This is a genomic window from Variovorax sp. J22P240 (assembly GCF_030316855.1).
Lineage (GTDB): Bacteria > Pseudomonadota > Gammaproteobacteria > Burkholderiales > Burkholderiaceae_C > Variovorax.
Genome location: NZ_JASZYR010000004.1, coordinates 55817 through 112523, shown reverse-complemented (window position 1 = coordinate 112523; position 56707 = coordinate 55817). Strand labels below are relative to the sequence as shown.

Here is a 56707-nt window from a genome sequence, read left to right as displayed (position 1 = left end):
ACAGGCCAATCTCTTCGTGGTCTCTGCGCGCACCTCGGGCGCGGTGGACGACGAAGCCGGCATCTCGCTCTTCCTCGTGCCCGCGAAGACACCTGGACTGACGGTGCGCGGCTGCCCCGCGATCGACGGCGGCCGCGTGGCCGAACTCGGCTTCGACAACGTGAAGCTCGGCGCCGACGCATTGCTGGGCACCGAAGGTCAAGGCCACGCCACGCTCGAGCGCGCCATCGGCCGCGGTGTGCTCGCGCTGTGCGCCGAAGCGCTCGGCGCGATGGAAGCCGCCAAGACGGCCACGCTGGAGTACCTGCGCACGCGCAAACAGTTCGGCACGCTCATCGGCAGCTTCCAGGCGCTGCAGCACCGCATGGCGGACCTGCTGCTGGAGATCGAGCAGGCGCGTTCGGCCGTGATCAACGCGGCCGCGGCCATCGACGCCGATCGCGTGACGCGCGAGCGCGCGCTGTCGGCGGCCAAGGTCAGCATCGGCCGCATCGGCACACTGGTGGCCGAGGAAAGCATCCAGATGCACGGCGGCATCGGCATGACCTGGGAACTGCCGCTCGCCCACTACGCCAAGCGCCTGGTGATGATCGACCACCAGCTCGGTGACGAGGACCACCACCTCCAGCGCTACATCGCGCTGGGACGGGAGCATCACTGATGAAAGGCACTCTGCCGCTGGCCGGCGTCCGCGTTCTCGACCTTTCGCGCATCCTCGCAGGACCGTGGTGCGGCATGGTGCTGGCCGACCTCGGTGCGGAAGTGATCAAGGTCGAGCATCCCGGCCGCGGCGATGACACGCGCGACTGGGGCCTGCGCGTCGGCAAGACCGAAACGGCCTACTTCAACAGCGTCAACCGCAACAAGCGCTCGGTCGGCCTCGACCTTCAGACCCCCGAAGGCCAGGAAATCGCCCGCGAACTCGCGAAGAAGAGCGACGTCGTGATCCAGAACTTCAAGTTCGGAGGCATCGACAAGCTGGGCCTCGGCTACGACCGGCTGCGGCAAGACAACCCCGGACTCATCTACTGCTCGATCTCCGGCTACGACCGCACCGGCCCCGAAGCCGCACGCCCCGGCTACGACCTCGTCGTGCAGGGTGAGGCGGGACTGATGGCGCTCAACGGCGAGGCGAACCAGCCGCCGCTGAAGTTCGGCGTCGCCGCCGTCGACCTGTTCACCGGCATGTATTCCGCGCAGGCCGTCCTCGCGGCGCTCTACGAGCGCGAGAAGACGGGCACCGGCCGCCACATCGAGATGGCACTGTTCGACTGCGGCCTGATGATCACCGCCTACTACGGTCTCGAAGCCCTGCTGATGGGCGAAGACCCGCCGCGCTATGGCAATGCGCATCCGTCGATCGTTCCCTACGGCGTGTTCGATGCCGAAGACGGCCAACTGGTCATCACCGTCGGCAACAACAGCCAGTTCGCGCGCTTCTGCACCGACGTGATCGAGCGGCCCGACCTCGCCGACGACGAACGCTTCAAAACCAACATCCTGCGCTCCGCCAACCGCGAGGTGCTGATGCCCGAGATCAACCGCGAACTCGGCAAGCGCAAGCGCAAGGCGCTGCTCGAACAGCTCACGCGCTCAGGCATTCCCTGCGGCGAAGTGCTCGGCCTGCTCGAAGCCTTGCAGTCCAAGCGCGCCACCGATGCCGGGCTCGTGACCACGCAGCCGCATCCCGTGGCCGGCAGCGTCAACGTGCTTGCGCCGCCCTATCGCTTCGACGGCGAACGCCTGCCGGTGCGCAGCGCACCACCGCAGCTCGGCGAAGGCACACACGACGTGCTGCAGTCGCTGCTCGGCCTCTCCGACGAAAAGCTCTCCCAACTGAAATCGAATGGCGTCCTCTGACGCCGCATCCTGAAGAACCCATGGCCTCCCGTTTCCCGACTTCCGTCCGCAACCCCGCGCGCCGCGCGCTGCTCGCCCTCGCGCTGCCGCTGCTGGCAGGTTCCGCTTTCGCACAGGCCCAAGCCTGGCCGACCAAGCCGATCACAATCATCGTGCCCTTCCCCGCCGGCGGCCCGACCGACACGGCGACGCGCATCATCGGACAGAAGATATCCCTCGGCCTCAAGCAGCCGGTGCTGATCGACAACCGCAGCGGCGCCTCCGGCACCATCGGTGCGGCGGCTGCCGCCAAGGCCGCACCGGACGGCTACACGCTGGTGATGCTCGCGACGCCCACCCTGCTCGCGGGACACCTGTACGGCCCCACCAGCTACGACATCTTCAAGAACTTCACGCCGGTGGGCACGACCTACGATCTGCCGATCGTGATGGTGGTCAATCCCAAGGCGCTGCCCGACGTGACCGGCCTGCAGCAACTCATCGCCAAGGCCAAGGAGCAAGGCGGCAAGCTCAACTACACCACCGCCGGCACGGGCAGCTTCGGCCACCTGACGACCGAGTCGCTCAAGACGGTCGGGCACTTCGACATGCAGCACGTGCCCTACCGCGGCAGCGCACCCGCCGTGACGGACCTGATCGGCGGGCAAGTGCCGATGATGTTCTCCGACCTTATCGCCGTGCTGCCGCACATCAAGTCGGGCACGCTGCGCGCCATCGCCGTCGGATCGTCCAAGCGCGTGAGCCTGCTTCCCGACGTGAAGACGGTGGCCGAGCAGGGCTTCCCCGGCTTCGACGCCACCTCGTGGGGCGGCATGCTCGCGCCCGCCGGCACGCCGAAGGAAGTGGTCGCGCGCCTGAACGCCGAGTTGAAGAAGGCACTCGCCGACAAGGAAGTGCAGGAGAAGCTCGAAGGCGTCGGCACCTTCGCAGCCTTCCAGACGCCCGAGCAGATGGCGACGCGCATGCGCCAGGACTACGAGCGCTGGGGCAAGGTGATCCGCGACAACAACATCACCAACAAGTAGGTCGCACTTCGGGCCGTGGGACGGCCCGGCGCATGATTCGAGACAAAACCGAACCAGGAGACAGCATTCATGAGCCGCACGAGCGAACCCCGGATCGCAGCGCCCTTCAGCGCGTCCTTTCCCATCCGCAGCCTCGCGGACATCCGCCGGCTCGAAGAAACGCCGCTCGACGAGGCGCTGACCGTTCGCAGCACCTACGAGATCTTCCGCAATGCCGGCGCGGCCTTCGGCGACAAGACGGCGTTGACCTTCCTGCGCACGGGCAATCCGGCGGACGAGCCGATCCGCTGGTCCTATGCCGAGCTGCTGGCCGGCATCCACCAGACCGCCAACGCACTGCATGCGCTCGGCGTCGGGCCCGACGATGCCATTGCCGTGCTGCTGCCGGGCTGCCTGGAGTACCACCTCGCGCTGTGGGGCGGTGCGGCGGCCGGCATCGTGCAGCCGCTCAACCCGCTGCTCACCGACGAAAAGCTGGTCTCGCTGATGACGGCGGGCCGTGCCAAGGTGTTGATCGCCTATGGCTCCGACGCCGAATCCGGCATGTGGTCGAAGGCGATGCGGCTTCGCAGCCAGGTGCCCACGCTCACGACCGTGCTGCGCGTGGCGCCGCATGACGAAGCGCCCATCAGTGCAGGGGCCTTGCCCGAAGGCGTGGCCGACTTCAAGACCTTGCGCGAACGCGAGCCGGATGACCATCTGGTGAGCGGCCGCGACATTCAAGCCAGCGACATCGCCGCCTACTTCCACACCGGTGGCACCACGGGCGCGCCCAAGCTCGCGCGCCACAGCCACGGCGCGCAGGTGTTCACCGCCTGGGCCAGCGTGAACGTCGCCGGCCAGGGTTCGAGTGACACCTCCATCAACGGCTATCCGTTGTTCCACGTCGCGGGCGTGCTGCCGGCCTCGCTGGCATCCCTGTCCGCGGGCGTGGAGGTGATCATTCCGACCACTTCGCTGCTGCGTAACAAGGAGGTGCTCGCCAATTACTGGCGGCTGGTCGAGAAGTACCGGCCGACCTCGCTGTCGGCGGTCCCGACCGTGCTCGCGGCGCTGGCGAACGTGCCGCTCGATGGCGCGGACATCTCGTCGATCCGCTATTGCCGCACTGGCGCCGCCGTGCTGGCACCGGAACTCGCGGCGCGCTTCGAGCGCCTTTTCGGCCTGCACGTGCACGAGAGCCTGGGCATGACGGAGATGGCCGGCATCTCGACCATCACGCCACCGGGCGTGATCGGGCCTGCGGGCTGCGTCGGTTTTCCGCTCCCCTTCACGCAATTGCGCATCGTCGCTCTCGACGAGAACGGCAATGCCAGCGACCGCGACCTGCCGGCGGGCGAACAGGGCATGGTGCTGTTCAAGTCGCCGAACCTGTTCTCGGGCTTCGTCGATCCGGCCGACAACGCCAAGGCCTTCACGGCCGACGGCTGGCTCGCCACCGGCGACCTCGGCTGGATGGACGACGAGGGGCGGCTGAATCTCAGCGGCCGCTCGAAGGACCTGATCATCCGCAGCGGCCACAACATCGATCCGAAAGTCATCGAGGACGCACTCGGTGCGCACCCCGCGGTGCAGCTGTGCGCCGCCGTTGGCGCACCCGATGCCTATGCGGGCGAGCTGCCGGTGGTCTTCGCGACGCTCGTGCCCGGCGCATCAGCGAGCGAGGAAGAATTGCTGGCCTTCACCGCCGGGCGGGTCGACGAAGCGCCGGCCAAGCCCAAGTCGGTGATCGTCATCGAGACGATGCCGATGACCAACGTCGGCAAGATCTTCAAGCCTGAACTGCGCTCGATGGCTGCGCGCAAGGTGGCCGCCACGATGGTGGACGAAGCCTGCGCCGCATTGGGCGTCGGCGCCGCGGTACGCCCGCAGGTGCAGGCCGATGGCGACAGTGCGCTGAAGGTCGTTGTCGACGCGGCGGCCGTGGGAGCGCAGGCACCAGCGCTGCAGAGCCAGTTGCAGGAGTTGCTGGGACGCCTGCCCATCAAGGCGCAGGTGATCCTGAAATAGCCGCGCGCATTCTTCTGAACACGAACCGGAGACACACCTTGACCTCTTTGCAAACCATGAGCCGCCGAGCGTGGCTCTGCGCCTCGGCCTCCGCCGCGGTGCTGTGCGCCATCGCGCCCGCGCAGGCGCAGACCTATCCGAACAAGCCGATCAAGATGGTGGTGCCCTTCGCCGCCGGCGGCGCGACCGACGTGCTGGCGCGCGTGCTGGCCGAGAAGATGGCGGCGGGCCTCGGTCAGCCCGTCATCATCGACAACAAGCCCGGCGCGGCCGGCATCATCGGCACCGACGCAGTCGCGAAGGCCGCGCCGGACGGCTACACCATCGTGTTGTCACTGAGCAATTCGCTGCTCACCAACCAGTTCCTCTACGAGAAGCTGCCCTACGACACGCAGCGCGACCTCACGCTGGTCTACCAGATCGCGATGGCGCCGCTGGTGTTGGTGGTGCATCCGAGCGTGCCGGTCAAGACCGGGCCCGAGCTGCTCAAGTACGTCAGCGCCAACAAGGGCAAGGTGGCCTATGGCTCCTACGGCGTCGGCGCCTATCCGCACCTGGCCGGCGCGCACATGAGCCTGACGCAGAACGCCGACATGAACCACGTCGCCTACAAGGGCGAGGCGCCGATGCTGCAGGACCTCATCGGCGGCCAGATCCAGATGGCGTATGCCAGCGCACTGGTCGCGAAGCCGCAGATCGAGGCCGGCAAGGTCAAGGCCATCGGCGTGACCGGCGACCGCCGCATGAGCACGCTGCCCAACGTGCCGACGCTGGCGGAGCAAGGCATGAAGGACGAGGCCTATCGCGTGACCGGCTGGCTCGCCATCGCGGCGCCGGGCAACACGCCGAAGCCCATCGTGCAGCGCATCGCGGACGAAGTGCGCAAGGCGACGCAGCAACCCGACGTGCAAGCGAAGGTCGCTGGAATGGGCTTCGAGCTCAAGGACAGCTCGCCCGAAGCCTTTGCCGCCGCCTACAAGCAGGAGCGCCCGGTGTGGGAGCGCCTGATCAAGCAATCGGGCGCCAAGCTCGAGTGAATCGCAGAATCTCAAAACCGAAGGAGCTAGACACATGAAGATCCTGGTCCCCGTCAAACGGGTCGTCGACTACAACGTCAAGGTGCGCGTCAAGTCCGACGGCACCGGTGTGGACATCGCCAACGTCAAGATGAGCATGAACCCCTTCGACGAGATCGCCGTCGAAGAGGCAGTGCGCTTGAAGGAGAAGGGCGTCGCCACGGAAATCATCGCCGTGTCCTGCGGCGATGCGAAGTGCCAGGAGACCCTGCGCACGGCCATGGCCATCGGTGCCGATCGCGGCATCCTGGTGGAGACCACCGAAGAGCTGCAACCCCTGGCTGTTGCCAAGCTGCTCAAGGCGCTGGTCGACAAGGAACAGCCCCAACTCGTGATCCTCGGCAAGCAAGCCATCGACGACGACGCCAACCAGACCGGCCAGATGCTGGCGGCACTGGCGGACTTGCCGCAAGCCACCTTCGCCTCCAAGGTCGAAGTGGCCGGCGACAAGGTCAATGTCACCCGCGAAGTCGACGGCGGCCTGGAAACCATCTCCTTGTCGCTGCCCGCAGTCATCACCACCGACCTGCGCCTGAACGAGCCGCGCTACGTGACCTTGCCCAACATCATGAAGGCCAAGAAGAAGCAACTCGACACCTTCAAGCCCGAAGACCTCGGGGTGGACGTCACGCCGCGCCTGAAGACCCTGAAGGTCTCCGAGCCGCCCAAGCGTGGCGCCGGCATCAAGGTGCCCGACGTGGCCACCCTGGTGGACAAGCTGAAGAACGAAGCCAAGGTGATCTGATCATGACCGTACTTGTTATTGCCGAACACGACCACGCCACGCTCAAGCCGGCGACCCTGAATACCGTGACCGCGGGCATCGCTTGCGCGAGCGGCGATGTCCACGTGCTGGTGGCCGGCGCCAATGCCGCCGAAGCCGGCAAGGCTGCCGCCCAGGTGGCAGGCGTTGCCAAGGTGATCGTGGCCGACAGCCCGAGCCTGGCGGAGAACCTCGCCGAGAACGTTGCAGCTCAGGTTCTCGCGATCGCCAAGAACTACAGCCACATCCTGTTCCCGGCCACGGCCAACGGCAAGAACGTGGCGCCTCGCGTGGCTGCCAAGCTCGATGTCGCGCAGATCAGCGACATCACCAAGGTGGACAGCCCCGACACCTTCGAGCGCCCCATCTATGCGGGCAATGCGATTGCCATCGTCCAGAGCAGCGACCCGATCAAGGTCGCGACGGTGCGCACCACGGGCTTCGATGCGGCCGCAGCCACGGGCGGCAGCGCAGCGGTGGAAACCGTGGACGGCGTGGCCGACAGCGGCAAGAGCAGCTTCGTGGGCCGTGAAGTCACCAAGAGCGAACGCCCCGAACTGACGGCCGCCAAGATCATTGTCTCGGGCGGCCGGGCGCTCGGTAGCGCGGAGAAGTTCACCGAAGTGATGGCGCCCCTCGCGGACAAGCTCAACGCAGGCCTCGGTGCGAGCCGCGCGGCAGTGGACGCAGGCTACGCCCCGAACGACTGGCAAGTCGGACAGACGGGCAAGATCGTCGCGCCGCAGCTCTACATCGCAGCCGGCATCTCGGGCGCGATCCAGCATCTGGCGGGCATGAAGGACTCCAAGGTGATCGTGGCGATCAACAAGGACGAAGAAGCACCGATCTTCAGCGTGGCCGACTACGGCCTTGTGGCTGACCTGTTCACGGCCGTGCCGGACCTGGTCAAGGCTCTCTAAGCCCTCTGAGAAGAAAGCAGCACCATGAAGACCCGCGTCACCGAACTGCTCGGCATCCGCTATCCAATCATCCAGGGCGGCATGCAATGGGTCGGGCTGGCGGAACTGGCCTCGGCGGTTTCCAACGCCGGAGGCCTCGGCATCCTGACCGCCCTCACGCAGCAGACGCCCGATGCGCTGCGGCGCGAGATCGAACGCACGCGCGCCATGACCGATCGCCCCTTCGGCGTGAACCTCACGATCCTGCCCGCGCTGAAGCCGCCTCCGTATGCCGAGTACGTGCAGGCCATCATCGACAGCGGCATCAAGATCGTCGAGACGGCCGGCAACAGCCCGCGCGACTTCATCGACCAGTTCAAGGCGCATGGGATCAAGGTCGTGCACAAGTGCACCTCCGTGCGCCATGCGCTGTCGGCGGAGCGCAATGGCGTCGATGCGGTCTCGGTCGACGGCTTCGAATGCGCGGGGCATCCGGGCGAGGATGACGTGCCCGGACTGGTGCTGCTGCCGATCGCGGCGCGCGCGCTCAGGATCCCGATCATCGCCTCGGGCGGCATCGCCGACGGGCGCGGCATGGCGGCTGCGCTGGCGCTGGGCGCGGAGGGGGTCAACATGGGCACGCGCTTCTGCGTGACGCAGGAGGCGCCCATCCACTACAACATCAAGCAGGCGCTGGTCGCGGCCTCCGAGCGCGACACCAAGCTGATGTTCCGCACCATGAAGAACACGGCGCGCGTGTTCCGCAACGCGATCTCCGAGGAAGTGGTCGCGACCGAGAACCGGCCCGGCGGCTGCCAGTTCGACGACATCCGCCCCCTGGTCGTCGGCGTGCGCGGGCGCGCAGCGCTGGAGTCCGGCGAGGTCAACGGAGGCGTGGTCTCGGCGGGCCAGTGCATCGGTCTCATCGACGACGTGCCGACTTGCGCCGAGCTGCTCGACCGCATGGTCCGGGAGTGCCGCGAGCACCTGGACCGTTCCCGCGCCTACTTCGATTGACCGGGTCTCAACAGGGCGGCAGCTAAGGAAACCCCCGATGAGGGAAGGGGTCATTGATCGTTACGATTCATAGCTGCTTCCCTCCTCTCCCGATGACCACTCCCACCGAGTCCGGCCCCGTGCTGGACGCCGCCAGCCCCCTCCCCCCTGAAATCGAAGCCGCCGACGAACCGACGCGCGTTCCCCTCGCGATCGAGGACTGGGCCACGGTGACCATCATGGGCCTCCTGGCCTGCATCACTTTTGCGAATGTGCTGGTGCGCTACTTCACCGACTCCTCCTTCGCGTGGACCGAGGAGTTCTCCGTGTTCCTGATGATCCTGCTGGCGCTGGTGGCCGGCTCCGCCGCCGTCGCTCGCGACCGGCATATCCGCATCGAGTACTTCGCCGAAAGCGGCACCATGGCGCGGCGCAAGCGGCTCGCGCAGTTCGGCGCCCTGATGGTGGCGGTACTGTTCCTGCTGATCGGCGCGCTGAGCGTGCGCGTGGTCTGGGACGACTACCGTTTCGAGGAAACCTCGCCCGGCATCGGCGTCCCGCAGTGGTGGTATTCGATCTGGCTGCCCATCGTGTCCTTCGCGATCGCACTGCGGGCCATCGGCCTCTTCGTGCGCCGCGGCCGCAAGACGAACTATGGGGGCCCGGACCAGTGATCCCCACGCTTCTTTTCGTCGCCTTCCTGCTGATGATGCTGGTGGGCGTGCCGATCGGTGCGGCGCTCGGCCTCGCCGGTGCGGCCTGCATCGCGCTCGCCAATAGCGACGCGCAGTGGTTCGGCCTGCTGGCCGTGCCGCAGAACTTCTATGCCGGCCTCGGCAAGTACCCCCTGCTCGCGATCCCGATGTTCGTGCTGGTCGGCTCGATCTTCGACCGCTCGGGCGTGGCGCTGCGGTTGGTCAACTTCGCGATCGCGATCGTCGGGCGCGGGCCCGGCATGCTGCCGCTGGTGGCAATCGTGGTCGCGATGTTCCTCGGCGGCATCTCTGGCTCGGGCCCGGCCAATGCGGCTGCGGTCGGCGCGGTGATGATCACGGCCATGTCGCGCGCAGGCTACCCCGACGCGTACTCGGCCAGCGTGGTGGGCGCAGCCGCAGCCACCGACATCCTGATTCCGCCTTCGGTCGCGTTCATCGTCTACTCGGTGCTGGTGCCAGGCGCTTCGGTGCCGGCACTGTTCGCGGCGGGCATGATCCCCGGCATCCTGGCTGGCGTCGCGCTGATCATTCCGGCCGTGTGGCTGGCGCGCAAGCACAAGATGGGCGCGCTCGAATCCAGCCTGCCGCGGCCGCCGTTCTGGAAGAGTTTCCGTGATGCAATCTGGGGCCTGGCGGCTCCGGTGCTGATCCTCGGCGGCATGCGCGCCGGGCTGTTCACGCCGACCGAGGCGGCGGTGGTGGCGGTGTTCTACGGGCTGTTCGTGGGCATGGCGATCCACCGCACGATCAAGGTGAAGGATCTGTTCGTGATCCTGCGCGAATCGGGTGAACTGTCGGCCGTGATCCTGCTGGTGGTGTCGCTCGCGGGCATCTTCGCGTACTCGCTCTCGACGCTGGGCGTGATCGATCCGGTCACCCGCGCGATCGTGAATTCCGGGCTCGGAGAATACGGCGTGCTGTCGCTGCTGATCCTGATGTTGATCACCGTCGGCATGTTCCTGGATGGCGTGTCGATCTTCCTGATCTTCGTGCCGCTGCTGTGGCCGATCGTGCAGTACTACAAGTGGGACCCGGTTTGGTTCGGCGTGATCCTCACGCTCAAGGTCGCGCTCGGCCAGTTCACGCCGCCGCTGGCCGTGAACCTCATGGTGTCGTGCCGCATCGCCAACGTGCGCATGGAAGAGACCGTGCGCTGGGTGGGCTGGATGCTGTTCGCGATGTTCCTCGTGATGGTGGCGGTGATCGCCTGGCCAGAATTGGCGTTGTGGTTGCCGCGGAAGCTGGGGTACTAGGGATGAGACACGTGTGCGTTGGGCGATGGCGGGCAGTGTGCCCTGTGCCGGCCGACGTCACCGGCCGCTTCGCGGCTTCCCTGCGCTGCTCACGACAGGCGGGGTCTGCGCAAACTCGCTTCGCTCAGACACGCGCGGCCCTGATCCGCCTGTCGCTGCGCTGCTCGGCGGTGCCTCAACGGCCGGCACAGGGCACACTGCCCACCATCGCTGAACCGTTGGGGGTGAACTGTCCGCCTCCACGCTCGTTGTTGTGCGCAGCCGCGCAACGCTCGAGACGCGCGCATCCGTCGCACAACCACGAAGCCCGGTATGCGGTGCGGGCTGTGCAACCCCTCTGCGCCGCCGAAGCGCGCAGCTTCAGGCGGAAAAAGGGCCGCGCGTGTCTGAGCGAAGCGAGTTTGCGCGGACCCCGCCTGAAGCGAGCACTGCAGGGCAGCCCGAAGGGCCGGCGTAGCGGGGTTGCACAGCCCGCACCGCATACCGGGCGGACACCCCAGCACCAAAAGCCTTTCAACGATTAACCCAAGGAGACTGACCCATGAAATTCCGTCGTTCCCTGCTCGGCCTCCTGGCCGTGGCTGCCGCGCTAAGCACCTTCTCGGTCGCCGCACCTGCGCAAAACTACAAGGCCGAATACAAGATGTCCCTGGTGCTCGGCCCGCCGACGCCATGGGGCGAAGCCGGCCGCATCTGGGCCGACCTCGTGAAGGAGCGCACGCAAGGCCGCATCAACATCAAGTTGTACCCCGGTGTCTCGCTGATCCAGGGCGACCAGACCCGCGAATTCAGCGCACTGCGCCAGGGCGTGATCGACATGGCCGTGGGCTCGACCATCAACTGGTCGCCGCAGGTCAAGCAGCTCAACCTCTTCTCGATGCCCTTCCTGATGCCCGACTACACGGCTGTGGATGCGCTCACACAAGGCGAGGTAGGCAAGGAGATCTTCGCGACGCTCGACAAGTCGGGCGTCGTGCCGCTGGCCTGGGGTGAGAACGGCTTCCGCGAACTCACCAACTCGAAGAAGGCGATCAAGTCGCCCGACGACCTCAAAGGCGCGAAGATCCGCGTGGTCGGCTCGCCCATCTTCTCCGACACCTTCAGCACGCTGGGCGCCAACCCGACGCAAATGAGCTGGGCCGACGCGCAGCCCGCGCTCGCCAGTGGCGCGGTCGACGGTCAGGAGAATCCGCTCTTCCTCTTCACCGTGCTCAAGATGCACACCGTCGGCCAGAAGTTCGTGACCACCTGGGGCTATGTGTGCGACCCGCTGGTGTTCGTGGTCAACAAGGAAATCTGGGCCTCGTGGACGCCGGCCGACCAGGCCATCGTTCGCCAAGCCGCGATCGATGCCGGCAAGCAGAACATCGCACTGGCCCGCAAGGGCCTGGTCGAAGCCGACAAGCCGGTGCTCAAGGACATTGCGGCGATGGGCGTGACCGTCACGCAACTGACGCCGGCGGAACGCGATGCCTTCGTCAAGGCCACGCGGCCCGTGTATGCCAAGTGGAAGCCGACGGTCGGCAACGACCTGGTGGCGAAGGCCGAGCAGGCCATCGCAGCGCGCAAGAAGTAAAAGCGCACGCGCCAGAAAAAAGCCCCGCGATGCGGGGCTTTTTCATTTTGCAGCTACGTTCATTGCGGCTTGGCCAGCCCCAATTTCTCGATCAGCGCCTTCTCGCGATTGAAGGTCGTCTGCGCGAACTTCGTGTAGTCGGCGGAGCTCATGTAGATCGGCAGCATGTCGTAGCGGCCCAGCGCGGCGACGTAGCTCGGCTCTTCCATTGCCTGCTTGAAGGCGTCGTGCAGCTTCCTCACCACCTCCGGCGGCGTGCCCTTGGGCGCGCCGATGCCGAAAGGCGAGTTCTGCACGATGTCGATGCCCAGTTCCTTGAGCGTCGGCGCATCGGGGAATTTCGCGAGCCGCTTCTCGCCCCAGGTGTTGAGCACGCGCAGCTTGCCCGACTCCACCAGCGGCGCGAAGCCAGTCGAATCGGCGATGGCCATCAGATGGTTGCCGAGCACGGCCTGCGAGAGGTCGGCGCTACCTTTGTAGGGAACATGCTGCAGTTGAATGCCGAGTTGCTGCGCGATGAGTTCGGTCGTCAGGTGCGGACTTGTCAGGTTGCCGGTCGAGCCGTAGGTCAGCTTGCCTGGATTTGCCTTGGCATAGGCGACGAAATCCTTCCAGGTCTTGAAGGGACTGTCGGCCGGCACCGCGATGCCGAAGGCGTAGCCGGTGACGTTGATCACGTAGCTGATGTCCTTGACCGGGTCCCAGTTGATCTTGGTGGTGTACGGCAGGCGAAACACGCCGAGCGGGATCTGGCCGATCGTGTAGCCGTCGGGTGCCGCAGTCTGCAGCGCTTGCGCGGGCAGGGTGCCGCCGGCGCCGGGCTTGTTGTCCACCACGATCGGCTGGCCGAGGATCTTCGATGCGTTGTCCGCCAGTTGCCGCATCGTGATGTCGGTGGGTCCGCCGGCGGGAAAGGCGATCACGAGTTTGATCGGACGGGTCGGGAAACTCTGGGCGTGCACGGCGGTGGCGGCCACGCCCAAAAGGGCGGCACACAAAAGGGAACGACGAAACATGATGCGGACTCCGGAAAACGCGTCGAAATCGACGGGCCGCCATTTGGCCGCAGGGACATTCCGCAGGCAATGGGGGAATGTCCCGGTCGAGTCAGCCGCACGCAGCGGGGACGCTCAGCCCGCGTGCTGCATGAATCCGTCGAGCACGTTGACCGCGTTGACGCCGACCTCCGCCACCGCATAGCCGCCCTCGAAGACGAACACGGTCGGCAGCCCGGCACGCGCGATGTCCTCTCCGATGCGCAGGTAGTCGGTGGTGGCGAGCGTGAAGCCGGCGATCGGGTCGCCCTCGAAGGTATCGAGGCCCAGCGACACGACCAGCGCACCGGGCTTGCAGCCGGCTATGCCAGTCAACGCATCTTTCAGCGCTTCTCTCCATGCTGCGAAGCCAGTGCCACGCGCCAGCGGCAGGTTTCGATTGAAGCCCAGGCCTGCACCCGCGCCACGCTCGTCGGCGTATCCCAGGTAGTAGGGGTATTCGGTGTGCGGATCCCCGTGAATGCTGGTGAACTGCACGTCGGCGCGCTCGTAGAAGATGGCCTGCGTGCCGTTGCCGTGGTGGTAGTCGATGTCGAGCACGGCGACGCGCTTCACGCCACTATTTCGCAACGACTGTGCAGCAATGGCCGCGTTGTTGAGGAAGCAGTAGCCACCGAAGAAGTCCGAGCCGGCATGGTGCCCCGGTGGCCGCGTGAGCGCGAACGCCGCACGCTCCCCTTGCCGCACGCGAGCCGCGGCAGTCAATGCGCAACAGGCACCCGCGCGCGCAGCATCCCAGGTGCCCGATGTCAGCGGCGTGCCCGCGTCGTACGAGAACAAGCCCATGCGCGCGGCGAAGCTGGCTGGCAACACGTCGGAACGGAAGGTGCGGATCGGCCAGTACGACGGCAGCGCATCCCGCCCGGCGTTGGCCGGGTCGAGCGCCACCCACTCGGTCCAGGCGTTGGCGAGAAAGTCGAGATAGCGCGGCGCGTGAACGCGGGCAATGGCGGCATCGTCGAACACATCCGCTGACTCGATCGGGCCGAGGTTGCGCTCCTGCAACTCCCGCAGCACATAGTCGGCGCGCGCCGGGACCTCGAAGCACGGCACGAGCTCGCCCCGGAACATCTCCACCTTGCCGTGGTGGAGGCTGTGGAGTTCGTTGTAGATCGTGCGCATCACGCCTCGCGCCGAACCGGCGTCGACTGCGCTTCCTGTACCGGCAAGGTCAGCACCACATGCTTCTCGCGCGACCGCGCCAGCACCGGCGCCAATGCAACCCCGGTGTGCGTGCCCAGCCGTACGACTTCTTCGGGCGGCGCTGCTGCCACCACGCGCCCACCGGCGTTGCCGCCTTCGGGTCCGAGGTCGATCAGCCAGTCGGCTTCGGCGATCACATCCAGGTCATGCTCGATCACGACCACGCTGTGCCCGCCGTTCACCAACCGGTGCAGCACATGGATCAGCTTCTCGACGTCCGCCATGTGCAGCCCCACCGTCGGCTCGTCGAGCACGTAGAGCGTGTGCGGCGCCTTGTTGCCGCGCCGCGTGACGTCGTCGCGCACCTTACTGAGTTCAGTCACCAGCTTGATGCGCTGCGCCTCGCCGCCCGACAAGGTCGGCGAAGGCTGGCCCAGCGTCAGATAGCCCAGTCCCACGTCCTTGAGCAACTGCAGCGGATGGCTGATGTTGGGCATCGACGCGAAGAACTCCACCGCCTCGTCGACCTCCATCTGCAGCACGTCGCCGATGCTCTTGCCGCGCCAGCTCACGGCCAGCGTCTCGGGGTTGAAGCGGGCGCCATGGCACACCTCGCACGGCACCTTCACGTCGGGCAGGAAACTCATCTCGATCGTGCGAACGCCCGCGCCATCGCAGCCCGGGCAGCGGCCTTCACCGGTGTTGAAGCTGAAGCGTGCCGGCCCGTAGCCGCGGGCCTTCGCTTCCAGCGTGTCGGCGAACAGCTTGCGGATCGTGTCCCAGAAGCCGATGTAGGTTGCCGGGCAGCTGCGCGGTGTCTTGCCGATCGGCGTCTGGTCGACCTCCAGCACGCGGTCGATGGTCTCGTAGCCTTCGACCGCGCTGCAGCCGACCCACTTCGGATGCTTGCCGGCCGCGTCGGCATCTCGACCGGCCTTGGTCATGCGCTGCACCACGACGGCGTAGACGTTCGCCAGCAGCACATCGCGCGCCAGCGTCGACTTGCCCGACCCGCTGACACCGGTGACCGCCACCAGACGATGCAGCGGCAACGACGCCGTCACGTCCTGCAGGTTGTGCAGGTCCGCACCGCGCACCGTGAGCCAATCGGGCGCGCCCGGCTCGGGCATCGGCACCGGCCGCCGCGCCTGCAGCGGATGCTTGATCGCATCGCGCAGATAGCGTCCCGTCTGCGAATCGCCTGCGCCCTGGATATCGGCCACCGTGCCTTCCGCCACCAGTCGCCCGCCGCGCTTGCCGGCGCTCGGGCCGATGTCGATGATGTGATCGGCGCGGCGGATCGTGTCCTCGTCGTGCTCCACCACCACCAGCGTGTTGCCCTTGTCGCCCAGCTTGTGGAGCGCGTCCAGCAGGATCTGGTTGTCGCGCGCATGCAGGCCGATGGTCGGCTCGTCGAGCACGTAGCAGACGCCTTGCAGGTTGCTGCCGAGCTGTGCCGCCAGGCGGATACGCTGCGCTTCGCCACCGCTCAAGGTCGGCGCGCCGCGGTCGAGCGTGAGGTAGCCCAGCCCGACCTCTTCGAGGAACTCCAGCCGGCTCTTGATTTCGGGCACCAGGTCGCGCGCGATCTCGGCCTCGCGGCCGGTCAGGTGAAGACCCTCGAACCACACCCGAATGTCGCCCACGCTCATGCGTGCCAGCTCGGTGATGCCGATGCCGCCGTTGCCGTCGGCATCGGATGTGCCGAAGCTCACCGCCCGCGCCGTCGCGTTGAGCCGCGTGCCTTCGCAGGTCGGGCACACCACATCTCCCACGTCTTCCGCCTCGGGCTCGGCGAATGTCTGCTCGCGCCCCTTCTGGTCGTCGGCCATGACCGAATCGTCATAGACCTTGCGCTGGTCCTTCGTGAGCTTGACGCCGGTGCCCACGCAGTCCGGGCACCAGCCGTGCTTGCTGTTGTACGAGAAAAGGCGCGGGTCGAGTTCCGCGTAGCTGGTGCTGCACACCGGACACGCGCGCAGCGTCGAGAACACGTGCGCGCGGCCGATCCCGGTGGTCGGCGCGCCGGCCATCATCGCTCCGCGCAAGCCTGTGAGGTCGCTCAACACATGCACCACGCCTTTGCCGTGTTCCAGCGCGCGCGTGAGCGCCTGGCGCAGTTCGGTCTCCTGCGAAGGCAGCACATCGAGGCTGGCCACCGGCAGCTCGATGCTGTGCTCCTTGAAGCGATCGATGCGCGGGAAGTTCGTGGTCGGCAGAAACTCGCCGTCCACCCGCAGGTGCGTATAGCCCCGGGGCCGCGCCCAGTCGGCCAGCTCGGTGTAGACGCCCTTGCGGTTGCTCACCAGCGGCGCGAGCAGGCCTATGTGCTGGCCCTTGAAGTTCTTCAGCAATTGCGCCGCGATGCTGTCGGGCGTCTGCGGCTGCACGGCCGCGCCGTCGTGAATGCAGTGCTGGATGCCGAGCTTGACGTAGAGCAGGCGCAGGAAGTGCCACACCTCGGTGGTCGTCCCCACGGTGCTCTTGCGGCCGCCGCGCGACAGGCGCTGCTCGATCGCGACGGTGGGCGGGATGCCGTACACCGCATCGACCTCGGGCCGGCCCGCTGGCTGCACGATGCTGCGCGCATACGCATTCAGCGATTCGAGATAGCGACGCTGCCCTTCGTTGAACAGGATGTCGAAAGCCAGCGTCGACTTGCCCGAACCGCTCACGCCCGTGACCACGCTGAACTTGCCGCGCGGAATGTCGACCGAGAGATTCTTGAGGTTGTGCTCGCGCGCGTTGACGATCTGGATCGCATCGCGGCCTGCCGCCGGTTGCGCGCGTGCCGCGTACGACCGCGCGGCGCGTTCCGCGACCTTGTAGGCGCCGGGGCCGATCGCCAGCTCGTAGTCGGCCAGCGCGGCACCGGTGAGCGACGCACGGTTCTCGCGCACCTGCTCCGGCGTACCCACCGCGACGATCTGACCACCGCCCTCGCCACCTTCCGGGCCCAGGTCGATCAGCCAGTCGCTGGCGCGGATCACGTCGAGGTTGTGTTCGATCACCACCAGCGAATGACCCGCTTCGAGCAACTTGCGCAGCGCGCGCATCAGCCGCGCGATGTCATCGAAGTGCAGGCCGGTGGTGGGCTCGTCGAACAGAAACAGCGTGCCCTTGCGCGCCAGCGGCTGCTTGCTGGCACTGCCGTTCTTGGCGGCCTCCGCGAGGAAGCCCGCGAGCTTGAGGCGCTGCGCCTCGCCGCCGCTGAGCGTGGGCACCGGCTGGCCGAGCTTCACGTAGTCGAGCCCGACGTCGACGATGGGCTGCAGCGTGCGCAGCACGTCACGGTCGGAGCCAAAGGCCGCTGCGGCCTCGGCCACGGTGAGATCGAGCACATCGGCCACGTTGACATTGCGTCCTGCGCGCTCGATCGTCACTTCGAGGATCTCGGGGCGATAGCGCTTGCCGTCGCAATCAGGGCAGCGCAAGTAGACATCGGAGAGGAACTGCATCTCGACGTGCTCGAAGCCCGAGCCGCCGCAGGTCGGGCAGCGTCCGTCGCCGCTGTTGAAGCTGAATTTCGACGCCGTGTAACCGCGCTGCCGCGAGAGCCCTGCCGTGGCGAAAATCTCGCGGATCGCATCCCATGCGCCCACATAGCTCGCGGGGTTGGATCGCGCGGTCTTGCCGATCGGCGACTGGTCGACGAAGACCACGTCGCTCAGGTGATCTGCGCCCAGCAGCCGATCGTGCGCGCCGGGCGTTTCGGTCGCCTTGCCGAAGTGCCGCATGAGCGCGGGCGCAAGCACGTCCTGCACCAGCGTCGACTTGCCCGAGCCGCTGACGCCGGTGATGCACACCAGCCGCGAGAGTGGCAGCTCGACCGTCACGTTCTGCAGGTTGTGCTCGCGCGCACCTTCGAGGATGAGGCGCGGCGTGTTGTCGGTGACCATGCGCCGGAAGCCCATGCCGATCTGTTTGCGGCCGCCGAGGTACTGGCCGGTCAGCGTTTCGGCATCGCGCAGCGCGTCGGTGCTGCCGTCGAACACGATCTGCCCGCCACGAATGCCGGGGCCGGGGCCCATGTCGATCACGCGGTCTGCGGCAAGCATCACGGCCGGATCGTGCTCCACCACCACCAGCGTGTTGCCTGCGTCACGCAGGCGCAACATCGCTTCGGTGATGCGGTTCATGTCGCGCGGATGCAGGCCGATGCTCGGCTCGTCGAGCACGAAGAGCGTATTGACCAGCGAGGTGCCCAGCGCCGTGGTGAGGTTGATGCGCTGCACCTCGCCGCCGCTGAGCGTGCGGCTCTGGCGATCGAGCGTGAGGTAGCCAATGCCGACGTCGTGCAGGTAGCGCAGGCGCGTCGTGATTTCCTCGAACAGCAGCTTGAGCGCCTGCACATCGCCTTCGCTCGCCGTGCTGCTGTTGCCGTGGCTCTCGATGCCGTCGAAGAATCGGCGCAGGCGCTCGATGGGCAGCAGCATCAGGTCGTGCAGGCACAGGCCGGGCAAGGCTTCGAGCTGCGCGCGCGACCACTTCGCTCCGGCCGGCATGAAGCGCTTCGCGGGCGCGAGCACCGCATCGGCGTCTTCCCTGCTGCCGATGCGCCACAGCAGGCTTTCGAGCTTGAGGCGCGCACCCGCGCAGACCGGGCACGGCGTGTAGCTGCGGTACTTCGACAGGAGCACGCGGATGTGCATCTTGTACGCCTTGCTCTCCAGGTAGGCGAAGAAGCGGCGCACGCCGTACCACTGCTTGTTCCAGTTGCCTTCCTTGTAGCTGGGCGTGCCCTCGATCACCCAATGCTTCTGCTCGTCGGTGAGCTTGTTCCACGGCGTGTCGCGCGGGATGCCCGCCGCTTCGGCGTGGCGCATGAGGTCGTCCTGCGCTTCCTTCCATGCGGGCGTCTGGATAGTCTTGATCGCGCCGGCGCGCAAGGTGAGCTTGTCGTTCGGGATCACGAGGCCCAGGTCGACACCGATCACGCGGCCGAAGCCGCGGCAGGTCTCGCAGGCGCCCACCGCCGAGTTGAACGAGAACATCGACGGAATCGGGTCCGTGTAGCGGATGTCGCTTTCCGGGCAATGCAGGCCGGTCGAGAACTTCCAGATGTCCGGCTCCGCACCCTCTTCCGCCGACAGCGCATAGACCGTCAGGCGCCCGCTGCCGCGCTTCAAGGCCACCTCGATCGCCTCGACCACGCGCACCCTCTCGGCACCGGCGATGCGGAAGCGGTCGGCCACCACGTCGAGCACCTTGCGCGGACCGGTCGGCGTCGCGACCTCGCGCTCGGCCTGCACGCGCGTGAAGCCGCTGGCGGACAGCCATTGCGTCACCTCGTCGGCGCTGGTGCTGGCGGGCAATTCGACCGGGAACGTGAGCACCACGCGTGGATCGCCCGCCGCGGCCGCGCGCGAGACGAGTTCGGCATAGATCGAATCCGGCGAGTCGTGCCGCACGGGCAGTGCCGTCTGGCGATCGAACAACTGCGCGGCGCGTGCGAAGAGCAGCTTCAGGTGGTCGTTGAGCTCCGTCATCGTGCCCACGGTCGAGCGCGACGAGCGCACCGGGTTCGTCTGGTCGATGGCAATCGCCGGCGGCACCCCTTCGACCTTGTCGACCGCCGGCTTGTCCATGCGATCGAGAAACTGGCGCGCGTAGGCCGAGAAGGTCTCGACGTAACGTCGCTGGCCTTCGGCGTAGAGCGTGTCGAACACCAGGCTCGACTTGCCCGAGCCGCTCGGGCCGGTGACCACCGTCATCTCGCCGGTGCGGATGTCGAGGTCGAGGTTCTGGAGGTTGTGCTGACGTGCACCGCGTATCCGGATGGAGCCCTGTGTCATGAATGCCTTGGGGGTGGGGCAGACATTCTAGAAACACGAGCGAAGCTTCGTGCAGGGCCTCGGATGGTCGGTCACCGTGCAGGGGTTTCTCCGATGCAGGACGCAGCTTCCATCATTTACACACGGACACACTTACCCCTGCGGTCCGGATGCTTCCATCGCAATGAGATGGGCGTCAAATACCGGCAGCGGGGCCCCCTCCTACCCCACAGGAAGTTCAAGAATGTCGCCTCGCGAGATCTACAAGCAGCGCCGGACCTCCGCCGCCGAAGCCGTGCGCCATGTGCGCAACGGCGACTTCATCGTCGTCCCCACGGGCGTGGGTGAACCACCGACGCTGTTGACCGCGCTGTCGGAGCAGCGCCTGGATTTCCGCGACGTCAAGGTCGGGCAGATCCTCGCGCTGCGGAAGTACGGCTACATCGATCCCGCGACCGTGGACCATGTCCGGCACATCGCCTATTTCTTCGGCGGGGCTACGCGCGAGGGCGGACAGGCCGGCTGGATCGACTTCATTCCGAACTACTTCTCGGAGATTCCGATGCAGATCGAACGGGGGCTGATGCCTGCGGACGTCGTATTCAGCATGGCGTCACCGATGGACGACGAAGGATTTTTTGCCCTCAGCCTCGGCGCCGACTACACCATGGCCGCGGTCGCCAAGGCGCGCGCCGTGGTGCTCGAGGTGAATCCCAACGTGCCCTTTGCGTTCGGGAACTGCCGCGTGCATGTCTCGAAGGTCGCCGCTCTGGTCGAGAGCGAAGATCCGGTGCTCGAGGTCGGCCTGCCCAAGATCGGGCCCGTGCAGGAAGCCATCGGCAAGTACGTGGCCGACATGATCGACGACGGCTCCACGTTGCAGATCGGCTATGGCGGCATCCCCGACGCGGTGGTCATGCAACTGGCGCACAAGCGCGATCTCGGAATCCATACCGAAATGATCGGCGACGGCATCCTCTCGCTGGTGGAATGCGGCGCCGTCACCAATCGCCGCAAGAACTACTTGCCGGGAAAGATGATCGCCACTTTCGCGCTGGGCTCCGGAAAGCTCTACCGGTACATGAATCGCAACCCCGCGCTGGAAATTCATCCGGTGAACTACACCAACGATCCGGCGCTGGCCGGCATGAACGACAACCTGGTGGCCATCAACGCCACCTTGCAGATCGACCTGCTGGGACAGTGCGGCTCGGAAAGCCTCGGGTCCGCACCGTTCTCCGGCACCGGAGGCCAATCGGACTTCGTGCGTGCGGCCAATCGTTCGCGCGGCGGCAAGGCCTTCATCGTGCTGCCATCGACGGCGAAGGGCGACACCATTTCGCGCATCGTGCCAGTGCTGTCACCGGGCACTCACGTCACCACCAGCAAGAACGACATCAACTACGTCGTCACCGAATACGGCGTGGCGCAGTTGCGCGGAAAGTCCGCCAGTCAGCGCGCGCGAGAACTCATCGGTATCGCGCATCCCGCCTTCCGCGCGGAACTTGCGGCGCAAGCCGCGCGCATCAAGCTCCTGTAGCGCCGCGGTCCGACAACCCTCGTTCCCAGGCGCGCAGGCCTCGGCTCCATGCGCGAAGACGCGCGTCCGAGCTTTGTCCACCACCCGAGGTCGTGGCCAGAAGCTGGTCGAGGAGGATCTGCTGATCCGTGCTGAGCGAATCCGGGAATATCGGCAAGAGCGTGATCAACTGGTCGCCGCGCGAACCACGGCGCGTCATCGGGAAGCCCTGGCCCTTCAGGCGATAGGACAGTTGCTCGCGGTCCAATTGCAGCGCGTGCAGGCCAGTGACGGTCGGCACCTGGATCGACCGGTTGGCGATCCACGCGAAGCCATCGACCGGGATCTCGCATCGAATCGTGCCGTCCGCGTCGAGTTGGAAGAACGCGTGGTCCGCCACTTCGACGCGGATCTCGAGGTCCGAGGGGGGGCTGTCCGGGCGCGACGGCCGTCCATCGACATGGAGCAGGTCGCCATGGCGCACGCCATGCGGAATGCGGACCTTGATCTTGTAAGCGCGTGCATCCATCTTGCCGGAGCCGTCGCAGGCCGCGCACGGCTGCCTGGCGATGCCGCCTCCCAGGCAGGCATCGCACTCGAAATAGCCACTGGGCCATCCGAAAAAGGAGCGCTTCGGAATCGCGCCCGAGCCCCCGCATTGGGCACAGTTGCCACCGAGCACCTGGTGCCCTGCGCCCGCACAGGTCGAGCACACGTTGGTGACTTTGCCCCGCAGCACCTTGATGCAACCGACGGCAGCTTCTTCCAGCGTCATCTTGACCTTGCGGTAGATGGGCCGACGATGTCGATCCGCGCCGGCGGCATGGCGTGACGCCGTAGCGTCGTCGTCGAATCCGCGGGCGCATTCTTCTGCTGCGCGGGACGATGCGCCGCCGGTCGCCGATTCATCCGTGCGCGCACGGCTTCCGGCACGGCGGATCTCTTCGAACGCCTGATTGATGCGCTGCATCTTGGCTACCGCATCGGAACTGTCGTTGCGGTCCGGATGCCACTGCGAGACGAGACGGCGCCACGCCGCCTTCACCTCGCTGTCGGATGCGTCAGGTGCCAAGCCCAGTTCGGCGAAAGCGTTGTCGGTGCCCAAGTCAATGTCCTCGTCCAGGCAAGGCGTTCGGGACGATGTCCCGATGGAAGCGTTGCGCTGCGAATGTTAATCGAGGGCAGAGACCGCCATCGACGTTTCTCGGCACCCAGAGGCCCTACTTCGACGCTTCCCCCGCAGCCGGCGCAGCCGCGGGCGCGTGCATCGAGTCCCCGCCGTGCTTCTCCCCCGACATATCCACCTTGTCCCCCGCCTTCATCAGCACGAACAACACGACAACCGCAAAGATGGCAAAGCCGATACCGATCTTCCACATGATCAAGTCTCCTTAACTTCCAAGAAAAAGGCCTCGCGCCGCAAGCCGCGAGGCCCATCAAGAATTCCCGCCCCATTCAGAGGGCGTTTACACGAAGTGAAAAAGCCTGGGGGTTAGCTAGTCATTCGCGTAGATGTCCACGTCCTTCGTCTCGCGAATGAAGATCGTGCCCACGACCAGCGTCATCGCGGCGATGACGATCGGATACCAGAGGCCGTTGTACATGTTGCCGGTGCTGGCAACGATCGCGAAGGCGGTGGTTGGCAGCAGGCCGCCGAACCAGCCGTTGCCGATGTGGTACGGCAGGCTCATCGAGGTGTAGCGGATGCGGGTCGGGAAGAGTTCGACCAGCATGGCCGCGATCGGGCCGTAGACCATCGTCACCAGCAGCACCAGCCAGAACAGCAGCACCACGGTCAAGACCTTGTTGATGCTGGCCGGGTCGGCCTTGCTGGGGTAGCCGGCGGTCTTCAACTGCTCGCCGACGGCCTTCTTGAAGGCGGCGATCTCCTTGGCGGAGGCTTCGTCGAACTTGTGATTGACCACATTGCCGCTCGGAGCGGTGATGGTCACGTCGCCGATCTTGACGACAGCCGGGGAGCCGGCCGGGCCGTCGGCGCGCTCGTAGCTCACCGAGTTCTGCACCAGGTAGCGCTTGGCGATGTCACAGGAGCTGCGGAAGTCGATTTCGCGTGCCACCGGGTTACCCTGGAAGGAGCACGAGCGCGGATCGGCCGTCACCGTCACGCCGGCCGTGGCCTGCGCGCGGGCGAGGGCGGGGTTGGCGGCTTCGGTCAGCATCTTGAAGACGGGGAAGTACGTGACCACGGCCAGCAGGCAGCCCGCCATGATGATCGGCTTGCGGCCGATCTTGTCGGAGAGCGTGCCGAACACGACGAAGAAGGGCGTGCCGAGCAGCAGGGCGGCCGCGATCATCAGGTTGGCGGTGGTCGCATCGACCTTGAGCTGCTGCGTCAGGAAGAAGAGCGCATAGAACTGGCCGGAATACCAGACCACGGCCTGGCCGGCGGTCAGGCCGATGAGCGCCAGGATCACAATCTTGAGGTTCTTCCACTGGCCGAAGGATTCGGACAACGGCGCCTTCGAGGTCTTGCCCTCGGCCTTCATCTTCTGGAAGGCGGGCGATTCCGACAGCGACAGGCGGATCCACACCGACACGCCGAGCAGCAGGATCGACACCAGGAACGGAATGCGCCAGCCCCATTCGGCGAATGCGGCCTCGCCCATGCCTTCACGCACGCCAAGGATGACCACCAGGCTCAGGAACAGGCCTAGCGTTGCAGTGGTCTGGATCCACGAGGTGTAGGCGCCACGCTTGCCGTGCGGCGAATGCTCGGCCACGTAGGTGGCTGCGCCGCCGTACTCGCCGCCGAGGGCGAGGCCCTGCAGCATGCGCAATGCGATGAGGATGACAGGGGCCGCGACGCCGATGGTCGCGTAGCTGGGCAGCAGGCCGACGATGAAGGTCGACAGGCCCATGATCAGGATGGTGACCAGGAAGGTGTACTTGCGTCCGATCATGTCGCCGAGCCGGCCGAACACGATGGCGCCGAACGGCCGCACCAGGAAGCCCGCTGCAAAGGCCAGCAGCGCGAAGATGAAGGCCGCGCCCGCATCCAGACCGCTGAAGAACTGCTTGGCGATGATCGCCGCGAGCGAACCGTACAGGTAGAAGTCGTACCACTCGAACACGGTCCCGAGGGACGAGGCGAAGATGACCTTCTTCTCCTCGGCGCTCATGGGTCGGGGGGCGCTGTGCGGCGCTCCCCGTGAATCTAGTGTGGCTGCCATGTCGTCTCCTTAGAAATATGCGCCCACGGCGTGGGACGTGACGCATTCTTGGAGTGCCGACTGACCCGAGCCTGTCGCCAAACTGAACGCTTGCTGACGACTTAAGGTGAAACCCGCAGCCCGCGTTTCAGCCTGTAAGAAAGTCAACGATTGTTGCGGAGCAGCATGGGGCGCTGGTCGGCTTCGGCCCAGTTGGGGCCGCTGAACCATGCATCGCCTTCGAGGCAGGCGCGCAGCATCGCGATGCCGTCGAAGCCCCAGAACAGGCGGCCATCGACGACGAAGGCCGGCACGCCGAAGACGCCTTGCGCGATGGCGTCGTCGGTGTTGGCCTTGAGCTGGGCCTTGGCTTCGTCGCTGCCGCTGTCGCGCACCTGCTTCAGTTGCGCTGCCAGCGCGGCGAGGCGGGTGACGTCACCCGCTTCACCGCCGGTACGCCACACGTCGCGGAAGATGGTCTCTGCCACGTGCCGGCTGATGTCGCCGTCCGCGGTGGTCGCGAGCGCCAGCCGCAGGTGCGGCAGCGGGTTGTAGGGATGCGTGGCGGGCATCTGGATCGGGATGCCATGCTTGTGGCCCAGCCACAGCACGTGACGATAGGTCCAGGTGCGCTTCGCAGGGATCTCGCCCGGCCCGAGCTGTCCATGGTGCTTGAGCAAAGCACCGAGTAGCACCGGGCGGTAGGCCACGCTGTAGCTCAGCCCTTCGAGCGCTTGCGGCAGTTGCTCGAACGCGAGGTATGCATAGGGCGAGATGAAGTCGAGATGGAAGGTGATGTGCTTCACGGCCTGTCTCCGTCAGGTGCCTCGGCAACAAGAGATCCCGCCTGCGCGCGCAATTCGATCGCGCGCCAAACGCTGCGCTTGTCCGCATCGCCCATGCGGCTCCACGCGGCAATCTCCTGGATGGTGCGCAGGCAGCCCAGGCAGAAGCCGCTGTCCGCGTCCATGCGGCAAATGGAGATGCAGGGCGACGGCACATCGCCCGCAACGTCGCGCGCAGCGACGGCGCGTTCGGCCAGCGACGGCACGGTGTCGGCCGTCACACCACGTCCGCGACGGGCGCGCCGGTCAGGGCTTCGAGGTCCCGCGGGCGCAACCGCACCACCGCATGCGGATGGCCGGCGGCCGCCCAGATGTCCTCGAAGCGGAACAGTTCGCGGTCGATCAGCATCACCGGCGGCGTCGCATGCGCAAAAGGCGAAACACCGCCGATCGAGAAACCGGTGCGCGACTTGACGAAGTCCGCGTCGGCTCGGCCGAGCTTGCCGACCAGCTCTGCGACCTTCTTCTCGTCCACGCGCTTGTCGCCCGAGGTCACGACCAGCACCGCGACGTCGTCCGTCTTGCGGCGGAAGACGATGCTCTTGGCGATCTGCCCCACGTCGATGCCCAGCGCATCGGCCGCCTGCTGCGCGGTGCGCGCGGCGTCGTCGAGCATCTGCGGCGCATGCGGATGGCCCTTGTCTTGAAGCATGCGCGCAACGCGCTGCACACCGTCGGGCAATGAAGTCAGTTCAGCGCCGCACATCTTGTGCCCCCACGCTTACCACTTCGTGTGCTGCGCTGCCCCCCAAGGGGGCCCTCGCGTCTTGGGGCGGCCCGGCGACCCTCATGCCGCTCTCTTGTTTCGAATGGCCTTCGAGGCGCGCGAGTTCGGCTCGCGACCCAGCGCCTCGCTGATGTAGACGCCCGCGTCGATCAGCTTGTCGAGATCGATGCCGGTCTCGATGCCCATGCCGTGCAGCATGTAGACCACGTCCTCGGTCGCGACGTTGCCGGTCGCGCCCTTGGCGTAGGGACAGCCGCCGAGCCCGGCGGACGAGGTGTCGTACTGCCACACGCCCATTTCAAGGCTCGCAAGGGTATTGCCCAGCGCCTGGCCATAGGTGTCGTGGTAGTGACCGGAGACATCGTCGATGCCGTAGTGCTTCAGCGTGGCCTCCAGCGCGCGCTGCACCTTGAGCGGGGTACCCACGCCGATGGTGTCGGCAACGCCCACGTGCTGCACACCGATTTCCTTCATGAGGCCGGCGAGCATGTCGACGCGCGACGGCGCGATCTCGCCTTCATAGGGGCAACCGACCGTGCACGACATCGCGCCGCGCACGTAGATGCCTTTGGCGCGCGCAGCCTCGACCACCGGCCGGAAGCGCTCGATGCTCTCGGCGATGGAGCAGTTGATGTTGCGCTGGCTGAAGGCCTCGCTGGCGGCGCCGAACACCACGATCTCGTCCGGCCATTCCTCGCGCGGCGCGGCGATGGCGGCCTCGAAGCCTTTCATGTTGGGCGTCAGCACCGAGTAGCGAACACCGGGCTTGCGCTGGATGCCGTGCATGACCTCGGCGTTGTCCGCCATCTGCGGCACCCACTTGGGCGAGACGAAGCTGGTGACCTCGATCTCCCTGAGCCCCGCATCCTGCAGGCGATGCACCAGCCCGATCTTGATCTCGGCCGACACCGGCTGCTTTTCATTCTGAAGGCCGTCGCGCGGGCCGACGTCGACGATCTTGACTCTGGAGGGAAGTTTCATGGTGGTCTCGTTCGAAGAATGGGAGCGTGCCTCGCGGCGCCTCCTCCATTTTCGCCGCCTTCAATAAGACTTAGGTAGGCCCAGCGCTTTCTCCGCAATGAAGTTGAGGATCATCTGCGGACTCACCGGCGCAATGCGGGGGATGTAGCTCTCGCGCAGCAACCGCTCCACGTGGTATTCCTTGGCGTAGCCCATGCCGCCGAGCGTGAGGATGGCGTTCTGGCAGGCGTCGTGCGCCGCCTCGGCCGCGAGGTATTTGGCGGCATTGGCCTCGGTGCCGCAGGGCTCGCCCGCGTCGTAGAGCGTGGCCGCCTTGAAAACCATCAGGTCGGCAGCTTCGAGGTTCGCCCAGGCGCGCGCCAGCGGATGTGCCACGCCTTGGTTCTGCCCGATCGGTCGGCCGAACACCACGCGCTCCTTCGCGTATTGCGACGCGATGCGGAGGGCCGCGCGACCGATGCCGATGGCCTCGGCCGCGATCAGGATGCGCTCGGGATTGAGGCCATGCAGGATGTACTCGAAGCCCCTGCCCTCTTCGCCGATGCGGTCCTCCTCGGGAACTTCGAGCCCGTCGATGAAGAGCATGTTGGAGTCGACCGCCGCGCGGCCGAGCTTGTGGATCTCGCGCACCTCGACGCGGCTGCGGTCCAGCGCGGTGTAGAACAGCGTGAGGCCCTGCGTCGGCTTCTTCACTTCGTCGAGCGGCGTGGTGCGCGCCAGGATCAGCATGCGGTCGGCCACCTGGGCGGTCGAGATCCAAATCTTGCGGCCGTGCAGCACGTAACCGCCGCCGGGCTGGCGCAACGCCTGTGTCTTGAGCCGCGTGGTGTCGAGGCCCGCGTCGGGCTCGGTCACGGCGAAGCACGCCTTCTCGTCGCCCGCGATCAGCGGCGGCAGGAAGCGCTGGCGCTGTTCCTCGGTGCCGAACACCACCACGGGGGTTGAGTCCGAAGATGTTCATGTGGATGGCCGATGCGCCCGACATGCCGGCACCCGACGCACTGATGGCGCGCATCATCAACGCCGCGTCGGTGATGCCGAGCCCGGCGCCTCCCTGTGCCTCGGGCATCGCGATGCCGAGCCAGCCGCTGGCGGCGACCGCGCGATGGAACTCGTGCGGGAAAGTGGCGCTGTCGTCGTGCTCGCGCCAGTAGTCGGCGGGGAAGTCTTCGCAGAGGCGTTCGATGGCAGCGACCAGCGCGCGCTGGTCTTCGTCAAGGGAGAAGTTCATGGGGAATCCTCGGAGGGGTTGCGTGCCGGCTGCAGCGTGACGCCATCGGCCAGGAGTCGCTCGATCTCTTCGGCGCCATAGCCCGCTTCGCGCAACAGCTCGACGCTGTGCTCGCCGATACGTGGCGTCGGCCGACGGATGGCGGCCGGCGTGGCGCCGTAGCGGCCGACCGGCGCCGGCGTGCGGATGCGGCCTTCGCTCGGATGATCGAACTCGGGAAAGAAACCGACGGCGCGCAGGTGCGGATCGTCGAGCAGGCTCTCGGTGCTGTGCAGGCGCGCGACTGGAATGTCGGCCGCTTCGAGCGCGGCCATCCATTGATCGGACGTGCGCGTGACCATCACCTCGGCCACGAAGGCGTAGACCTCGCCGATGTGCGCTGCGCGCGCGGTGTGGTTGCCGAACATCGGCGAGTCGCGCAGCTCGGGCCGGCCGATGAGGTCGAAGAATGCCTGCCAGTGCTTGTCGTTGTAGATCAGCACGCTCAGATAGCCGTCGGCCGTGGCATAGGGCTTGCGGTGCGGGGCCAGCAGCCGCGCGTAGCCGGTGGGGCCGATCGGTGGCTCGAAACTGTGGCCGCCGAGATGGTCGCCCATCACGAACTGCGCGAGCGCCTCGAACATCGGTACTTCGACGGACTGGCCTCGGCCGGTCCGCTGTGCATGCAGCACTGCAGCCAGCAGCGCGATGGCCGCCTGCAGCCCCACCGCGCGATCGGCCAGCGTGACCGGCGCATAGCGCGGCTCGCCACCGCTCTGCTGCGCGAACAGCGAGGCGACGCCAGCCGCGCCCTGAATCAGGTCGTCGTACGCAGGCTTGCCGGCATACGGCCCTTCCTCGCCGTAGCCGAAGGTGCCGAGGTAGACGATCTTGGGGTTGACGGCAGCGACCGCCGCATAGTCCAGCCCCAGCCGCGCCATGGCCTGCGGCCGCGTGTTGTAGATCAGCGCATCGCAATCCTTCGCCAGCCGCAGGCAGGCCTCGCGGCCTTGGGAGCGCTTGAGGTCGAGCACCACCGAACGCTTGTTGCGGTTGAGGTGCATCGCCATCGCACCCATGCCGGGATGGCGCATCGGTCCAACCGCGCGCAGGTTGTCGCCCGAGGGCGGTTCGACCTTGATGACGTCGGCGCCGAGATCGCCCAAGGTCTGCGTCGCGTAAGGCCCCATCACCACGGCCGTGAGGTCGAGGATGCGGATGCCCTGCAAGGGTCCGCCGGCTTCCGGGGCGGTCATCGTCGGCATGCTCATTCGGGCTGGATGCCGGCGGCGTCGATCAGCTTCTTCCACTTGGCGAGTTCGGCCACGGTGAACGTGCCCAGTTCCTCGGGCGTGCTGCCGAAGGCATCGAAGCCCAGCTTGGCGACGCGCTCGCGGAAGACCGGGCCGTTGGCCATCGCGGCCAGCGACTGGTTGAGGCGCGCGACGATGTCCTTCGGCATGCCGGCCGGTCCGTACACGCCGTTCCACGAGGTGATGTCGAAGCCCTTGAGTTCGGGCGTGTCGGCCAGCGGCGGCAGTTCCGGAAAGAGCCGCGTGCGCTCCTGGGTGGTGACGGCGATCGCGCGCATCTTGCCGGCCTTGACGGTGGCAAGGCCGGCCGCGAGGTCGACCACCATCATCGAGACCTGCCCGCCGATCAGGTCGGCGATGGCCGGCGGCGTGCTCTTGTAAGGCACGTGCAGCATCGGGACGCCGCTCATGCGCGAGAGCGTGGCGCCGCAGACGATGCCGGTGCTGTTGCCGCTCGCGTAGCTCAGCTTGCCGGGATTCGCGCGGCCCCAGGCCAGCAATTCGGCGACGTTCTTTACTGGCAGATCGTTGTTCACCACCAGCATGAAAGGCAGGTTGCCCATGCGGCTGATTGGCGTGTAGTCCTTGACGGGGTCGTAGGGCAGCCGCTTGAACAGGCTCGGGTTGGCCGAATGCGTGGTGTTGGTCGTCATGAAGAGCGTGTAGCCATCGGGCGCGGCCTTGGCCACGGCCTCGGCTGCGATCACGCCGTTGGCGCCGGCCCGGTTGTCGACGATGACAGGGCCCTTCAACGCTTCGCCCAGCATCTGCGCCGTGATGCGCGCGACCGCATCGGTGCCGCTGCCCGCAGCGAAGGGCACGACCAGCTTGATGGGCTGCTTCGGGTAGGCGCCCTCCTGCGCGAAGGCCCGGGGCATCGCAGCGCCGAGGCCGATGCCGGCACCGAGCGCAATGAAGCCGCGGCGGTTTGTCACTGACATGTCTTTCGCGATCTTCTGCATGCTGTCTCCGGTGGTGATGTCAAAAACCGAGTCCACGGCCCGTCAGGGACGGATCACGCGCTCGGGCGATTCCTCGTAGGGCGGGCTGTAGATCACGAGCACGCGCACCGGCTCATCGCTCACGACGGTGAAGGTGTGCATCGCATCGGCCGGGAAGAAGCAGCAGTCGCCCGGACCCAGTTCCTGCCGCTGGCCGCCGACTTCCGCGACGGCGCGGCCCTGCAGTAGGTAGCAGACCTGCTCGATGCCCGGATGCGCATGCGGCAGCGCGCCCTTGCCCTTCTGGATGTGGCCGACCAGCATTTCGATCTGCCTGGCGCCCACGGTCTCGGGGCCGATCAGGCGCTTGTTGAGCGTGCCGGTGTGGTTGGCCGGGTGGTAGCCGGCGATGTCGTCCTCGCGGACGAAATAACGGGGTGCGGCGGATGCGTTCATCAGCCCTTCTGCTCCACGGTCAGGCAGGCGGCGCGCAGCATCGCCGCGATCTCGTCGATCCGCGGCTCCAGCCGGTAGCGCGGGCCGGCCACCGAGATGGCGTAGGCCTGGCCGCCGATGCGCAGCGGCCAGGCCAGGCCAATCAGGTCGGGAATGCTCTCGCCCAGGTTGCCGTACCAGCCGCGCGCCGCCGCGCGTTCAAGCTCCTGCTCGATGGCGGCGGGCGTGGTCAGCGTGGCATCGGTCAGGCGCACGAGCTTCGTGGCCTTGAGCAACTGGCGGCGCGCGTCGGGCGCCAGCGTCGACAGCAGCGCGCGGCCGAGCGAATTGGCATAGGCCGGGCGCGTCTCGCCGGCCTCGGCGGAGTAGCGGATGCTCTGCGGCGCCGGCATCACCTCCAGATAGACCACCCGGCCCTCCTCGCGGAATTTGCCGAAGACGACGGTCTCGCGCGCTGCGTCGCGCAGTTCCTGCAAGGCAGGCTTGACGCGATCGAGCACCGGGTCGTTCGCGGCGATCACCTGCGCCATCGCGAGGAGCCGGCTCGTTGGGTAGAAGCCCTGGCGGCGGCCCGTTTCGTAGACGTAGCCGCGCTCCTCGAGCGTACGGATCAGGCCGAGGCAGCTCGACACCGGCATGTCGAGCAGACGCGCCATCTCCGTGAGCGCGAGTGGCTGCTTCTCCTGCGCGAAGGCTTCGATGATGTCGATCACGCGCAATGCTGTTTTCACACTCATGAATTTATTTTCATCTATGTGAATAACAACGGCATCAGGGTTTGTCCCCGCATGGGCGCAGGACTTGCAATACGCACGGCTGTGGCACATTGCATGAGGCCCTCACGCCGGCCACTACCAGGAGCAGAAATGCTGTCAACGCAAGCATTGATCGACGCCGCCAACGCGGGCCTTGCGCAGGCGCTCGCCACACCCTCGGGGATCATCGCGCTGTGCTCGGCAGCCATCGCGGGCGCTCTGGTGGTCGTCAGCTCCCTGGTCAAGACAATGATCCCGCTGCGCTGCCTGGCCGTGGGCAGCAATCTCGGCTTCCTGCTCTATGGAGCCCTGCACCCGTCGCTGCTGATGGTGCTGCTGCACGGGGCGCTCCTGCCGATCAACATGGTCCGCACAGCGCAGATGGTGCGACTGACTCGCCGCGTGAGCGCGGCGGCACAGGCGAGCGATCTATCGGGCGTCTGGCTTCGGCCCTACATGCGCAGCAGGCGCCTGAAGGCCGGGCACGTGCTGTTCCACAAGGGCGACGCCGCGACGCACTTGTATTTCCTCGCCGCGGGCCGCATCGAGTTCGTGGAGATCGGCGAGGTGATGGAGGAAGGCCGCCTGTTCGGCGAGATCGCTTTCTTCGCGCCCGACAAGCGCCGCTCGCTCACTGCCCGCTGCGTGACGGACTGCAACGTGCTGCGCATCGACGAGATGACCTTCAAGCAGCTCTATTACCAGAACCCGGCCTTCGGCTTCGAGGTCGTCACGCTGGTGACCGGCCGCCTGCTGGCCGACCGAAAGCGGCTGGAGCACCAGATCGCTGCGAACCGCCAGCAGGCAATGTCCGGCGTCGCCTGAACGGGCCAGGAATACCGCGGAACCGGCTCTGCCGGGCCGCTGGTATTGTCCCCGGAAGGGGGTAGGCGAAGCGACACGAAGTGCGCGAAGCCTGGGGGCGAGTCTCAATACTGCGGAACCGGCTCTGCCGGGCCGCTGGTATTGCCCCCGGAAGGGGGTAGGCAAAGCGACACGAAGTGCGCGAAGCCTGGGGGCGAGTCTCAATACCGCGGAACCGGCTCTGCCGGGCCGCTGGTATTGCCCCCGGAAGGGGGTAGGCGAAGCGACACGAAGTGCGCGAAGCCTGGGGGCGAGCTACTAGTACCCGCGGGTGACGTCGACAACACCGGCGATCGGCTCGCCCTGCTCCATCGCGCGGATCTTGCTGGCGATCTGGGCGATCGACGCCTCGCGCTCGGTGCGCGCCGAGCCGTGCGGCGTGACGGTGATCTTCGGATGGCGCCAGAACGGATGGTCGGCCGCGAGTGGCTCAACCTCGAACACGTCCAGCGTCGCACCGGCCAGCTGGCCGCTGTCGAGCAAGGGGATCAGGTCCGCATCCACGAGATGCGCGCCTCGCGCCACGTTGATCAGGTAGCCGCCGGGCTGGCCGCCGTTGAGCTTGGAGAGCGTTTCGCGGTTGAGGATGCCGCGCGTGGCCGGCGTCAGCGGCAGCAGATTGACGAGCACGCGGCTCGCACCCAGGAAAGCGTCGAACTCCGATTCGCCCGAGAAGCAGCGCAGGCCGTCGATGGACTTGGCCGAACGGCTCCAGCCGTTGACCGGAAACTCGAACTGGCCGATGGCCTTCGCCACGCGCTCGCCCAGCACGCCGAGCCCCATCACGCCGACCGTGAAGTCCTTGCGCTCGCGCGGCTTGCGATAGCTCCAGCGACCCGCACGTCCCTCGGCCTCGTAGGCATCGAATTCTCGGAAATGCCGGATCAGGAAATGGCAGACGTATTCGGCCATCTGCACCGACATGCCTGCATCGTCGAGCCGCACGACGCGGGTCTGTGGCGGCACCTTGAGCTTGAGCAGCGCGTCGACGCCGGCGCCGATGTTGAACATGCCGCGCAGGCCGGGCTGGTCGTCGAGCAGCGCCTGTGGCGGCGACCAGACCACGGCGTGGTCGGCCGGCGCGGCGCCAGGAGCCCAGTTCTCGACCTCGGCTTCAGGCAGGGCGGCGCGAAGGCCCTCGATCCACGGGTCGGGGCGGTTGTCGGTGAGACAGACGGTGATTCGGATTCGGGAGGTCATCCCTCAAGCTTAATGGCCTCCACGTCGGCCTAAGCCGCGATGCGCAGAAGCTCCGCCCCCTCGGTGACCTGATCCCCCGGCGCGTAGAGCAGCTCTTCCACCGTGCCATCCGCCGGCGCTGCAATGGTGTGCTCCATCTTCATCGCCTCCATCACCGCCAGCGGCTGTCCGCGGCTGACCTTGTCGCCCGCCTTGACCGCGAAGGACACGACCTTTCCCGGCATCGGCGCAGTAAGTCGGCCGCCCTCGGCATGCGTGTCGCCCGCATGGGCCAGACGGTCGATGGCCGTGATCCTCGTGGCGCCGTGCGCCGCGAAGACATGGGCCGTCGACTGGTCTTCGTAGACATTGAGCGTGTGGCGCTGGCCGTCGAACTGCACTTCAAGCTCGCCCGACGGGAAGCTGCCGATCTCCAGCGGGCCCGAGACATCACCGACTTGCAGCGACAGGGCGCCATCGTGCAAGTAGCGCAGCAACGCACTCCTCGACTCGCCGCGGAACTCGAACTCGAAGGGCCGCGACGCGACGCCGTGCGACTGCCAGCCATCGCGCCGGCTGAACGGATTGCCACTGGACGTCGCCGCTTCCTCGAGCACCGTGCAGGCAATCGATGCCGCCGCTGCGAGCGGCAGGCCCAGCGGCTCCTGGTCGAACAGCACCGCGCGTTCGCGTTCGATGAGCGCGGTGTCGAGCTTCGCATTCGCGAACGAATCGGTGCGCAGGATGCCGCGCAGGAACTGCACGTTGGTCGCGACACCGACGATGTGCGTCTGTGCCAGCGCCAGGTCGAGCCGGGCCAGCGCTTCCTCGCGCGTGGCGCCGTGGACGATGAGCTTGGCGATCATCGAGTCGTAGAAGGGCGAGATCACGCCGCCCTCGCGCACCCCGTCGTCGATGCGCACGCGGCTGCGCTGGAAGGCGGTCGCCTGCGGCTTGCGATAGACGTGCAAGGTGCCGGTGGCGGGCAGGAAGTTGTTGTCCGGGTTCTCGGCGCAGATGCGTGCCTCGATCGCGTGGCCGTGGATCTGCAACTGCTCCTGCTTCAACGGCAGCGGTTCGCCGGAAGCAACGCGCAGCTGCCATTCGACGAGATCGAGTCCGGTGATGGCCTCGGTCACCGGATGCTCGACTTGCAGCCGCGTGTTCATCTCCATGAAGAAGAAGTTCATGCTGCCGTCTGCGCGCTGCTCGACGATGAACTCCACCGTGCCAGCGCCGACGTACTTCACGGCACGCGCGGCCGCCACGGCTGCCTCACCCATCTCCTTGCGCATCGCCTCGGTCATGCCCGGCGCCGGCGCCTCCTCCAGCACCTTCTGGTGGCGCCGTTGCACCGAGCAATCGCGCTCGAACAGGTAGACGTAGTTGCCCTTCGTATCGCCGAACACCTGGATCTCGATGTGGCGCGGGCGCTGCACGTACTTCTCGATCAGCACCGCGTCGTCGCCGAAGCTGTTGATAGCCTCGCGTTGGCAGGAAGCCAGCGCGGCGGGGAAATCACCAGCCTTCTCGACCACGCGCATGCCCTTGCCGCCGCCGCCGGCGCTGGCCTTGATGAGCACGGGGTAGCCGATGCGGTCGGCTTCGCGCTGCAACAGCGCGGGGTCCTGGTCGCTGCCGTGGTAGCCGGGCACCAGCGGCACACCGGCTTTCTCCATGAGTTGCTTCGACTCGGCTTTCAGGCCCATTGCCTTGATGGCCGAAGGCGGCGGGCCGATGAAGACCAGGCCGGCATCGGCGCAGGCTTGCGCGAACTCCTCGTTCTCGCTGAGGAAGCCGTAGCCGGGATGGACGGCCTCGGCGCCCTTGGCCTTGGCGGCCTCGAGGATCTTCTCCCAGCGCAGGTAGCTGTCCTTGGGCGCGCTGCCGCCAAGATAGACCGATTCGTCGCAGGCACGCACATGGTTGGCATGCGCGTCGGCGTCGGAATACACGGCCACGGTGCGGATCGCCATGCGGCGGGCGGTTGCCGCAACGCGGCAGGCAATCTCGCCACGGTTCGCGATCAGGATCTTCTTAAACATTCGATGAGTCTCCGGGGGAGTTCTTCTTGAGCTGGAACGCGGGGGACACGCCAGGATCGGGCCGGCCGCTGAAGATGCGCGCCACACGGCCAAAGAGGGATTTGAGGAAGCGCCAGCTCTTGCGGATCAGCCACACGCTGAGCACCAGCACGGCGATGAAGAGCACACCGAACAGCAGCGGGTGCGCGACCGCGAGCCAGAGCCCCGCAGGCACCATGCCATCCTCGACCAGCGAAGCGCCGACGTTGCTGAATGGCTCGGGCGAGGTGTTGATGGCCGCACGCGTCGTGGCCTTGGCCGCATGCGCGGTCGCTGCGAAGCCGCCGCCGAGCAAGGCCGCGACCAGCGCCATCGCCGCATGGTCGGCGCCGAACACGCCCGCCGCCAGCGCGGCACCCGCCGGAATGCGGATCGCCGTGTGGACCATGTCCCAGATCGAATCGAGCCCTGGGATCTTGTCGGCGAAGAACTCGACGAAGACCATGAAGCCGCTCGCCGCGATGACGACCGGATGCGCCAGCAAGTGCAGTCCACTCGGCAGCGGCACCCATTCGAAGTAGCCGGCAAGGCCAGTCAACAGCACGACGAGGTACAACCGAACGCCGCTCGCCCACCCCAGCGCAGCGGCGAGCGCCAGCAGTTGGGGCATGTCGAGTGAGTTCATGGGGTGGCTCGCTTCAGCCGTTCAGCCAGGATGGCTTGCGCTTTTGCAGGAAGGACTGCACGCCTTCGCGACCTTCTTCGCTGGCGCGGATGTCGGCAATGCCCTGCACCGTCTTCGTGACCAGCGCATCGTCGATCTCGCGTCCGGCCACGTCCGCGATCAGCGTCTTGCAGGCGCGCACCGCTGCCGGGCTCGCGCTGGTGAGCGCCTTCACGATCTCCGCCACCTTGGCATCGAGCGCATCCGCGGCGACCACTTCGTGCACGAAGCCGATGCGATGCGCCTCGTTCGCGGTGAACCGCTCGGCCGTGAGGAACCAGCGCTGCGCGGCGCGCGTGCCCATCGCGCGCAGCACGTAGGGGCTGATGGTGGCGGGGATCAGGCCGATCTTGACCTCGCTCAAGCAGTACCAGGCGGTGTCGACGCTCACCGCGATATCGCACGCGGCGACCAGGCCCATGCCGCCCGCGTAGACGTCGCCCTGCACGCGCGCGATCACCGGCTTGGGGCTTTCATGAATGGTGCGCAGCATCGCGGCAAGGCCGCCCGCGTCGGCGAGGTTCTGCTCGTGCGTGAAGTCGGCGGCACGTCGCATCCAGTTGAGATTGGCCCCGGCGCAGAACGCCGGACCGTTCGCGCCGAGCACGATCACCCGCACATCCGTCGCAGCGCTCGCCCGCGCAAAGGCCTCGCCGAGTTCGCGGATGACGACGTCGTCGAAGGCATTGCGCAGCTCGGGCCGGTTGAGCCAGATGCGCGCAACGGCGCCTTCGATGGCCAGTTCGAGGGTAGTGAAGTCACTCATATGTTTTATTCCCGGGCTTCTTGTTGCAGCAGGTAGACCCAATCCAGCTCCGGCCCAGGTTGAGCCATCGCAGTCAGCGCCGCAGCCACCTGCCCGCGATGATGGGTCGCATGGTTGAAGACGTGGCCCAGCGCCGGCGCGAAGGGAATCAGCACCTTTTCGCCGTTGTTGCGGGTGTAGGCCAGATCTCCGTCGTAGCGTTCCGGCGGCAAGGTCGCGAGCCACGGGCTCCAGCGCGTGACGGCCGCGGCGAGCGCACTGCACACCTCGGCGCGATCCGTGTGAAGCTCCGTGTCGAGCGACATGCGCACCGACTTGCCTTCGGCGAAGCGCGCGAACCAGATGTTGTCGGTCACCAGCAGATGGTTCACCGTCAGGTGCACGGAGCGGAAGTACAGACCGCAGTCCTTGTGCCAGTCCTCATCGGACAAGCCTGCGAGGTTGGACGTGATCAGCCTGTTGGTGGCCCACACGTGGTACCGCCCGAGGCTGGCGAAGTAGTTGGCGAGCGACATGGTGCTGCCCCCTCACATGCGGAAGATGCCGAACTTCGGCTCGGGAATCGGCGCATTGCGTGCCGCAGCCAGACCCAGCGCCAGCACGCGGCGTGTGTCGGCGGGGTCGATGATGCCGTCGTCCCACAGCCGCGCCGTCGCGTAGTAGGGATGGCCCTGTGCCTCGTATTGGTGACGGATCGGCGACTTGAAGGCTTCTTCCTCCTCCGCGCTCCACTGTCCGCCCTTGGCCTCGATGCCATCGCGCTTGACGGTAGCGAGCACGCTCGCGGCCTGCTCGCCGCCCATCACGCTGATGCGCGCGTTGGGCCACATCCAGAGGAAGCGCGGCGAATAGGCGCGTCCGCACATGCCGTAGTTTCCTGCCCCGAAGCTGCCGCCGATGATGATGGTGAACTTCGGCACATTGGCGGTGGCCACGGCCGTCACCATCTTCGCGCCGTGGCGCGCGATGCCTTCGTTCTCGTACTTGCGCCCGACCATGAAGCCGGTGATGTTCTGCAGGAACACCAGCGGGATCTTGCGCTGGCAGCACAGCTCGATGAAGTGCGCGCCCTTCTGCGCCGATTCGGAAAACAGGATGCCGTTGTTCGCGACGATGCCCACCGGCATGCCCTCGATCTCGGCGAAGCCGCAGACCAGCGTGCTGCCGAAGCGCGACTTGAATTCGTGGAACTCGCTGCCGTCGACGATGCGGGCAATGATCTCGCGCACGTCGAAGGGCTTGCGCGTGTCGACCGGGATCACGCCGTAGAGTTCGTCTGCGGCGAACTCGGGTGTGCGCGAGGTCGTCGCCGGTTTCTCGCCGGTGCCGTTTGGCGCGTTGAGGTTGGCGACCGCCGATCGCGCCAGTGCCAGCGCATGCAGGTCGTTCTGCGCCAGATGGTCGGCCACGCCCGACAGCCGCGTGTGCACGTCGCCACCGCCCAGGTCTTCGGCCGTGACGACTTCGCCGGTGGCCGCCTTCACGAGCGGCGGGCCGCCCAGGAAGATGGTTCCCTGGTTCTTGACGATGATGCTTTCGTCGCTCATCGCGGGCACGTACGCGCCGCCTGCCGTGCAGGAGCCCATCACCACGGCAATCTGCGCGATGCCTTGCGCGCTCATGTTCGCCTGGTTGTAGAAGATGCGGCCGAAGTGATCGCGGTCGGGAAACACCTCGTCCTGGTTCGGCAGATTGGCCCCGCCCGAGTCCACGAGGTAGATGCAGGGCAGGCGGTTCTGCTCGGCGATCTCCTGTGCGCGCAGGTGCTTCTTGACGGTCATCGGATAGTAGGTGCCGCCCTTCACCGTCGCATCGTTGCAGACGATCATGCAGTCCACGCCGCTGACGCGTCCGATGCCGGCAATGAGGCCCGCGCCGGGCGCTGCGCCGTGGTACATCGCATGGGCTGCGAGCGGCGCCACTTCGAGGAAGGGCGTGCCCGGGTCCAGCAGCTGCGCGACGCGATCACGCGGCAGGAGCTTGCCGCGCGCCGTGTGCTTGTTGCGCGCGGCCTCGCCGCCGCCGGCCTCGACTTTGGTGAACTGCGCGTGCAGGTCTTCGACCAGTGCACGCATGGCGGTCGCATTGGCCTGGAATTCGGCCGAGCGGGCGTTGAGTTTCGTCTCCAGCTTCATGCAGTGTGGTCCTCGTCGAGCCCGAGCTGGCTCTTCATCGCTTCGCGAATCTTGAATTTCTGAATCTTGCCGGTCACCGTCATCGGGAATGCAGTGACGAACTCGATGTACCTCGGCACCTTGTAGTGTGCGATCTGGCCCTTGCAGAAGTCGCGGATCTCGTCGGCGGTCGCGGTCTGCCCCGGTTTGGGGATGATCCACGCGCACAGCTCTTCGCCGTACTTCTTGTCGGGGAGGCCGACGACCTGCACGTCCTGGACCTTGGGATGGCGGTAGAGGAATTCCTCGATCTCGCGCGGATAGATGTTCTCGCCGCCGCGAATGACCAGGTCCTTGATGCGGCCGACGATGTTGACGTAGCCCTCGGCGTCCATCGTGGCGAGGTCGCCGGTGTGCATCCAGCCTTCTGCGTCGATCGCTTCGCGGGTCTTTTCCTCGTCTTCCCAGTAGCCGTGCATCACCGAATAGCCGCGCGTGCAGAACTCGCCGGAGACACCCGTCGGGACGATGTCGCCAGTGACCGGATCGATGATCTTGATCTCGAGATGCGGCTGCACCGTTCCCACGGTCGACACGCGCTTTTCGAGCGGTGTGTCGGTCGAGCTCTGGCAGCTCACGGGGCTGGTCTCGGTCATGCCGTAGGCGATGGTGATTTCGCGCAGATGCATCTGGTCGACCACGCGCTTCATGACCTCGGTGGGACACGGCGAGCCGGCCATGATGCCAGTGCGCAGCGTGGAGAGATCGAACTCCTTGAAGCGCGGATGGTCCAGCTCGGCGATGAACATGGTCGGCACGCCGTGCAGGCCGGTGCATTTCTCGTCCTGCACCGTCTGCAGCACCGTGATCGGGTCGAAGCCGTCGTTCGGGTAGACGATGGTGCTGCCGTGCGTGATGCACGCGAGGTTGCCCAGCACCATCCCGAAGCAGTGATAGAGCGGAACCGGGATGCACAGGCGATCCACCGGCGAGAGCTTCATGCACTCGCCGATGAAGAAGCCGTTGTTGAGGATGTTGCGATGCGTGAGCGTCGCGCCCTTCGGGAAGCCGGTGGTGCCACTGGTGAACTGGATGTTGATGGGGTCCGTCGCCTGCAGCGTCTTCGCGATGGCGGCGACCTGCGGGTCGTCTGGCGTGCCGCTGTCGAGCAGGCTCGAGAAGCGCAGCAGCCCCGGCAGCTCGCCGCTGTCGGCCGGCGTGTCGATCCATGCCGCGGTGCGCAGGTGCGGCAGGCGGGCTGCGTTCAGTGCGCCGGGTTTGGCATCCGCCAGCTCGGGCGCGAGTTCGCGCAGCATGCCGACGTAGTCGCTGGTCTTGAAGCTCTTCATCGTGACCAGCGCCTTGCACGCCACCTTGTTGAGCGCGTATTCGAGCTCCGAGGTGCGGTAGGCCGGATTGATGTTGACCAGGATGACGCCGACCTTCGCCGTGGCGAGCTGCATCAGCACCCAGGGCGCGTTGTTGTGCGACCAGATGCCGACGCGGTCGCCCGGCACGAGTCCCAGACCCAGCAGGGCGCTGGCGAGCCTGTTGGCTTCGCGCTGGAGTTCGCTGTAGCTGTAGCGCTTCTTTTCGTGGGCGCTGACCAGGGCTTCGTGGTCGCCCTGCCGCGCCACCATATCGTCGAAGAAGTCGCCAATGGTCTGCTCGATCAGCGGGACGTCTGTGGCGCCTTGCGCCATGCTGCGCGTCAAGGTCATGGCGACTCCTTCAGGCTGTCTCGGCGAACAATTCGCGTCCGATGAGCATGCGGCGGATCTCGCTCGTGCCGGCGCCGATTTCATACAGCTTGGCATCGCGCCAGAGCCGTTCGACCGGGAAGTCCCTGGTGTACCCCACGCCGCCCAGCGCCTGGATCGCCTCGCCGGCCATCCACGTGGCCTTCTCGGCCGAATAGAGGATCGCGCCCGCCGCGTCCTTGCGGAAGGTGCGCGCATGGTCGCTGCGGTCGCAGGCCTTGCCGACCGCATAGACGTAGGCGCGTGTCGCCTGCCAGGTCGAATACATGTCGGCCAGCTTGCCCTGCATCAGCTGGAACTCGCCGATGCTCTGGCCGAACTGCTGGCGCTCGTGGACGAAGGGCAGCACCGCATCCATGCACGCGGCCATGATGCCCAGCGGGCCGCCGGAGAGCACGGCGCGCTCGAAGTCGAGGCCACTCATGAGCACCTTGGCACCCATGCCTTCGCCGCCCAGCACGTTCTCTTCGGGCACTTCGCAGTTGTCGAAGTAGAGCGGAAAGGTGTTGGAGCCGCGCATGCCCAGCTTGTCGAGCTTGGTGCCGGCCGAGAAGCCCTTGAAGCCTTTCTCGACGATGAAGGCCGTCATGCCGCGCGCGCCCATCTCGGGCTCGGTCTTGGCGTAGATCACCAGCGTGTCGGCGTCTCCGCCGTTGGTGATCCACATCTTGCCGCCGTTGAGCACATAACGGTCGCCCTTCTTCTCGGCGCGCAGCTTCATGCTGACGACGTCGGAGCCGGCATTGGGCTCGCTCATGGCCAGCGCGCCCACGTGTTCGCCACTGACCAGCTTGGGCAGGTATTTTTTCTTCTGCGACTCGCTGCCGTTGCGGTGGATCTGGTTGACACAGAGGTTGGAATGCGCGCCGTACGACAGGCCGACCGAGGCCGACGCGCGCGAGACTTCCTCCATCGCCACGATGTGCGCGAGGTAGCCGAGTTCGGTGCCGCCGTATTCCTCTTTCACCGTCATGCCGTGGAGGCCGAGTTCGCCGAGCTTCTTCCAGAGGTCGGCCGGGAACAGGTTGTCGCGGTCGATGTCCGCTGCGCGCGGTGCAATCTCGTCGGCGGCGAAAGTCTGGATCGCGTCGCGCAGCGAGTCGATGGTGTCGCCCAGGTCGAAGTTCAGGCCGGGATCGTGCATTGGGTTGTCTCCTCTGTCGGGTCGGCCGCGCGCCGGAATTCGCGCACGGAAAGGCGCAGCTTACGCCCAGTGCCGTTGCAATTGGCGCCACAATGGTTGCAGATCGCGCCACACTCTTGCACCCGCCATGTCTTCGTCTCCGCTACGGAACAGCAGCCGCGCCGCGACGCCAATCGCCTTTGTGCGCGCCATCGTCCAGGGCTACGAGCGCTACGGCGTCGACCCCGTGCAGGCGCTGGCGGAGGCACAGATCGCGCCGCATGATCTCGAAAATCCGCAGGCCCGCGTCACCGCTGCGCAGTTCGAGGCGCTGTCGGGCTTTGCGATGCAGCAACTCGACGACGAGGCGCTCGGCTGGTTCGCGCGCCGACTCCCCTGGGGCACCTACGGCATGCTGTGCCGCGCCTCACTGGGTTCCCCGAACCTGGGCGTGGCGATCAAGCGCTGGTGCAGGCATCACCGGCTGTTGACGGAAGACATCACGCTCGATCTGGCGGTAGCTGGCGGCGTCGCCACCGTGTCCGTCACCGAGCATCGCGCGCTCGGCGACTTCAGGGAGTTCTGCCTGGTCTCGAGCCTGCGCTTTCTTCACGGCTACGCGTGCTGGGCGATCGATTCGCGGGTTTCATTGAGCGCGGCCTCGTTTCCCTTCGAGGCGCCGGCGCACCGCGACGCCTATCCGTTGATGTTCGGCGGCGAACTGCATTTCGGCGCGGCCCAGGCCGGCTACAGCTTCGACGAACGCTACCTGGCCCTGCCGCTCCAGCGCGACGAGCGCGCGCTGCGGACGATGCTGCGACGCGCCCTGCCGCTCACGGTGCTCCAGTACCGCCGCGATCGGCTGCTGGGGCAGCGCGTGCGGGAGCTGCTGCGGACGCGCGGGGGCGAAGTCGCCACGGCGGACGCGCTCGCCACGCTGCTGAATCTCTCCACCCGCACGCTGCACCGCCAGTTGCTGGAGGAAGGCATCTCGCTGCAGTCGCTGAAGGATGAAGTGCGGCACGAACTGGCCACGGACCAACTGCGCCGCACCGATCGGCCGATCAAGCAGGTCGCGCTCGCCGTGGGGTTCCGCAACGAGAAGAGCTTTTCCCGCGCCTTCCGCAATTGGGCCGGCGTGACGCCGGGCGCCTTCCGACGCGGTGCGCAGCCAGTTACAGTCTCGGCCGCCGATCCGTGAAATAAGCACGCCCACGGTGCGGACGGCGCGCTGCGGCCCCCCGGAACGGTGCATCCGGCGATCTAGCATCGACGGATGCAGCAAGTTCCCGACACCGACAGCTCCGAATTCGCAGCCCTGATGGACTTCATCGCCACCTCGGGACGCGTCCGCAGCCATCCGTCCGTGAGCGAGAACGCCGACGAGCTCGTTTCCCGGATGTGGTCGGGCCGCGCCAAGGCAATGACCCAATCGATCACCGCCATGGCCAAGGCGGCCGTTCGCGCCAGCAACTGAGCTCAGTCCCCCTGGACGTTCAATGAATTGCGCAGCGCCTGGAACTCGGGCGAGCGCTGCAGCGCGCTGCGCCCCGCGTCGATCAGTCGGGTGACTTCCTCGTCGGTGATCGAGAACGCCGTCGGCACCTGAAGCAGTCGGTGCCGCAGTTCACCGTCGGCGGCGTCGCGCAGGTTGACCTGCACCACGTGAATCTCCGCGTCGGGCGCAAACGCATCGGAACCATCCCTGCTGCGTGACTTCAAGTCCTCCCGCCACTGGCGCGCGGTGTCGAGCAGGAACTCCTGTGTTTCCAGGACCGCACGCGCACCGGCGCCGAACAGCAGGGTGTCAGCCACGGCCCTGGCGCGCGGCAACCTGTCGCTGGTATCGACGTTGTTCGACGGGTCGCGCGCCGAGTTGACGCTGATCAGGACCAGCTTGCGGACGCTACCGCGCGGAATGCCGACCTCATCGAAGCTCTCGCGCAGTCCCCCACCGAGCAATGCGCGATCGAGCAGCCTGCGCACGGCGAGGTTGTCCGCGACGCCGCCGTCCACGAGATGGATGAAGGGGCGAGCCTGTGCATCGAGGTAGCTGTTCGCCTGCATGCGGAACATGCGTGCGCGGTAGTTGCCCTGGCCGCGCACGGCCAGCCGCGGCACGATGCCGCGGTCGCGGCACTCCTGGGCGTAGTTCTTCAGCGTCATCGGGCTCAGCAGAATGGGCACCGCCGACGATGCCGCGACTGCGAAGGAGAGTGGCACGGTCTGCAAGTCCGAGCAGATCAGCTCGAACTGGTCCTGTGTGAACTCGAAGGGCGTGCCCAGCGACATGTCGGTCGCGGCGATCACGAGTTGGGGATGCCTTGGGTGGCTCTCGATGTCGGCGTAGGTCTTGCCCTCGTAGATCTCGTCGAGCCGGCGCGCGAGCAGGTGGGAGCGGCCGTACCAGGGCGAGCTGAGGTCCCACAGGCTGGTGGGCCGCAACGCCTGCAGGATGAGGCTGTTCTGGAAGTTCTGGCGAAGGAAGTCGCGTTCAAAGTCGGGCAGCTTCTCGGCGCCGAATGACGCGTAGTAAGCCGCGAGGATGCTGCCGCCCGAGACGCCGCTGATGACGTCCGTGGCATCGAGGAGGTCGGTGGTGCGGCCATTCCATTGGAATTGGGTGCGGTGGAGTTCAGTCAGCACGCCATAGCCGAATGCGGCGGCACGCGCGCCGCCGCCGGACAGGGTGACGGCCACCAGGATGGTCGGGTCGCGGCCCGAGCTGGCAGCCACTACCAGACGCGGCGGCGGGTTCTCGGGCAGCGGTTCGTTGAGCCAGGGCCGCAGCGACGAGCAGCCCCCGAAGCAACCCGCGATAAGGAGGCCACAGATAAAGCGCAGGCCTCCCATCTCGGCGGTCTCAGACGAGCACGGGACGCCAGTCGGCCAGCAGTGCCGGCAGCTGCGCCATGTCGGTGAACACCTGGACCACGCCGACAGCGCGCAGCGCGTCAGGCCCGCTGTGGCCCAGGTCGGTGGGGCTGTAGCCGAAGACGGTCGCCCCCGCGGCGGCCCCTGCCGTGGCGCCGGTGACGGTGTCCTCGACCACCGCGCAGCGCGCAGGATCGACGCCCAGCGCCGCTGCTGCGGCCAGGTAGACATCGGGCGCAGGCTTGGAGCGGGGGGTTTCGTGGCCGCTGAAGATGCGGCCGGCGAAGCAGTCGAGCAAGCCGATCTTGTCGAGCTGCAATTCGACCTTGTGCCGGTCCGCGCCCGATGCGCAGGCGATACGCCCGCCGAGCGCGGCGTGCACTGTCCGAACGGCTTGCACCGCGTTGGGGATGGCGAGCAGGTCGCGCTCCAGCGCCTCGTTGCGGCGACCGCGAAAACCGTTCAGCCAGTCATCGGTGATCGCGAAGCCGGTCTTCGATTCGATCAGCGCGACCTCGTCCTTCACTGCCTTGCCAACGAAGAGCCGCATGGACTCTTCGACGCTGAGCTTCCAGCCCAGTTCGCCGAGCATCTCGGCCAGTACGCGGTTGGTGATGGGTTCGGAGTCGACCAGGACGCCGTCGCAGTCGAAGAGGACGGCGTCGAAGGGAATGGAATTCATGGGGGCTCATCCTATCAATGAACCCCCCGTGCAGTCATTCCGTGACGTTCTGGATCGGGATGTACATCTCCCCACCCGCAGCCTTGAACTCCGCCGACTTGCCCGCCATGCCGTTCTCGACCGCCACGGTCTCGTCGATGCCACGCTGTGCCGCGTACTCGCGCACTTCCTGCGTGATCTTCATCGAGCAGAACTTCGGCCCGCACATGGAGCAGAAGTGCGCGACCTTGCTGCTGTCCTTGGGCAGGGTCTCGTCGTGGAATTCGCGCGCGGTGTCGGGGTCGAGGCCGAGGTTGAACTGGTCCTGCCAGCGGAACTCGAAGCGCGCCTTGGAGAGCGCATCGTCGCGCGCCCGCGCACCGGGGTGCCCTTTGGCGACGTCGGCCGCATGCGCCGCGATCTTGTACGCGATGATCCCCTGCTTCACATCGTCGCGGTCCGGCAGGCCCAGGTGCTCCTTGGGCGTGACGTAGCACAGCATCGCGGTGCCGGCCCAGCCGATCATCGCGGCGCCGATGGCGCTGGCGATGTGGTCGTAGCCCGGCGCGATGTCGATGGTCAGCGGGCCGAGCGTGTAGAACGGCGCCTCGTGGCAGTGCTTCAGCTGCTCGTCCATGTTGGCCTGGATCAGGTGCATCGGCACGTGGCCCGGACCTTCGATCATGGTCTGCACGTCGTGCTTCCACGCGATCTGCGTGAGTTCGCCGAGCGTGCGCAGTTCGGCGAACTGGGCCTCGTCATTGGCGTCCGACGCGCAGCCGGGGCGCAGGCCGTCGCCGAGCGAGAAGCTCACGTCATAGGCCTTCATGATGTCGCAGATGTCCTCGAAGTGCGTGTAGAGGAAGCTCTCCTTGTGGTGCGAGATGCACCACTTGGCCATGATCGAACCGCCGCGCGAGACGATGCCGGTGCGGCGGTCCGCCGTGAGGTGGATGAAGGGCAGGCGCAACCCGGCATGGATGGTGAAGTAGTCGACGCCCTGCTCGGCCTGCTCGATCAGCGTGTCGCGGTAGATCTCCCACGTGAGGTCTTCGGCCACGCCGCCTACCTTTTCGAGCGCTTGGTAGATGGGCACCGTGCCGATCGGCACCGGGCTGTTGCGCACGATCCAGTCACGCGTGGTGTGGATGTTGCGGCCGGTGGAAAGGTCCATCACGTTGTCGGCGCCCCAACGGATGGCCCACACGAGCTTCTCGACCTCTTCCTCGATGCTGGAGGTGACGGCCGAGTTGCCGATGTTGGCGTTGATCTTGACCTTGAAGTTGCGGCCGATCGCCATCGGCTCGACTTCGGGGTGGTTGATGTTGGCGGGGATGATGGCGCGGCCGCGCGCCACTTCGTCTCGCACGAACTCGGGCGTGATGATCTTAGGGATGCGCGCGCCCATCGGATTGCCGGCCAGGCGCTTCTCGCGCGCTTCGTCGGCGAGGTATTCGGCCATCCATTCGCGGCGGCCGTTCTCGCGCAAGGCGACGTATTCCATCTCTGGCGTCACGATGCCGCGGCGCGCGTAGTGCATCTGCGTCACATTGACGCCTGACTTGGCGCGGCGTGGCGTGCGCTGAAGGGCGGCCGCACCGGCGCGCAGTTCGGCGATGCGCTGCGCATCGCGGTCGGCATGCGTCGCGCCGTCATCGAGCGCGAGGTGCAGGCGGCCTTCGTAGCTTTCGGTGTCGCCGCGCTCGGCAATCCATGCATCGCGCACGCCTGGCAGGCCGCGCCGCACGCCGATGTCGGCAGCGGGATCGGTGTACGGCCCGGAGGTGTCATAGAGCGACACGCGCTCGCCATTGGTGAGCGACACCTCTCGCACCGGCACGCGCAGGTCGGGCCGGCTGCCGGCGATGGTGCTCTTGCTGGAGGCGGGAAAAGGCTCGCGCGTGAGCGTGAGAAGGGACGCGAACTTGTCGATGGCATTCATGCGGGGCACTCCTGGTTGTGGGACAACGGGTGCTCCGCGATCGCTCCGGGGCGGTGACGGCCGTCGAGGACGGACCGGCACCATGGAGTCGCAGCTCTTCTTACGCTGGTATGAACCAGATCAAGTTCGCGGGTTCGGCCGCTTGGCCATCTCAGCACGCATCTGCGTGCACCCCGGAGCGGGGCTGATTCTAGGCTGGGCCCGCGCGAAGGATCAAGTCGGACGCACGGCGGCCATCGGCGTGATCGCCAGCGGCCCCTCGGCATCGGACCCTGCAGCCTCGGCCGCGGCCCACGCGTCCAGTCCACCGGCGAGCACGCGCACGCGAGGCAGGCCCGCCGCCATCAACACTCGTGCTGCGGCGACCGCCGATTCGTCGTTGGGGCAATCGCAGAACACGATGAGTTCGCGGCCATCGGAAAAACTGCCGAGCCGCTTCGGAAGGTGCGCCAGTGCGATGCCGATGGCACCGGGAATCGCGCGTTCATCCAGCGCACGCGCTTCGTCGGAGCGCACGTCGATCACCGTGAGGCCGGCCCCGGCGGCCAGGGCTTCGCGCAGCACTCGCACTTCGACCAGTTCGATATCGTCGGCGCGCAACGCCATGCGGCGTTGCCGATAGCGCCACAGGATGAACGCGACGAGCAACAGCGCGAAGATCACCAGGGCAGCGAGCCCGATATCGGACAGCACCGCCAGCACGTCCTCGATGGCCGCGTGGAACACGCGCCCGAGGACCAGGAAGCCCAACGTCCAGATCAGCGCAGCGACGGTCTCGTAGGACAGGAAGCGCACGTTCGACATGCCCAGCGCGCCCGCCATCGGCGGCGCGACCACCGACACGCCGGGCACGAACTTCGCCGCGATCAGCGACAAGCCGCCCCAGCGGCCGAGGATCGATTCACTGCGCCGCACGCAGGAGTCCGCCGACAGCGAGATACGGCACAGCAGTCGCATGACCCGATAGCCCCAGCGCCGCCCCGCGAGGAACCACACGCCGTCGCCCAGGATGTTGCCCAGCACCGCAGCCACGGTCACCGCAAGAAAGGACACCTGCCCTCCGACCGTGAGCCCGCCGGCGACGATCAGGAAAGGCACCGCCGGCACGGGCGCGCCCAGGCGCGTCGCCAGCGTGGCAACGAACACCAGGGCAGAACCCTGGCTGGCGAGAAGTGCGACGAAGTCATTCATGATTTCACGGGACCGGTGAGCTTTTCTGCAGGAGTCGAAAGACGGCTATTCCCCTTGCGTGGGTCGTTCCGTCGGGTTCACGGTGGCCTGCACAGAAGGTCCGCCACGAAGATCCAGATCGGAGAAATAAGCGATGCCATGGCCACGCGTGTTGTCCGCATCGGCCGAGATCGCGACGGCGACGACGTCAGGCATGGTGCTGCCGGCCTCGTCACCGAAGGCGCGGCGATAGTCCGCGAGCAGGTTGCGGCGTTCGGCCACCCATGTGCCCGGCTTGGCTGCAGCGCCGGACTCGAGCACGATCATGCGCACGCGGCGCGTGAAGGCGTTCATGAACTCGCTGCCCTTCGCTTCCTTGTTGTCCCACACGTAGCACAGCGCTTCGCTGGGCACGTCTTCGCCGGTTGCACGGCGGGCGAGCGCCAGGCGGGTGCGTTCGCCGACCGACAGCCTGTCGACGGGGAAGTCGAAGAACACGCACAGCTTGGCCGCGCCGTCGTCACCCGCACGGGTGCGCAGGTCGGCGTCCTGCACGAACTCGTCGACGCGCCAGCGCCATGCGAGCGTGGTGCCGCTGTTCAGTGGCACCTGCGTGGGATGCACCAGGTTGCCGTAGGACTGGTCGGCCTCGACCCTGAGCACGCGCTTTCCGTCCTGCTGCACCACCTCGAACCGCGTGGGGGCCTTGTTGGGCAGGGTGGTGAAGCGCCAAGGCTGCGGCGCCTGCGCGCTCTGGGCGCTCGAGAAGGGCGTGAGCGTTGCGGGTTCGTCAGCGTGGGCGGCGGGGTTCGCCGCCAGCAGGAGCATCGACGCGAGCGGCAGGGCCGCGGCGACACACCGCAGCCAGCGCGCAAACTGATCCGTCGTCGTGCTCTCCATGCGGGCCCCTTCGCCTTTGGGTTGGTTGAAACCTCTGCGGAGCGCCTTCGGCGCTCAGCGCACCATGGGAGTGTGGGGGCGGCAAGGCGCAAGATAAATACGCCAAAAGGAATCTGTCTGTCTCCATCCTGGACACAATGTCCTGCAGATCGCTATCGAATCGGTAGCAATAAACCTTTATCCGACGGCCTTACGAAGGCCATCCGATCACCTTGGCCGGGTTAGTGCAGATCGCCGTCGACGTAGTACCACCGATTGTGAAGACCGTCGACCTCGCGCACGAAGCGGCTGCGCTCGTGCAGGCGCGACGCCACCCCGGCGCTGCTACGCTGGCGGGCCACGAACTCGACCTCCGCGTGGTCGGCGTCGAGCACCGACCGCGAGCGGACGTCCAGCCCGAGCCATTTCACGCCGGGTTCGAAACTCACTTCGGCTGGCCGGGTCGATGCATGCCAGGTCGCGAGCAAGTAATCGGCTCTTTCGCGTACGAAGGCGGTGTAGCGCGAGCGCATGAGCGATTCGGCATCCGTGGCCGGGGTGTTCTCGAAGTCGTCCACATAGCGGCCGCAGCATTGGGCGTAGGCCAGCGGGAGCTCCCGGCGATCACGGCGCCCGCAGGGGCAAGGGACACGGGCGGAACTGGGAGAGGATGCGGACATGGAGGGTTTGGGCGGGGAATGCAGCACGTATTGTGCAGACCCTCGCACAAACCCTGCCTTTGACTGGCACCGACGCTCCCCTATTTGGGGGGCGGCAGACGGCCCAGCAGGCTCTCGACCGCCAGGCCCAGGGCCAGCAACCGGCGATCGCTGCCGGCCGGTCCGTCGAACTCCAGGCCGACCGGCAGGCGGCTCGTGGCGCCCAGCCCGACGGGCAGTTGCAAGCCCGGAATGCCGGCGTTGCTGCCAGGGTCGGTGTTCTGGATCAGCACCACGAAGTTCTCCGCGCTACTGGCGTCCGGCGTGGCGGCCAGCGCCACACGCGGCACCGTCGGGAAGACCAGCGCATCGAGCCTGTTCCTCGTGAAGGTGTCGCGGTAGAGCTTCTGCAGCGCCGGGCGAGCCACTCGCATCGCGTTGTCGTACGCCGGTTTGGCGTCAACCACGCCTTTGGCGGCCGGCAGTTTGCGCGGGATGATCAGGCCATCGAAAGTGCCCTTCACATCGGGACTGGCGACCGCTGCGGCGATCTGCGCGATGTCGACGCCGGTGCGGTATTTCGCGAGGTAGGCCACGATGTCGTCATGCGCCTCGTACAAGGCGACCGGAAAGCCGACCGCGCCGTTGAGTTCCATCAGCTTCGGCATCTCCACGTCCACCAGCGTCACACCTGCGGCACGCAGCTTGGCGAGCGCCGCATCGGTGGCGGCGCGGGTGTCGGCATCGAGGTTGGCGTAGAAGGCCGGCACCAAGCCGAGGCGCACGCGCTTCAGGTTGGCGGGCTTGATCGGCGTGCCGCCCACGATCACACGATCGAGCAGCGCCACGTCGGCAACCGACAGCGCCATCGGCCCGGCGGTGTCGCGAGTGTGCGAGATCGGCGCGATGCCCTCCCGCGAATAACGCCCGACGGTCGGACGCAACGAGGCACAGCCGTTGAACGCGCAGGGAATGCGCACCGAACCGCCCGTATCGGTTCCGAGCGCCGCAGGCACCATGCGCGCACCGAGCGCCGCGCCGTTGCCGGAGGACGAACCGCCAGCGACGCGTGTGCTGTCGTAGGCGTTGCGCACGCCGATTTCAGGGCCGGTCTGGAAGGCGGGGTTGTAGCCCGTCACACCAAAGGCCAACTCGTGCATATGGGTCTTGCCCAGCACGATGGCGCCCGCCGCGCGCAGCTTGGCGACGACAGGCGCATCGGCCTGCGGCACGAAGGTCTTGAGCGCGGGCGTTCCAGCGGTCGCTGGCAGGCCCTTGACCTGGATGTTGTCCTTCACCGCCACCGGCACGCCGCCGAGCGGCTTGCAGGCGCCGCCCTGTTTGCGCTCGGCGTCGGCCGCGCGGGCTGCCCGCAACGCGCCAGCCTCATCGAGCGTGATGAAGGCGTTGAGCTGCATCTTCGATCGGGCCTGCGCCAGGTAGGCCGCCACCAGTTGCTCGCTGCTGAGCGTGCCTGCGCAGATCTGCCGCGCTGCCTCGCTGGCGGTCAGAGTGGCGATATCCGGTGCTGCGGGCTGTGCCGCCGCCGGCAGGCCAAAGGCCGCCAAAACAGCCACGAGGGCCGCCGCACGAGGCGAGCACGGCGGATTCAATGAGGGGAGCATGGTGCGGACTCCGACGAAGAGACCACCATGCTGCACCGTTATGCGCGCTTTGTCTGCCGGCTCAGGCCAGTGCGCGCTGGATCAACAGCTTCTGGATGTCCGAGGTGCCTTCGTAGATCTGGCACACGCGCACATCTCGATAGATGCGCTCCAGCGGAAAGTCATTGACGTAGCCATAGCCGCCTAGCGTCTGGATGGCCGCGCTGCACACGCGCTCGGCCATCTCGCTGGCGAAGAGCTTGGCCATGGCAGCCTCCTTCAGGCAGGGCTGACCGGCATCGCGCAGGCTCGCTGCGTGCCAGATCAGTTGCCGCGCCGCCTCGAGCTGCGTCGCGCATTCGGCCAGCCGGAAGCCCACTGCCTGCTGATCGAAAATCGAGCCGCCGAAGGCCTGGCGCTCCTTGGCATAGGCCAGGGCCACCTCGAAGGCGCTGCGCGCCATGCCAACGCTCTGGGCGGCGATGCCGATGCGCCCGCCCTCCAGCGCGCCGAGGGCGATCTTGTAGCCCTCGCCTTCCTGTCCGATCAGGTTCTCGGCGGGAATGCGGCAGGCATCGAAGTTGATCTGCGCGGTGTCGCTCGAATGCTGGCCCAGCTTGTCCTCCAGCCGTGCGACCGTGAAGCCCGGCGCATCGGTCGGCACGATGAAAGCGCTCATTCCCCGCTTGCCGGCACCCTTGTCGGTGACCGCGATCACGATCGCGACCTGCCCATTCTTGCCGCTGGTGATGAACTGCTTGACGCCGTCGATCACCCAGCCTTCGCCATCCTTGCGCGCAGTGGTGCGCAGCGACGATGCGTCGCTGCCGGCCTGCGGCTCCGTCAGGCAGAAGGCACCTAGCATTCGGCCCTGCGCCAGCGGCTGCAGCCATTGCTTCTTTTGCTGCGCGTTGCCATAGCGCATGAGGATGGCGTTGACCGGGCAGTTGGTCACGCTGATCGCGGTACTGGTGCCGCCGTCGCCAGCCGCGATTTCTTCCAGCACCAGCGCCAGCGTCAGGTAGTCGAGACCGGCGCCGCCATCCTCTTCCGGCACGCAGATGCCGTAGGCACCGAGCGCCGCCAGGCCGGCATGGGCCTCCTTCGGAAAGCTGTGCTCGCGGTCCCAGCGCGGCGCATGGGGCCAGAGTTCCGCTTGCGCGAAGGCGCGCACGGCATCACGAATCGCTTCCTGGTCGGCGCTGAGCAGCATGGTGACTTCCTTCCTTTCCTTGACCGAGGTCCATGATCAGCTTGCTGGCCATGTAGAGACGGCGGGGGATCGCGCTGGTATCCACGTACTCGGCCTTGTCGCTGTGATAGCCGAAACCCGGCAGGCCCAGGCTTTCGATGACCGGCTTGCCCGCCAGCGCGGCGTAGGCCGCGTCGGTGCCGCCGCCGGTGCGTTCGACGATGGCGAGTTCACCGCCGGCTTCCTTGTAGTACGCCACGGCCTTGTCGACGAGCTTGCGGCCGCCCTCGCCCGCATTGAAGGCCGGCCGGCCGCGCGTGACTAGCACCTTGACATCCGACTCGGGCAGCTTCTTCTGCTGCGCCTTGGCTTCGAGCGTCTTCATCGCGGCCTCGAAGTCCTCGTTCTTCGCATAGCGCACGTCGGCATTGAGCATGGCGCCGGCCGGAATGATGTTGGAGACATTGCCGGCCTTGGCCATGGTCCAGTTGAAGCGCAAGCCCTTGGCCTTGTCGTCGATGCCCATGGTGCGCAGCACCAGGTCCGAAGCCTCGACCAGCGCGTTCACGCCCAGCTCGGGCGCCGCGCCAGCATGCGAGGCCTTGCCGGTGATGTTGACCTGCACATAGGCGATGCCCGAAGTGCCGAGCGAGAGATCTTCCTTGCCCGCGCCGGTGGGCTCGAAAGACAGCACGTAGTCGGACTTGGCAGCCTCTTCCTGGATCAGGTCGCGCGAGCCGAAGGAGCCCTTTTCCTCGTCGGTGTTGAACAGCACCGTGATGGTGCCGAAGTCCTGGAAGCCGCGCGCCTTGAGCAGCTTGAGCGCGTGCACGATGACCGCGTTGCCGCCCTTGTCGTCGGCGATGCCGGGGCCGTAGGCCTTGTCGCCTTCGACACGGAACGGCGCCTTCGCGAGGATGCCTTTGAGGTACACGGTGTCCATGTGCGAGAGCAGCAGCAGGTTCTTGCCGCCCTTGCCCTGGAGCTTGCCGACGATGTTGTCGCCGACCACGATGCCGGCCGACTTGCTGCGCGTGACCGTGAAGCCCAGCGACTTCAGTTCATCTTCGAGGTACTTGCCGACCGACGCCATGCCTTCGGCATCGCCGGTGCCGGTCTCGATGTTGACGAGGTTTTCCAGCGTCTTGACGACAGCGGGCTTCTCGGCCGTGGCGGCAGCGAACAGGGCCTCGTCGCGCGTCTGGCTCCAGGCGGCGGGTGCGACGAAGGCGGTAGCGAGCAGCGCGGCCAGCGCGCTGCGATGAAAGACCGAATGCATGTGGACTGGATCTCAAGAATGAATGGAGGAGCCTTCGATTCTAGGGAGCGGTGCCCCCTCGAATCAGCCTCGAATCAGGGGCGCGGAGATCAGATCAGTTCGATCGCCACCGCCGTGCCTTCGCCACCACCGATGCACAGCGTCGCGACGCCGCGCTTCTTGCCGCGCTGCTGCAGCGCGTGGATCAGCGTGACCATGATGCGCGCACCGCTGGCGCCGATCGGATGGCCCAGCGCGCAGGCGCCGCCGTGCACGTTGACGATGTCATGCGCCACCGACAGCTCGTGCATCAGCGCCATCGGCACCACGGCGAAGGCTTCGTTCACCTCCCAGAGGTCGACGTCCTTCACGCCCCAGCCCGTCTTCTTGAAGAGCTTGGCGACCGCGCCGACCGGTGCGGTCGAGAACCACTCGGGCTGCTGCGCATGCGTGGCATGAGCAACCAGGCGCGCGATCGGCTTGGCACCGTACTTCTTCGCGGTGCTCTCGGTCATCATCACGAGTGCGGCGGCGCCGTCGTTGATCGACGAGCTCGATGCCGCGGTGATGGTGCCGCCGTCCTTCTTGAACGCCGGCTTGAGCGTCGGGATCTTGTCGAGCTTGACCTTGCCCGGGCCTTCGTCGATGTCGATGACCGTCTCGCCACCACGGCCCTTGACCGTCACCGCGGCGATCTCCGCCTTGAAGGCGCCAGAGCTCGTCGCGGCCTTGGCGCGTTCGACGCTGGCGATCGCGAAGGCGTCCTGCTGTTCGCGGGTGAACTTGTACTTGGCGGCGCAGTCCTCGCCGAAGGTGCCCATCGAGCGGCCGGGCTGGTAGGCGTCTTCGAGGCCGTCGAGCATCATGTGATCGAAGATGCGGTCGTGGCCCATGCGGTAGCCACTGCGGCCCTTGAGCATCAGGTAGGGCGCGTTGGTCATGCTCTCCATGCCGCCGGCGACCATCACCTCGTGCGTGCCCGCGAGCAGCATGTCATGCGCCAGCATCGCCGCCTTCATGGCGGAGCCGCACATCTTGCTGAGCGTCACTGCCCCTGCACTGTCGGGCAGGCCGCCCTTGTAGGCCGCCTGGCGTGCCGGCGCCTGGCCCTGGCCTGCCATCAGGCAATTGCCGAACAGCACCTCGCCCACGCTGTCGGCCGATATGCCCGCGCGTTCGACTGCTGCCTTGATCGCCGCGCCGCCGAGGTCGTGCGCAGCGAGAGAAGAAAAGTCGCCCTGGAAGCCGCCCATCGGGGTACGTGCGGCGCCGACGATCACGATCGATTCGCTCATGGAAATTGCTCCTTCAGTGGTTGTCAGTCAGAAATAGGGGACGTGGCCGTCGTGCTTGAATCGCTGGGCCTCGTCGTAAGGGAAGACGTCGAGCATCTGCCCGGCCTGGATGCGTTGCTTGTGGCTCTGCCAGAAGGCCGCGTCGAGCAGGTCCGCATGGTGGGACATGAAGGCCTCGCGCACCGCGGGATTGCCGAGAAGGAAGGGTTCGAAAGTCTCGGGGAACACGTCCTTCGGTCCCACCGAATACCAGACCTCGCCGCTCATCTCGTCTTCCTCGTTGCGCGGCGTGGGCACCTTGCGGAAATTGCAGTCGGTGAGGTATTCGATCTCGTCGTAGTCGTAGAACACGACCTTGCCGCCGCGCGTGACGCCGAAGTTCTTGAACAGCATGTCGCCGGGGAAGATGTTGGCCGCCACCATGTCCTTGATCGCATTGCCGTACTCGACCACCGCATGCTCCAGTTGCTTGCTCGCGCGCTTGGCGTGCTCGGGCTGCTCCATCTGGTCGAATGCCTCTTGCAGGTAGATGTTGAGCGGGATCATGCGGCGCTCG

The 56707-nt window shown here is 66.7% G+C and carries 48 protein-coding genes, 1 pseudogene and 1 riboswitch (2 of these 50 cut by a window edge); of the genes and pseudogenes, 15 read left to right on the top strand and 34 right to left on the bottom strand.

The features are described 5' to 3' along the window. From QTI24_RS13070 to QTI24_RS13020, 11 genes are all read left to right on the top strand, one after another. Positions 1–661, top strand: the 3' portion of a protein-coding gene (locus tag QTI24_RS13070; RefSeq protein WP_286600944.1) for an acyl-CoA dehydrogenase family protein. Its footprint begins 476 nt before the window's first position; the window shows 661 of its 1137 coding nt (coding positions 477–1137); its start codon lies beyond the left edge, outside the window; the stop codon is at positions 659–661. Further along, the gene (locus tag QTI24_RS13065) at positions 661–1860 is read left to right on the top strand and encodes a CaiB/BaiF CoA transferase family protein (protein WP_286600943.1); all 1200 of its coding nucleotides are present in this window, start codon (positions 661–663) and stop codon (positions 1858–1860) included. The genes QTI24_RS13070 and QTI24_RS13065 overlap by 1 nt, the downstream gene beginning before the upstream one ends. 20 nt (positions 1861–1880) lie before the next feature. After that, positions 1881–2885 (top strand): Bug family tripartite tricarboxylate transporter substrate binding protein, encoded by a 1005-nt coding sequence (locus QTI24_RS13060; protein ID WP_286600941.1) that lies wholly within the window; start codon positions 1881–1883, stop codon positions 2883–2885. 69 nt (positions 2886–2954) lie between these two features. Continuing rightward, positions 2955–4895, top strand: coding sequence for an acyl-CoA synthetase (locus QTI24_RS13055; RefSeq protein WP_286600939.1), 1941 nt, complete (start codon positions 2955–2957; stop codon positions 4893–4895). Positions 4896–4951: 56 nt separating this feature from the next. Then, positions 4952–5932 carry a Bug family tripartite tricarboxylate transporter substrate binding protein gene (locus QTI24_RS13050; protein ID WP_286601391.1) on the top strand — a complete coding sequence of 327 codons (981 nt, stop codon included), beginning with the start codon at positions 4952–4954 and terminating at the stop codon, positions 5930–5932. 34 nt (positions 5933–5966) lie between these two features. Beyond that, positions 5967–6716: an electron transfer flavoprotein subunit beta/FixA family protein gene (locus QTI24_RS13045; protein WP_286600938.1), complete on the top strand. Its 750-nt coding sequence runs from the start codon at positions 5967–5969 to the stop codon at positions 6714–6716. Between the two features lie 2 nt (positions 6717–6718). Beyond that, on the top strand, positions 6719–7654 hold the full coding sequence (locus QTI24_RS13040) for an electron transfer flavoprotein subunit alpha/FixB family protein (protein ID WP_286600937.1): 936 nt from the start codon (positions 6719–6721) through the stop codon (positions 7652–7654). Between the two features lie 24 nt (positions 7655–7678). Further along, positions 7679–8650 carry an NAD(P)H-dependent flavin oxidoreductase gene (locus QTI24_RS13035; RefSeq protein WP_286600936.1) on the top strand — a complete coding sequence of 324 codons (972 nt, stop codon included), beginning with the start codon at positions 7679–7681 and terminating at the stop codon, positions 8648–8650. 92 nt (positions 8651–8742) lie between these two features. Next, positions 8743–9303 (top strand): TRAP transporter small permease, encoded by a 561-nt coding sequence (locus QTI24_RS13030; protein ID WP_286600934.1) that lies wholly within the window; start codon positions 8743–8745, stop codon positions 9301–9303. Continuing rightward, positions 9300–10598, top strand: coding sequence for a TRAP transporter large permease (locus QTI24_RS13025; RefSeq protein WP_286600933.1), 1299 nt, complete (start codon positions 9300–9302; stop codon positions 10596–10598). The genes QTI24_RS13030 and QTI24_RS13025 overlap by 4 nt, the downstream gene beginning before the upstream one ends. A 541-nt stretch (positions 10599–11139) precedes the next feature. Then, a complete protein-coding gene (locus QTI24_RS13020) occupies positions 11140–12174 on the top strand; it encodes a DctP family TRAP transporter solute-binding subunit (RefSeq protein WP_286600931.1) in 1035 nt (344 codons plus the stop codon). 59 nt (positions 12175–12233) lie between these two features. Here the strand turns inward: QTI24_RS13020 and QTI24_RS13015 are convergent, their stop codons facing one another. From QTI24_RS13015 to uvrA, 3 genes are all read right to left on the bottom strand, one after another. Continuing rightward, entirely contained in the window at positions 12234–13190 is a 957-nt protein-coding gene (locus tag QTI24_RS13015; RefSeq protein WP_286600929.1) for a Bug family tripartite tricarboxylate transporter substrate binding protein, read from the bottom strand. A 114-nt stretch (positions 13191–13304) separates the two neighbouring features. Continuing rightward, positions 13305–14351 (bottom strand): histone deacetylase family protein, encoded by a 1047-nt coding sequence (locus tag QTI24_RS13010; protein WP_286600928.1) that lies wholly within the window; start codon positions 14349–14351, stop codon positions 13305–13307. Further along, positions 14351–20167, bottom strand: coding sequence for an excinuclease ABC subunit UvrA (uvrA, locus tag QTI24_RS13005; protein WP_286600926.1), 5817 nt, complete (start codon positions 20165–20167; stop codon positions 14351–14353). The genes QTI24_RS13010 and uvrA overlap by 1 nt, the downstream gene beginning before the upstream one ends. 223 nt (positions 20168–20390) lie before the next feature. On the opposite strand from uvrA, the gene QTI24_RS13000 reads away from it, so the two are divergent. Next, positions 20391–21686 carry an acetyl-CoA hydrolase/transferase family protein gene (locus QTI24_RS13000; RefSeq protein ID WP_286600925.1) on the top strand — a complete coding sequence of 432 codons (1296 nt, stop codon included), beginning with the start codon at positions 20391–20393 and terminating at the stop codon, positions 21684–21686. Here the strand turns inward: QTI24_RS13000 and QTI24_RS12995 are convergent. The 12 genes and pseudogenes from QTI24_RS12995 to QTI24_RS12940 all read right to left on the bottom strand — a co-directional run bounded on the left by QTI24_RS12995 (position 21673) and on the right by QTI24_RS12940 (position 32045). Then, complete coding sequence (locus QTI24_RS12995; protein ID WP_286600923.1) at positions 21673–22770, bottom strand: DnaJ C-terminal domain-containing protein; 1098 nt, start codon at positions 22768–22770, stop codon at positions 21673–21675. The genes QTI24_RS13000 and QTI24_RS12995 overlap by 14 nt on opposite strands. A gap of 115 nt (positions 22771–22885) precedes the next feature. Further along, entirely contained in the window at positions 22886–23044 is a 159-nt protein-coding gene (locus QTI24_RS12990; protein WP_286600922.1) for a hypothetical protein, read from the bottom strand. A gap of 117 nt (positions 23045–23161) precedes the next feature. Further along, the gene (locus QTI24_RS12985) at positions 23162–24856 is read right to left on the bottom strand and encodes an MFS transporter (RefSeq protein WP_286600920.1); all 1695 of its coding nucleotides are present in this window, start codon (positions 24854–24856) and stop codon (positions 23162–23164) included. Between the two features lie 143 nt (positions 24857–24999). Further along, positions 25000–25641 (bottom strand): 2-hydroxychromene-2-carboxylate isomerase, encoded by a 642-nt coding sequence (locus QTI24_RS12980; RefSeq protein ID WP_286600918.1) that lies wholly within the window; start codon positions 25639–25641, stop codon positions 25000–25002. Then, complete coding sequence (locus QTI24_RS12975) at positions 25638–25901, bottom strand: DUF1289 domain-containing protein (protein WP_286600917.1); 264 nt, start codon at positions 25899–25901, stop codon at positions 25638–25640. Before QTI24_RS12975 ends, QTI24_RS12980 begins: the two co-directional genes overlap by 4 nt. Beyond that, entirely contained in the window at positions 25898–26386 is a 489-nt protein-coding gene (locus QTI24_RS12970) for a YbaK/EbsC family protein (protein WP_286600916.1), read from the bottom strand. The genes QTI24_RS12975 and QTI24_RS12970 overlap by 4 nt, the downstream gene beginning before the upstream one ends. An 81-nt stretch (positions 26387–26467) precedes the next feature. Continuing rightward, on the bottom strand, positions 26468–27388 hold the full coding sequence (locus QTI24_RS12965; RefSeq protein ID WP_286600914.1) for a hydroxymethylglutaryl-CoA lyase: 921 nt from the start codon (positions 27386–27388) through the stop codon (positions 26468–26470). Between the two features lie 60 nt (positions 27389–27448). Continuing rightward, positions 27449–28619, bottom strand: a pseudogene (locus QTI24_RS12960) (acyl-CoA dehydrogenase family protein). Next, positions 28616–29854 (bottom strand): CaiB/BaiF CoA transferase family protein, encoded by a 1239-nt coding sequence (locus QTI24_RS12955; protein ID WP_286600913.1) that lies wholly within the window; start codon positions 29852–29854, stop codon positions 28616–28618. The pseudogene QTI24_RS12960 and the gene QTI24_RS12955 overlap by 4 nt, the downstream one beginning before the upstream one ends. A gap of 11 nt (positions 29855–29865) precedes the next feature. Next, positions 29866–30852, bottom strand: coding sequence for a Bug family tripartite tricarboxylate transporter substrate binding protein (locus tag QTI24_RS12950; RefSeq protein ID WP_286600911.1), 987 nt, complete (start codon positions 30850–30852; stop codon positions 29866–29868). 63 nt (positions 30853–30915) lie between these two features. Continuing rightward, entirely contained in the window at positions 30916–31308 is a 393-nt protein-coding gene (locus QTI24_RS12945) for a cupin domain-containing protein (RefSeq protein ID WP_286600910.1), read from the bottom strand. After that, positions 31308–32045: an IclR family transcriptional regulator gene (locus tag QTI24_RS12940; protein ID WP_286600908.1), complete on the bottom strand. Its 738-nt coding sequence runs from the start codon at positions 32043–32045 to the stop codon at positions 31308–31310. The genes QTI24_RS12945 and QTI24_RS12940 overlap by 1 nt, the downstream gene beginning before the upstream one ends. 129 nt (positions 32046–32174) lie before the next feature. On the opposite strand from QTI24_RS12940, the gene QTI24_RS12935 reads away from it, so the two are divergent. Further along, positions 32175–32888, top strand: a complete 714-nt coding sequence (locus QTI24_RS12935; RefSeq protein WP_286600907.1) for a Crp/Fnr family transcriptional regulator — start codon at positions 32175–32177, stop codon at positions 32886–32888. 297 nt (positions 32889–33185) lie between these two features. Here QTI24_RS12935 and QTI24_RS12930 read toward each other — a convergent pair whose 3' ends face one another. The 8 genes from QTI24_RS12930 to QTI24_RS12895 are packed head-to-tail and all read right to left on the bottom strand — an operon-like array spanning position 33186 to position 42638. Beyond that, positions 33186–34115 (bottom strand): 2-hydroxyacid dehydrogenase, encoded by a 930-nt coding sequence (locus QTI24_RS12930; RefSeq protein WP_286601390.1) that lies wholly within the window; start codon positions 34113–34115, stop codon positions 33186–33188. A gap of 41 nt (positions 34116–34156) precedes the next feature. Continuing rightward, entirely contained in the window at positions 34157–36151 is a 1995-nt protein-coding gene (locus QTI24_RS12925; protein WP_286600906.1) for an acetyl-CoA carboxylase biotin carboxylase subunit, read from the bottom strand. After that, complete coding sequence (locus QTI24_RS12920; protein WP_286600905.1) at positions 36144–36815, bottom strand: DUF4126 domain-containing protein; 672 nt, start codon at positions 36813–36815, stop codon at positions 36144–36146. Before QTI24_RS12920 ends, QTI24_RS12925 begins: the two co-directional genes overlap by 8 nt. A 13-nt stretch (positions 36816–36828) precedes the next feature. Continuing rightward, positions 36829–37620: an enoyl-CoA hydratase/isomerase family protein gene (locus tag QTI24_RS12915; protein ID WP_286600904.1), complete on the bottom strand. Its 792-nt coding sequence runs from the start codon at positions 37618–37620 to the stop codon at positions 36829–36831. A 5-nt stretch (positions 37621–37625) separates the two neighbouring features. Continuing rightward, entirely contained in the window at positions 37626–38135 is a 510-nt protein-coding gene (locus QTI24_RS12910; RefSeq protein WP_286600902.1) for a DinB family protein, read from the bottom strand. Between the two features lie 12 nt (positions 38136–38147). Further along, complete coding sequence (locus QTI24_RS12905; protein WP_286600897.1) at positions 38148–39755, bottom strand: carboxyl transferase domain-containing protein; 1608 nt, start codon at positions 39753–39755, stop codon at positions 38148–38150. Continuing rightward, on the bottom strand, positions 39752–41455 hold the full coding sequence (locus QTI24_RS12900; RefSeq protein WP_286600895.1) for an AMP-binding protein: 1704 nt from the start codon (positions 41453–41455) through the stop codon (positions 39752–39754). The genes QTI24_RS12905 and QTI24_RS12900 overlap by 4 nt, the downstream gene beginning before the upstream one ends. Positions 41456–41465: 10 nt before the next feature. After that, positions 41466–42638 (bottom strand): isovaleryl-CoA dehydrogenase, encoded by a 1173-nt coding sequence (locus tag QTI24_RS12895; RefSeq protein ID WP_286600894.1) that lies wholly within the window; start codon positions 42636–42638, stop codon positions 41466–41468. A 127-nt stretch (positions 42639–42765) separates the two neighbouring features. On the opposite strand from QTI24_RS12895, the gene QTI24_RS12890 reads away from it, so the two are divergent. Together QTI24_RS12890 and QTI24_RS12885 are read left to right on the top strand one after the other, a co-directional pair. After that, positions 42766–43818: an AraC family transcriptional regulator gene (locus QTI24_RS12890; protein ID WP_286600893.1), complete on the top strand. Its 1053-nt coding sequence runs from the start codon at positions 42766–42768 to the stop codon at positions 43816–43818. Between the two features lie 75 nt (positions 43819–43893). Next, entirely contained in the window at positions 43894–44094 is a 201-nt protein-coding gene (locus QTI24_RS12885; protein WP_286600892.1) for a hypothetical protein, read from the top strand. Positions 44095–44096: 2 nt separating this feature from the next. Here the strand turns inward: QTI24_RS12885 and QTI24_RS12880 are convergent, their stop codons facing one another. From QTI24_RS12880 to aceK, 11 genes are all read right to left on the bottom strand, one after another. Further along, on the bottom strand, positions 44097–45470 hold the full coding sequence (locus QTI24_RS12880) for a patatin-like phospholipase family protein (RefSeq protein WP_286600891.1): 1374 nt from the start codon (positions 45468–45470) through the stop codon (positions 44097–44099). A gap of 10 nt (positions 45471–45480) precedes the next feature. After that, positions 45481–46173 (bottom strand): HAD family hydrolase, encoded by a 693-nt coding sequence (locus QTI24_RS12875; protein ID WP_286600890.1) that lies wholly within the window; start codon positions 46171–46173, stop codon positions 45481–45483. Positions 46174–46207: 34 nt separating this feature from the next. Beyond that, on the bottom strand, positions 46208–48094 hold the full coding sequence (gene thiC, locus QTI24_RS12870) for a phosphomethylpyrimidine synthase ThiC (protein ID WP_286600889.1): 1887 nt from the start codon (positions 48092–48094) through the stop codon (positions 46208–46210). Between the two features lie 80 nt (positions 48095–48174). Continuing rightward, a riboswitch (TPP riboswitch) is annotated at positions 48175–48280 on the bottom strand. Between the two features lie 27 nt (positions 48281–48307). Beyond that, on the bottom strand, positions 48308–49285 hold the full coding sequence (locus QTI24_RS12865; protein WP_286600887.1) for a VTT domain-containing protein: 978 nt from the start codon (positions 49283–49285) through the stop codon (positions 48308–48310). A 45-nt stretch (positions 49286–49330) separates the two neighbouring features. Continuing rightward, complete coding sequence (locus tag QTI24_RS12860; protein WP_286600885.1) at positions 49331–50164, bottom strand: DUF3047 domain-containing protein; 834 nt, start codon at positions 50162–50164, stop codon at positions 49331–49333. Between the two features lie 221 nt (positions 50165–50385). Continuing rightward, the gene (locus QTI24_RS12855; protein ID WP_286600884.1) at positions 50386–50823 is read right to left on the bottom strand and encodes a YchJ family protein; all 438 of its coding nucleotides are present in this window, start codon (positions 50821–50823) and stop codon (positions 50386–50388) included. 80 nt (positions 50824–50903) lie between these two features. After that, positions 50904–52427 carry an indoleacetamide hydrolase gene (gene iaaH, locus QTI24_RS12850; protein WP_286600881.1) on the bottom strand — a complete coding sequence of 508 codons (1524 nt, stop codon included), beginning with the start codon at positions 52425–52427 and terminating at the stop codon, positions 50904–50906. A 61-nt stretch (positions 52428–52488) separates the two neighbouring features. Further along, positions 52489–53619, bottom strand: coding sequence for an acyl-CoA dehydrogenase family protein (locus QTI24_RS12845; protein WP_286600880.1), 1131 nt, complete (start codon positions 53617–53619; stop codon positions 52489–52491). Next, positions 53585–54877 (bottom strand): glutamate carboxypeptidase, encoded by a 1293-nt coding sequence (locus tag QTI24_RS12840; protein WP_286600878.1) that lies wholly within the window; start codon positions 54875–54877, stop codon positions 53585–53587. The genes QTI24_RS12845 and QTI24_RS12840 overlap by 35 nt, the downstream gene beginning before the upstream one ends. 89 nt (positions 54878–54966) lie before the next feature. Further along, positions 54967–56151, bottom strand: a complete 1185-nt coding sequence (locus QTI24_RS12835; protein ID WP_286600877.1) for an acetyl-CoA C-acyltransferase — start codon at positions 56149–56151, stop codon at positions 54967–54969. Between the two features lie 27 nt (positions 56152–56178). Further along, positions 56179–56707, bottom strand: the final stretch of a protein-coding gene (gene aceK / locus QTI24_RS12830) for a bifunctional isocitrate dehydrogenase kinase/phosphatase (protein WP_286600875.1). Its footprint extends 1283 nt past the window's final position; only the last 529 of its 1812 coding nucleotides appear in the window; its start codon lies off the right edge, out of view; its stop codon occupies positions 56179–56181.

What these genes read in the sequence shown, in the direction of transcription:
- QTI24_RS13065 (WP_286600943.1), top strand. Translation starts at nt 661, where the DNA reads ATGAAAGGCACTCTGCCGCTGGCCGGCGTCCGCGTTCTCGACCTTTCG.
- QTI24_RS13060 (WP_286600941.1), top strand. Translation starts at nt 1,881, where the DNA reads ATGGCCTCCCGTTTCCCGACTTCCGTCCGCAACCCCGCGCGCCGCGCG.
- QTI24_RS13055 (WP_286600939.1), top strand. Translation starts at nt 2,955, where the DNA reads ATGAGCCGCACGAGCGAACCCCGGATCGCAGCGCCCTTCAGCGCGTCC.
- QTI24_RS13050 (WP_286601391.1), top strand. Translation starts at nt 4,952, where the DNA reads ATGAGCCGCCGAGCGTGGCTCTGCGCCTCGGCCTCCGCCGCGGTGCTG.
- QTI24_RS13045 (WP_286600938.1), top strand. Translation starts at nt 5,967, where the DNA reads ATGAAGATCCTGGTCCCCGTCAAACGGGTCGTCGACTACAACGTCAAG.
- QTI24_RS13040 (WP_286600937.1), top strand. Translation starts at nt 6,719, where the DNA reads ATGACCGTACTTGTTATTGCCGAACACGACCACGCCACGCTCAAGCCG.
- QTI24_RS13035 (WP_286600936.1), top strand. Translation starts at nt 7,679, where the DNA reads ATGAAGACCCGCGTCACCGAACTGCTCGGCATCCGCTATCCAATCATC.
- QTI24_RS13030 (WP_286600934.1), top strand. Translation starts at nt 8,743, where the DNA reads ATGACCACTCCCACCGAGTCCGGCCCCGTGCTGGACGCCGCCAGCCCC.
- QTI24_RS13020 (WP_286600931.1), top strand. Translation starts at nt 11,140, where the DNA reads ATGAAATTCCGTCGTTCCCTGCTCGGCCTCCTGGCCGTGGCTGCCGCG.
- QTI24_RS13015 (WP_286600929.1), bottom strand. Translation starts at nt 13,190, where the DNA reads ATGTTTCGTCGTTCCCTTTTGTGTGCCGCCCTTTTGGGCGTGGCCGCC.
- QTI24_RS13010 (WP_286600928.1), bottom strand. Translation starts at nt 14,351, where the DNA reads ATGCGCACGATCTACAACGAACTCCACAGCCTCCACCACGGCAAGGTG.
- uvrA (WP_286600926.1), bottom strand. Translation starts at nt 20,167, where the DNA reads ATGACACAGGGCTCCATCCGGATACGCGGTGCACGTCAGCACAACCTC.
- QTI24_RS13000 (WP_286600925.1), top strand. Translation starts at nt 20,391, where the DNA reads ATGTCGCCTCGCGAGATCTACAAGCAGCGCCGGACCTCCGCCGCCGAA.
- QTI24_RS12990 (WP_286600922.1), bottom strand. Translation starts at nt 23,044, where the DNA reads ATGTGGAAGATCGGTATCGGCTTTGCCATCTTTGCGGTTGTCGTGTTG.
- QTI24_RS12985 (WP_286600920.1), bottom strand. Translation starts at nt 24,856, where the DNA reads ATGGCAGCCACACTAGATTCACGGGGAGCGCCGCACAGCGCCCCCCGA.
- QTI24_RS12970 (WP_286600916.1), bottom strand. Translation starts at nt 26,386, where the DNA reads ATGTGCGGCGCTGAACTGACTTCATTGCCCGACGGTGTGCAGCGCGTT.
- QTI24_RS12965 (WP_286600914.1), bottom strand. Translation starts at nt 27,388, where the DNA reads ATGAAACTTCCCTCCAGAGTCAAGATCGTCGACGTCGGCCCGCGCGAC.
- QTI24_RS12955 (WP_286600913.1), bottom strand. Translation starts at nt 29,854, where the DNA reads ATGACCGCCCCGGAAGCCGGCGGACCCTTGCAGGGCATCCGCATCCTC.
- QTI24_RS12950 (WP_286600911.1), bottom strand. Translation starts at nt 30,852, where the DNA reads ATGTCAGTGACAAACCGCCGCGGCTTCATTGCGCTCGGTGCCGGCATC.
- QTI24_RS12945 (WP_286600910.1), bottom strand. Translation starts at nt 31,308, where the DNA reads ATGAACGCATCCGCCGCACCCCGTTATTTCGTCCGCGAGGACGACATC.
- QTI24_RS12940 (WP_286600908.1), bottom strand. Translation starts at nt 32,045, where the DNA reads ATGAGTGTGAAAACAGCATTGCGCGTGATCGACATCATCGAAGCCTTC.
- QTI24_RS12935 (WP_286600907.1), top strand. Translation starts at nt 32,175, where the DNA reads ATGCTGTCAACGCAAGCATTGATCGACGCCGCCAACGCGGGCCTTGCG.
- QTI24_RS12925 (WP_286600906.1), bottom strand. Translation starts at nt 36,151, where the DNA reads ATGTTTAAGAAGATCCTGATCGCGAACCGTGGCGAGATTGCCTGCCGC.
- QTI24_RS12920 (WP_286600905.1), bottom strand. Translation starts at nt 36,815, where the DNA reads ATGAACTCACTCGACATGCCCCAACTGCTGGCGCTCGCCGCTGCGCTG.
- QTI24_RS12915 (WP_286600904.1), bottom strand. Translation starts at nt 37,620, where the DNA reads ATGAGTGACTTCACTACCCTCGAACTGGCCATCGAAGGCGCCGTTGCG.
- QTI24_RS12910 (WP_286600902.1), bottom strand. Translation starts at nt 38,135, where the DNA reads ATGTCGCTCGCCAACTACTTCGCCAGCCTCGGGCGGTACCACGTGTGG.
- QTI24_RS12905 (WP_286600897.1), bottom strand. Translation starts at nt 39,755, where the DNA reads ATGAAGCTGGAGACGAAACTCAACGCCCGCTCGGCCGAATTCCAGGCC.
- QTI24_RS12900 (WP_286600895.1), bottom strand. Translation starts at nt 41,455, where the DNA reads ATGACCTTGACGCGCAGCATGGCGCAAGGCGCCACAGACGTCCCGCTG.
- QTI24_RS12895 (WP_286600894.1), bottom strand. Translation starts at nt 42,638, where the DNA reads ATGCACGATCCCGGCCTGAACTTCGACCTGGGCGACACCATCGACTCG.
- QTI24_RS12890 (WP_286600893.1), top strand. Translation starts at nt 42,766, where the DNA reads ATGTCTTCGTCTCCGCTACGGAACAGCAGCCGCGCCGCGACGCCAATC.
- QTI24_RS12885 (WP_286600892.1), top strand. Translation starts at nt 43,894, where the DNA reads ATGCAGCAAGTTCCCGACACCGACAGCTCCGAATTCGCAGCCCTGATG.
- QTI24_RS12880 (WP_286600891.1), bottom strand. Translation starts at nt 45,470, where the DNA reads ATGGGAGGCCTGCGCTTTATCTGTGGCCTCCTTATCGCGGGTTGCTTC.
- QTI24_RS12875 (WP_286600890.1), bottom strand. Translation starts at nt 46,173, where the DNA reads ATGAATTCCATTCCCTTCGACGCCGTCCTCTTCGACTGCGACGGCGTC.
- thiC (WP_286600889.1), bottom strand. Translation starts at nt 48,094, where the DNA reads ATGAATGCCATCGACAAGTTCGCGTCCCTTCTCACGCTCACGCGCGAG.
- QTI24_RS12865 (WP_286600887.1), bottom strand. Translation starts at nt 49,285, where the DNA reads ATGAATGACTTCGTCGCACTTCTCGCCAGCCAGGGTTCTGCCCTGGTG.
- QTI24_RS12860 (WP_286600885.1), bottom strand. Translation starts at nt 50,164, where the DNA reads ATGGAGAGCACGACGACGGATCAGTTTGCGCGCTGGCTGCGGTGTGTC.
- QTI24_RS12855 (WP_286600884.1), bottom strand. Translation starts at nt 50,823, where the DNA reads ATGTCCGCATCCTCTCCCAGTTCCGCCCGTGTCCCTTGCCCCTGCGGG.
- iaaH (WP_286600881.1), bottom strand. Translation starts at nt 52,427, where the DNA reads ATGCTCCCCTCATTGAATCCGCCGTGCTCGCCTCGTGCGGCGGCCCTC.
- QTI24_RS12845 (WP_286600880.1), bottom strand. Translation starts at nt 53,619, where the DNA reads ATGCTGCTCAGCGCCGACCAGGAAGCGATTCGTGATGCCGTGCGCGCC.
- QTI24_RS12840 (WP_286600878.1), bottom strand. Translation starts at nt 54,877, where the DNA reads ATGCATTCGGTCTTTCATCGCAGCGCGCTGGCCGCGCTGCTCGCTACC.
- QTI24_RS12835 (WP_286600877.1), bottom strand. Translation starts at nt 56,151, where the DNA reads ATGAGCGAATCGATCGTGATCGTCGGCGCCGCACGTACCCCGATGGGC.